Origin of the sequence: Streptomyces nogalater (assembly GCF_039532885.1) — a bacterium.
Classification (GTDB): domain Bacteria; phylum Actinomycetota; class Actinomycetes; order Streptomycetales; family Streptomycetaceae; genus Streptomyces; species Streptomyces nogalater.
In genome coordinates this window covers 1-57,671 of the sequence record NZ_BAAASM010000034.1, presented here as the reverse complement: position 1 = coordinate 57,671, position 57,671 = coordinate 1, and the positions used below count along the sequence as shown (strand labels likewise).

Sequence of the window (57,671 nt, the reverse complement as noted above, 5' to 3'; positions counted from 1 at the left end):
GACGCTGTCGCGCGGCGCCGCCCTGGTGGTCCCGCGGCCCGGCGGCCATCGCGACCCGGTCTACCTGTCCCGGCTGATGCACGACGAGTCCGTGACCGTGCTCCACCTGGGCGCCTCCCGGCTCGCCGCGTTCCTCGCCGAGGCCGAACTGCCCGCCACCGTACGGGCCATCGAGTCCGGGGACGAGATCATGCCGGCCGAGCTGATCCGCCGCTTCCACCGGGAGTCCCGCCACCCCGACCCGGTCCTCACCAACGCCTACGGCCCCACCGAGGCCGCGGTGGACGTCACCCGGTGGGTGACCCCGAAGGACCCCGCGACCGTGCTCATCGGCGGTCCGGTGCTCAACACCCAGGCCTACGTGCTCGACCGCGCCCTGCGCCCCGTGTCCCCGGGCGTGACGGGAGAGCTCTACCTCGGCGGCCTCCAGCTCGCCCGCGGCTACCTCGACCGACCGGCCCTGACCGCCGAACGCTTCGTCGCCAACCCCTACGGCACACCCGGCAGCCGGATCTACCGGACCGGCGACCTGGTGCGCTGGACCCGGAGCGGCGAACTGGAGTACTTCGGCCGCGCCGACGACCAGGTCAAGCTGCGCGGCCAGCGGATCGAACTGGGCGAGATCGAGTCCGCGATGCGGGCGCACCCCGGCGTCGCCCAGGCCGCCGCGGCCGTCCACGACCAGCGGCTGGCCGGCTACCTCATCACCTCCGCGCCCGTCGACCACGAGGAACTGCGGGCCCGGCTCGCGGCCGAGCTGCCCGAGTACATGGTTCCGCCCGTGTTCGTCGAACTCGACCGGTTCCCGCAGCTGACCAGCGGCAAGCTGGACCGGCAGGCACTGCCCGTGCCCGACTTCGCGCCGGTCGCCGGCCGCGCGCCGCGCACCCCGCGCGAGAAGCTCCTGTGCGGGCTGTTCGCCGAGGTGACCGGCGTCCCCGAGGTCTTCCTCGACGACGACTTCTTCGCACTCGGCGGCCACTCGCTGTCCGTGGCCCGGCTGGCCAACCGGATCCGCACCGTGTTCGGCGTCGACATCGAGCTGGTCACCCTGTTCGAGGCGACCACGCCCGCGCGGGTCGCCGCCCGCCTCGACGGCGCCGCCCCGCGCCGGCCCGCCGTCACGGCCCAGCCGCGCGGCGAGCGCCTGCCGCTGTCGTACTCCCAGGAACGCCTGTGGTTCCTGCACCGCTTCGAGGGCCCGTCCGCCACGTACAACCTGCCCATCGCGCTGCGGCTGACCGGTGACCTCGACATCGCCGCCCTCGGTCAGGCCCTCGGCGACGTCGCCGCCCGGCACGAGGCGCTGCGCACCGTCTTCGCCGAGGACGAGCAGGGCCCGCACCAGGTCGTGCGGGACCTCGTCCCGCCGCCGGCCGTCGTCACCACCGACCCGGCCGGCCTCGACGACCTGCTCGCCGCGGCCGTCCGGGTCCCGTTCGACCTGGCCACCGAACCGCCCATGCGCTCCACCCTGTTCGAGCTCGGCTCCGGCGAGCACGTCCTGCTCGTCGTGCTGCACCACATCGCCGGCGACGCCTTCTCGATGCCCCCGCTCGCCGAGGACCTCATCACCGCCTACACCGCGCGGTCCGCGGGCCACGCCCCGCGCTGGACGCCGCTGGAGGTCCAGTACGCCGACTACGCCGTGTGGCAGCGCGCGGTGCTGGGCTCGGCCGACGAACCGGACAGCGAGATCTCCCGCCAGCTCGGCTTCTGGACCGAGGCCCTGGCCGGACTCCCGGAGCAGCTCCGGCTGCCCACCGACCGGCCACGGCCGGCCGTACCGTCCCACCGCGGCGACACCGTCGCGTTCACCGTGCCCGCTGAGGTCCACGCGGCCCTGACGGCGCTCGCCCGCGAGCACCACGTCACACCGTTCATGACGGTCCAGGCCGCTCTGGTCACCCTGCTGCACCGGCTCGGCGCCGGTGACGACATCGTCATCGGCTCGCCGGTCGCCGGCCGCCCGGACGAGGCCCTGGCCCCACTCGTCGGCTTCTTCGTCAACAACCTCGTCCTGCGCACCGACCTGTCCGGCAACCCCGACTTCGCCGAGGTCCTCGCCCGGGTCCGGGCGACCGACCTGGCCGCCTACGCCCACCAGGACGTGCCCTTCGAACGGGTCGTCGAGGCGGTGAACCCGGCCCGTTCCGCGGCCCGGCACCCGCTGTTCCAGACCAACCTGAACTGGGTGGACGCCGAGCTCGAAGAGGTCGAGGACCTCGCCGGACACCTCCCCGGCCTCGACGGGAAGGTGCTCCCGCTCACCTCGCCGACCGCCAAGTTCGACCTGGCGTTCTTCGTCAACGAGCGGCGCGAGGGCGGACTGACGGGCTTCCTGGAGTTCGCCACCGACCTGTTCGACCGGGAGACCGCCCAGCGGATCACCGAACGCTTCGTCGGCCTGCTCACCGCCGTCGTCACCGCGCCCGCGACGCCGATCGGCGACCTCGACATCATCGGCCCGGACGAGCGCCGGCACCTGCTCACGGAGTGGAACGCCACCGACCACCCGCTGCCCGAGACCACCCTCACCGCGCTCGTCGAGGCCCAGGCGGCCCGCACCCCGGACGCCCTCGCGGTCGTCTTCGGCGCCACCGGCCTGACCTACGCCGAACTCGACGCCCGCGCCAACCGGCTGGCCCGCCGGCTCATCGAACTCGGCGCCGGCCCCGAGCGGTTCGTCGGTGTCCTGCTGCCCACCTCCGAGCAACTCCCCGTCACCCTGCTCGCCGTGCTCAAGTCCGGGGCGGCCTACCTGCCGATCGACCCCGGGCTGCCCGCCGAGCGGATCGCGTTCATGCTCGGCGACATCGCCCCCGTCGCCGTGGTCACCACACCCGACCGGGCCGGGCGGCTCGGCCCGGTCCCCGCCGTACTGCCCTACGACCCGGCCGTGACCGCGCAGCCGGCCACCGCCGTCACCGGTGTGCCGGCGCGGCCCGGACACGCCGCGTTCGTCATCTTCACCTCCGGCTCCACCGGCAGGCCGAAGGCCGTCGTCGTCGAACACCGCTCGCTGACCGCGTATCTGGCCTGGGCCACCGACACCTACCGGAGCCTGCGGGGCCGTGCCCTGGTGCACTCGCCGATCGCCTTCGACCTCACCGCCACCGGACTGTGGGGGCCGCTCATCTCGGGCGGCTGCGTCGAACTCGTGCGCTGGACCGCCACGGGGCCCGACAGCGAGTACGGCGTCACCCGCCCCGACTTCGTCAAGGCCACCCCGAGCCACCTCACCCTGCTCGGCGCCGTGGACGACAGCTACTCCCCGAGCGGACAGCTCGTCCTCGGCGGGGAGTCGCTGCTGGGCGACGCCCTGGACACCTGGCGGGCCGGCCACCCCGGGGTGACCGTGCTCAACGAGTACGGACCCACCGAGACCACGGTCGGCTGCACGGTCTTCCGTATCGAACCGGGCGACAGCCTGCCCCCGGGCGTCATCACCATCGGCACGCCGGTGTGGAACACCCGGGTGTACGTGCTCGACAGCCGGCTGCGCCCGGCCCCGGTCGGCACCCCCGGCGAGCTGTACGTCGCCGGTGACCTGGTCACCCGCGGCTACCACAACCGTCCCGGCCTCACCGCGGGCCGCTTCGTGGCGAACCCCTACGGGCCCGCGGGCTCCCGGATGTACCGCACCGGCGACCTCGCCCGCTGGACCAGGGCGGGCCTGCTGGAGTTCGCCGGCCGGGTCGACGACCAGGTGAAGATCCGCGGCTTCCGCGTCGAACTCGGCGAGGTCGAGGCCGCGCTCGCCGCCGCACCCGGTATCGACCGGGCCGCCGTGGTGGTCCGCGAGGACCGGCCCGGTGACAGCAGGCTCGTCGCCTACCTCGTGCCCGAGCCGGGAGCGCGCACCGACACCCGGGCGTTGCGGGCGGGCCTCGCCCGCACCCTGCCCGACCACATGGTTCCCGCCGCCCTCGTCGTCCTCGGCGAACTGCCGCTGACCCGCAACGGGAAGCTGGACCGCAAGGCCCTGCCGGCACCGGAGTGGGGCGAGCCGTCCGCCGGCCCGGCCACGGCCGACCCGGCAGGGGAGGAGACCGCGACGGACCCGGCCGGGCAGCAGACCCCCGCCGACCCGGCCGCCGACCGGATCGCGGAACTCTTCGCCGAAGTACTCGGCCTCCCCGAGGCCGCGGCGCAGGACAACTTCTTCCTGCTCGGCGGTCACTCCCTGCTCGTCGCACGGCTGGTGAACCGGATCCGCGCGGAGTTCGGCGTCGAGCTGTCCATCCGGGACGTGTTCGAGACCCCCACCGTCGCGGGAATCGCCCGGCTGCTCGGCGCCGCCCGGGACGCACGGCCGCCGCTCACCCCCCGGGAACGCCCCGAGCGCGTGCCGCTGTCCACGGCCCAGCAGCGCATGTGGATCCTCGACCGGCTCCAGGGGCCGTCCGGCACGTACACCATCCCCATCGTGCTGCGGCTGGCCGGCGACCTCGACATCGACGCGCTGCGGGCGGCCTTCGCCGACGTGGTGGACCGGCACGAGGCGCTGCGCACCCTGATCGCCGAGGACGCCGAGGGCGCGCACCAGGTCGTCGTCGACGGCCCGGCCCCGTTCACCGTCACCGCCTGCGCGGCCGAACGGCTGGACGAGGAGATCGCCCGCGCCGCCGCGGTCCCCTTCGCCCTGGACCGCGAACTCCCGGTGCGCGCCACTCTGTTCGACACCGGCGACGGCACCTGCGCCCTGCTGGTCGTGCTGCACCACATCGCGGGTGACGGCGGCTCGATGGGCCCGCTGGCGGCCGATCTCGCCACGGCCTACGCCGGGCGGCTGGCCGGCACCGGCTCCGGACTCGCTCCGCTGCCCGTGCAGTACGCGGACTACACCCTGTGGCAGCGCGAACTCCCCGACAACCAGCTTCCGTTCTGGACCACGGCACTCGCCGGCATCCCCGAACAGATCGACCTGCCCACCGACCGGCCACGGCCGGCCGTACCGTCCCACCGCGGCGACACCGTCGCCTTCACCGTGCCCGCCGCCCTGCGCGCCCGGGTGGAGGACCTGGGCCGCGAGCACGACGCGAGCGCCTTCATGGTGCTCCAGGCCGTCCTCGCCGTCCTGCTCAACCGGCTCGGGGCGGGCGACGACATCGTCATCGGCAGCCCCGTGCAGGGGCGGCCCGAGGCCGCGCTGGAAGAACTCGTCGGTCTCTTCGCCAACACCCTGGTACTGCGCACCGACGTCTCCGGCGACCCCACCTTCGCGGAACTCCTCGCCCGGGTACGGCGGTTCGACGTCGACGCCTACGCACACGCCGAGATGCCCTTCGAGCAGCTGGTGGAGGTGCTCAACCCGCAGCGGTCGCGGTCGAGGCACCCGCTGTTCCAGGTGATGCTGACCCTGAACGCCGAGACCGCGCCGCCGGACCTGCCCGGCCTGACCGTACGGCTGGGCGACACCCCGTCCCAAGCGGCCAAGTTCGACCTGTCCCTGACCCTGACGGAGCACGCGGGGGAGTGGGCCGCGTTCCTGGAGTACGCCACCGACCTCTTCGACCATGCCACCGTACGGTCCTTCGCCGACCGCTACCTGCGGCTGCTCGCCGCGGTGACGGACGACCCGGCCCGCCCCGTCCGCGGCCTGCCGCTGCTGACCGACGCCGAGCGGACCGAACTGCTCGTCACCCGCAACGCCACCCCCCGCCGAGGGCCCGGCACCTCACTGTCGGAGAGGTTCGAGGCGCAGGCCGACCGCACCCCGGACGCCGTCGCGGCCGTCTCCCCGTCGACGACGCTCAGCTACGCGGAACTCGACGCGCGGGCCAACCGGCTGGCCCATCACCTCGCCGAGCGGGGCGTCGGCCGCGGATCGGTCGTCGCCGTCGTCCTCCCGCGCACCCCCGACCTGCTCGTGGCCCTGCTGGCCGTCCTCAAGGCCGGAGCCGCCTACCTGCCGATCGACGACACCTACCCCGCCGGCCGCGTCGGCCTCCTGGTGAAGGACGCCGGCGCGAAGGTGACCATCACCCCGGACACCTTCACGGCCGGCCTGGACCGCCACCCGGACACCCGGCCCGGCCTGCGGCCGCACCCGCGGGACGCCGCCTACCTCGTCTACACCTCCGGATCGACCGGGCACCCCAAGGGCGTCGTCGTCGAGCACGCCGCGCTCGCCGCCTACCTGGACGAGGCGACCGCCCTGTACCCGGCCGCCGCCCACGAGGCGCTGACGCACTCCTCCGTCGCCTTCGACATGCCGGTCACCGTGCTGTTCACCCCGCTCGTCACCGGCGGCCGGGTCCGGTTCGCCGAGCTGGACGAGAACACCCCGCGACCCGACCTCCTCAAGATCACCCCGAGCCATCTGCGGCTGCTGGAGACCCTGCCCGATCGGGCCTCCGACGCCACCCACCTCGTCATCGGCGGCGAGGCACTCGACGCCCAGCCGCTCCGCCGCTGGCGCGCCCGCCACCCGGACGCCGTCGTGATCAACGAGTACGGGCCGACCGAGACGACCGTGGGCGTCGTCGTGCACCGCGTCGAACCCGGCGACCGCCTCGCCGACGGACCCGTCCCCATCGGCCGCCCGACCGGCGGCACCCGGGTGTACGTCCTGGATACGTTCCTCCAGACCGTGCCCGACGGCGTCTGGGGAGAGCTCTACCTCGCGGGCGCCCAGGTGGCCCGCGGCTACGCCGGACGCCCCGGCCAGACCGCCGAACGGTTCGTCGCCGACCCCTACGGCCCCGCCGGCAGCAGGATGTACCGGGTCGGCGACCGGGCCCGCTGGAACGGCTCGGGCCTGCTGGAGTACGGCGGCCGGGCCGACGACCAGGTCAAGATCCGCGGCTTCCGCGTCGAACCCGGCGAGGTGGAGGCGGCGCTGGAGGCCCTGGACACCGTCGCCCAGGCGGCGGTCGTGGTCCGCGAGGACCGGCCCGGCGACCCCCGCCTGGTCGCCTACCTGGTCGCCGCCGACGCCCACATGCCGGTCGGCGACCCCCGCCCCGCGCTGGCCGCGACCCTGCCCGCGCACCTGATCCCGTCGGCCTTCGTCGCCTTGGACCACCTCCCGCTCACCGGCAACGGCAAGCTGGACCGGCGGGCCCTGCCCGCCCCCGAGACCACCGGAGCCACGCCCGGCGGCCGCGCCCCGCGCACCCCCGCCGAGGAGATCCTGTGCGCGCTGTTCGCCGAGGTCCTCGGGGTCGCCGAGGTCTCGATCGACGACGACTTCTTCCGGCTCGGCGGCCATTCGCTGCTCGCCACCCAGCTGGTGAACCGCGCGCGCAACGCACTGGGCGCACCGATCCGGCTCGGCGACCTGTTCGAGACACCGACGGTCGCCGCACTCGCCGCCGGGCTCGCCCCGGGCGGCACGGCCGAGCGCTTCACCCCGGCCCCGCGCCCCGACCGGCTCCCCCTCTCCTACGGCCAGGAGCGGCTGTGGTTCCTGCACACCCTCGACGGCCCGTCCGACACCTACAACATCCCCGTCGTACTGCGGCTGTCGGGCGCCCTCGACCCTCAGGCGCTGCGGGCCGCCCTCGGTGACCTCGCCCGACGGCACGAGATCCTGCGCACGGTCTACGCGACCGACGCGCGCGGCAGCCACCAGATCATCCTGCCGCCCGAGCGCGGCCTGCCCGAACTGACCGTCACCGACGTCGACGAACACACCCTGCCGGCGGCCGTGAGCGAGGCGACGGGGTACCGCTTCGACCTCGGCCGGGAGCTTCCGGTCCGCGGCCGGCTGCTGCGCCTCGCCCCCGACGAGGCCGTCTTCGTCCTGGTCGTGCACCACATCGCCGCCGACGCCGTCTCCATGGCGCCCCTCGCCCGCGACCTCGCCACCGCCTACCGGGCCCGGCACGCCGGCCACGCCCCCGGCTGGGAGCCGCTGACCGTCCAGTACGCCGACTTCAGCCTGTGGCAGCGCCGCGTCCTCGGATCCGACCGGGACGCGGACAGCGAGATCTCCCGCCAGCTGCGCCACTGGACCACCACACTCGCCGGCGCTCCGGAACTGATCGCCCTGCCCACCGACCGGCCCAGGCCCGCGGTCGCCTCCCACCGCGGCGGCACCGTACGGTTCGACATCCCCCCGGCACTGCACGAAGCACTCACCGGACTCGCCCGCGACACCGGCACCACCCTGTTCATGGTGCTGCACGCCGCCTTCGCCGCGCTGCTCGCCAAGCACGGCGCCGGTGACGACGTCGTACTGGGCACCCCGGTGGCCGGCCGGACCGACGAGGCCGCCCACGATCTCGTCGGATCCTTCGTCAACACCCTGGTCCTGCGCACCCGCCTGGACGGCGACCCCACCTTCCGCCGGCTGCTCGACCGCGTCCGCGCCGTCGACCTGGACGCCTACGCCCACCAGGACGTGCCGTTCGAACGCCTGGTGGAGGCGCTCAACCCGGTGCGCTCCACCGCCCACCAACCGCTGGTGCAGGCGACGATCATGCTGGACAACACCGCCCGCCCCACCACGCTCGACCTGCCCGGCGTGGACGTGCGCCCGGAGGAACCGGCCGCGCCCGCCGCCAAGTTCGACCTCTCGCTCTCCTTCGCGGAAGCGGCCCACGGCGGCCTGGACGCCGGCCTGGAGTACGCGGCCGACCTGTTCGACGAGGACACCGTCACCGAGCTGACCGCCCGCCTGGTCCGCCTGCTGACCGCCGTCGCCCACGGCGCGGCCGACCACCCGCTCAGCGGCGTCGACGTACTCTCGGACACCGACCGGCGCAACCTGCTCCAGACCTGGAACGGCACCCCCCGCCAGGCCCCGGCCGGCACGATCACCGAGCTCTTCGCCGAACGGGTCCGCCGCGCCCCGCAGGCCGTCGCCGTCGTGGCGGACGGCACCGCGACGACCTACGCCGACCTCGACGCGCGTGCCGAACGGCTGGCCCGCAGGCTGCGCGCGCTCGGGATCGGACCCGAGACGTCCGTCGCCCTGCACCTGGAGCGCTCCCTGTCGCTCGTGGTGGCGACACTGGCCGTACTCAAGGCGGGCGGCGCCTACGTACCGCTCGACACCCGCTACCCCGCCTCCCGGCTGGCGCGGATCCTCACCGCCACCGGCGCCGCCGCCGTGCTGACGCACTCCCGGGCGGCACGGCTCGGCCTCGACCACGGCCTGCCCCTGATCGACGTCGACGATCCGGCAACGGACGAGGCGGAGGGCACCACCACGCCCGCCCACCCCGAGCAGCTCGCGTACGTGATGTACACCTCCGGGTCCACCGGCACCCCCAAGGGCATCGCCGTCACCCACCGCGACGTGGTCTGTCTGGCCCTCGACGCCGGCTGGGAGGGTGACGCGCACCGGCGGGTGCTGATGCGCTCGCCGCACGCCTTCGACGCCTCGACCTACGAGCTGTGGGTACCGCTGCTGAACGGCGGCCGGGTCGTCGTCGCCCCGCCCGGGGACCTCACCCTCGACGGGCTGCGCACCCTCCTGGTGACCGAGGAGGTGACCTCCGTCTTCCTCACCACCGCGCTGTTCAACGTCATCGCCGAGGACGACCCGGAGTGCCTCGCCACCCTGCGCGAGGTGTGGACCGGCGGGGAGCAGGCCTCACCGGCCGCGTTCCGCCGCGCCGTCACCTCCTGCCCGCACACCGCCTTCGTGCACGTGTACGGGCCGACCGAGACCACCACCTTCGCCACCAGCTACCGGGTGCCCCGCCCGTACGCCCTGCCCGGGACCGTCCCCATCGGCCGCGCCATGAGCGGCATGCGCGCCTACGTCCTCGACGCGGCACTCACCCCGGTGCCGCCGGGTGCCCCCGGCGAGCTGTACCTGGCCGGGCTGGGCCTGGCCCGCGGATACGCCGGCGCGCCGGACGCCACCGCCGAGCGGTTCGTCGCCGACCCGTTCGGCGCCCCGGGCGGCCGCATGTACCGTACCGGCGACATCGTCCGGTACACCCGCGGCGGGCAGCTGGAGTTCACCGGCCGGGCCGACGGCCAGGTGAAGATCCGCGGCTTCCGCATCGAGCCGGGCGAGATCGAGGCCGTCCTCACCGGCCACCCCGGTGTCGGCCGCGCCGTGGCCGCCGTCCGCGAGGACGCCCAGGGCGAACGCGCCCTGTACGCCTACGTCGTACCGGCGCCCGGACACCGGCGGCCCGGACGGGAGGAGCTGCGGGCCCTGCTGGAGTCCGCCGTGCCCGGCTACATGGTCCCCGCGGGCATCGTCGTCCTCGACGAGCTGCCGCTGACCCCCAACGGCAAGGTGGACCAGCGCGCGCTGCCCGCCCCCGAACGGGCCGCGCACCCCCGCGGCCGCCGGCCGCGCTCGCCACGGGAGGAGATCCTGTGCCGGCTGTTCGCCGAGATCCTCGGCGTGCCGTCGGTGTCGATCGACGACGACTTCTTCGCACTGGGCGGCCACTCACTGCGCGTGACCCGCCTGGTCAGCCGTGTCCGCTCGGTGCTCGGCGTGCGGCTGCCGGTGCGCGACGTGTTCGAGGCCCCGACACCGGCGGGGCTCGCCGACCGGCTGGGCCGGGCGGCCGACGGCACGCACACCGGTCTGACGGTGCTGCCGCGGCCGGACCGGGTCCCGCTCTCCTACGCGCAGGAGCGGCTGTGGTTCCTGCACCGCTTCGAGGGCCCCTCGGCGACGTACAACATCCCGCTCGCCCTCCGGCTCCGCGGCCCCCTGGACACCGACGCCCTCCGCGCGGCGCTGCGCGACCTGGTCGGCCGCCACGAGTCGCTGCGCACGGTGTTCGCCGAGGACGGCGACGGCTCGTACCAGGTGGTGCTGGACGAGGAGACGGCCGTGCCCGAGCTGACGGTTCAGGACGTGACCGCGGCCGAGGTCCCGGACCGGCTGGCGCGGGCCATCGGGTATGCCTTCGACCTCACCGCCGAGATCCCGCTGCGCGCCCACGTCTTCCGGCAGGGGCCGCGGGAAGCGGTACTGCTGCTGCTCATGCACCACATCGCCGGGGACGCCGAGTCGATGGGCCCGCTCGCGGACGACCTGTCCGCCGCCTACCGGGCCCGGCTCTTCGGCGAGTCGCCGCAGTGGACCCCGCTGACCGTGCAGTACGCGGACTACGCCGTCTGGCAGCGGCACGTCCTCGGCGACCTCGGCGACCCGGCCGGCCCCGGCGGCGCACAGCTCGCCCACTGGCGGACCGTCCTCGCGGGCGTCCCCGAGGAACTGGAACTGCCCGCCGACCGGCCCCGGCCCGCCCGGCCCACCGGCACCGGCGCGGCGGTCCCCCTCGACATTCCCGCCGGCCTCCACCGCCGCCTCGCCGACCTGGGCGAGGCCGAGGGCGCCACCGTCTTCATGGTGCTCCACACGGCCCTCGCCACCCTGCTGACCCGGCTCGGAGCGGGCACCGACCTGCCCATCGGCGCGCCGGTCGCCGGCCGGGACGACGAGGCGCTCGACGGACTGGTCGGGTTCTTCCTCAACACCCTGGTGCTGCGCACCGACACCTCGGGCGACCCCTCCTTCCGCGAACTGCTCGCCCGCGTCCGCCGCACCGACCTCGACGCCTACGAGCACCAGGCGGTGCCGTTCGAACGGCTCGTCGAGGCACTGAACCCGGCCCGGTCGCCCGCCCGGCACCCCCTGTTCCAGGTGATGCTGTCGTTCCGCAACAACGCCCGGGCGGACCTCGCGCTGCCGTCCCTGACCGCCGAACCCGTCCAGGCCCAGCTGCCCGCCGCGAAGTTCGACCTGTCGTTCAGCCTCACCGAGCGGTTCGGGCCGGCCGGCGAACCCGACGGGGTGCGCGGCGAGGTGCAGTACGCCTCCGCGCTCTTCGACGAGGAGACCGCGCACGCCCTCGCCGAGCGGCTCCTGCGCATTCTCGACCAGGCCTGCGGCGACCCCGACCGGCCGCTCAGCGCGCTGGACGTCCTGCTGCCCGGCGAGGAGGAGCGGCTGCTCCGGGAATGGAACGCCACCCGGCGCGAGAACCCGACGGCCACCCTCGCCGACCTGTTCGAGCAGGCCGTGCGGGCCACTCCCGACGCGGTGGCCGTCCGCGCGGACGGCACGCACCTGACCTACCGGGAACTGAACGCCCGGGCCAACCGGCTGGCACACCTGCTCATCGGCGCCGGCATAGGCCCGGAGTCGGTGGTGGCCCTGGCCCTGCCCCGCTCCGTGGACCTCATCGTCGCGGCACACGCCGTCGCCAAGGCCGGCGCCGCCTACACCCCCGTCGACCCCGAGGACCCCGCCGAGCGGATCGCCCGGATCTGCGAGGACGCCGCCGTGGCGCTCGCCGTCAGCACGACGGGGCACCGCGGCCGGCTGCCCGCGGCACTGCCCGCCGTACTCCTCGACGCCCCGGACACCGCGTCCGCGCTCGCCGGCCGGCCGGACACCGATCCGGCCGACCGGGACCGCACCGCCCCGCTCCTGCCGGACCACCCCGCCTACGTCATGTTCACCTCCGGCTCGACCGGCCGCCCCAAGGGGGTGGTCGTCTCCCAGCGTTCCGTCGTCAACCACCTGGGCTGGCTCCAGGACACCTACCGGCTGACCCCGGACGACCGCGTCCTGCAGAAGACACCCATCGGGTTCACCGTGTCGGTGTGGGAGCTGTTCTGGCCCCTGCAGACCGGCGCCTGCACGGTCGTCGCCAAGCCCGACGGGCACCGCGACCCCGGCTACCTCACCGGCATGTTCACCACGCACGGCATCACCACCGTCCACTTCGTGCCCTCCATGCTCGAAGTGCTCCTGGCCGAGGCGGACCGGACCGCGCTCGCCGGGCTGCGCCGGATCTTCGTCGGCGGCGAGGGACTCACCCGCGACCTGTACGAGCGGTTCACCGCCGCGTTCGGGACGCCGCTGCACTACAAGTACGGCTCCACCGAGGTCACCTGCGACGCCACGGTCTGGGACCCGGACACCGACCCGGGCGCCCGGCCCCCCGTGACGATCGGCGTGCCCATCCACAACACCCGTGTCTACGTGCTGGACGCGGCGCTGCGGCCCGTCCCGCCCGGCGTGCCGGGAGAGCTGTACGTCGCCGGCGAGCAGGTCGCGCGCGGGTACGCCGGCCGCCCCGGGCTGACCGCCGAGCGCTTCGTGGCGGACCCGTTCACCCCCGGCGAACGCATGTACCGCACGGGCGACCTGGTGCGCTGGGACAGGGCCGGCCGGCTGGACTTCGTCGGCCGCTCCGACCACCAGCTCAAGGTGCGCGGCGTACGGGTGGAACCCGCCGAGATCGAGGCCGTCCTGACCGAACTGCCCTCGGTCACCCGCGCCGCCGTCGTCCTGCGCGACGAGGCGCTGGTCGCCTACGTCACCGGTGACGCCACCCCCGACGAACTCCACCGCCGGCTGGCGGCCCGCCTCCCCGGGCACCTCGTCCCCCGCTCGGTCATCGTCCTGCCCGAGTTCCCGCTGACCACCAGCGGCAAGCTGGACCGCGCGGCCCTGCCCGCCCCCCGGGACACCGCCCGGCCGGCCCGGCGGGCCCCGCGCACCGACGACGAGCGCGCCGTGTGCGCCCTCTTCGCCGAACTGCTCGGCCTCACCGAGGTGGGCATCGACGACGACTTCTTCGCCCTCGGCGGACACTCCCTGATGGCGGCACGGCTGGCCGGCCGGATCCGCGCCGAACTGGGCCACGAGGTCTCCGTCCGCACCCTCTTCGAGGCGCCGACACCGGCCGCGCTCGCCGAGGCGCTGCACACCGGCGACACCGCCAAAGCCACCGCGGTGCTGCTGCCGCTGCGCACCGGCGGCCCGGGCACCCCGCTGTTCTGCGTCCACCCCCTGGGCGGCCTGAGCTGGGCCTACCGGACGCTGACCCGGCACCTGGCCGGCCGGCACCCGGTGTACGGACTCCAGGCGGCCGGTTTCGACGAGCCCGCGCCCCTGCCGTCCACCATCGCCGAGATGGCCGCCGGCTACCTCACCCGGCTGCGCCAGGCGCAGCCGGCCGGACCCTACCGGCTGCTCGGCTGGTCCTTCGGCGGGCTGGTCGCCCAGGAGATGGCCGTCCAGCTCCAGGACGCGGGCGAAGAGGTCGAACTGCTCATGCTGCTCGACGCCTTCCCCCGGGACCTGAGCGCCGCCCAGCCGACCCCGGAGCAGGTACTCGACGGGGTGCGGGTCCCCGACGAGATGCTCGCCGCCTTCACCGAGGACCAGCTCGTCCACCTCAAGGCCGTGTTCCTCAACAACAGCGGCATCGCCGGCCTGCACACGCCCCGCACCTTCCACGGCGACGTCGTGTTCTGCGCCGCGACCGGGCTGGAGGAGGGCGAGTCCCGCCGCCTGCCCACGCTCTGGACCCCGTACGTGACCGGCCGGATCGAGGTCCACGACATCGAGGCCACGCACAACACCCTGCTCGCCGAGCGACCCGCCGCGGCCGTCGGACACCTGCTCGCCGGCCTGCTCGGCGCCCTCGACACCGCACGAGAGGAGGAGAACGCGTCATGACCCGCCCGACGACCCCGCCCGTGCGCACCGTGCTGCCGCCGTCGGCGCTGCCCGGCCTCGACCTCGCGGACCCCGCGACCCACGCCCGGCACGACCTGTCCGAGATCTGGCGCACGCTGCGCGCCGAGGACCCGGTCCACCGGCACCGGCCGGCCGGGGGAGGCCCCGCCTTCTGGGTGGTGACCCGGTACGCGGACGCCGCCGAGGTCTACCGCGCGCCCGACCGCTTCACCTCCGAGCGCGGCAACGTGCTCGCCTCGCTCCTCCAGGGCGGCGACTCGGCCTCCGGCGTGATGGCCGCCGTCACCGACGGCCCGCGCCACCGCGAACTGCGGCGCGTGCTGCTCAAGGCGTTCTCGCCGCGCGTCCTGGCCGCGGTGGTCGACAAGGTCGAGCGGGCCGCTCACGACCTGGTGGCCGCGGTCGCCGGCCGCCCCGAGTGCGACTTCGCCGAGGACGTCGCCGGGCACCTGCCCCTGAAGGCCATCTGCGACCTGCTGGACGTCCCCGGACAGGACCGCGCCTTCCTGCTCCGGCTCACCGGAACCGCGCTCGGCTCGGACGGGCCCGACCAGTCGCCCTTCGACGTCTGGCAGGCCCGCAACGACATCCTCGCCTACTTCGGCGAGCTGGCGAAGAGCCGCCAGAAGCACCCGGGCACCGACGCCGTCAGCACCCTGGCCACCGCCACGATCGAGGGCCGGCCGCTGACCATGGACGAGATCGTCGCCAACTGCTACAGCCTCATCCTCGGCGGCGACGAGACCAGCCGGCTGTCCATGACCGGCGCGGTACTCGCGTTCACCGAACACCCCGCACAGTGGCAGGCGCTCAAGAACGGCGAGGTGTCCGTCGACACGGCCGTCGACGAGGTGCTGCGCTGGACGACACCGGCCCTCCACTTCGGCCGCACCGCCACCGCCGACACCCGGCTGAACGGCGTCCCCGTCGCCGCCGGCGACATCGTCACGGTGTGGAACGCGTCCGCCAACCGGGACGAGGCGGTCTTCACCGACCCCGACCGCTTCGACCTCGGCCGCACACCCAACAAGCACCTGTCCTTCGGCCACGGACCGCACTACTGCGTCGGCGCCTACCTGGGCCGGGCGGAGATCGCCGGCCTGCTCAAGGCCCTCCGTGAGCGGGTCGACCGGATCGAACTCACCGGAAGACCCCGGCCCGTCTACTCCTCCATGCTCAGCGGCTTCGGCTCGCTGCCCGTACGGCTCGTCGCCTGACCCACGCGACCGCGACCCCGCACAGGCCGTCCGGGACCCGCTCCACCCCCAACCTCACGAGATCGGAGACACCACCATGACCAACCCCTTCGAGGACCCCGACGCCACCTACCTGGTCCTGGTCAACGACGAGGGCCAGCACTCGCTGTGGCCGGAGTTCGTGGCCGTACCCGCCGGCTGGCAGCGGCGGTTCGGCCCCGACGGCCGGACGGAGTGCCTGGCGTACATCGAGCGCGAGTGGACCGACATGCGCCCCAAGAGCCTGATCGAGGCGATGGGCGCATGACAGCGCGTCGACACCGGGCGGGAGGACCGAGGTGACCGCCACCGAACAGCGCGCGGCAGGCCTGTCCGGCCCCGAACTGGCGGACATCGCGCGGATCGCCCAGGGCCTGCTGGAGAGGGCGCCGGACCGGATCGACGACCCCGCCTGGGTCGCCGACGCCCGCAGCGCCTGGGAGGACACCCCCGCCCGGCTGCGCCGGCTGGTCCGGGAGTTCCGCCGGGACTCGGGCGCCGACGGCAGACTGCTGCTCAGCGGACTGCCGCTCCCGCGACAGCTGCCCGACACGCCGATGGTCATGGGATCGGTGCAGCGCGTCCCCGCGCTGCCCGCGGCACTGCTCATGCTGGTCGCCCACGGACTGGGCGACCCCGCCTCGTTCGCGGCGGAGAAGAACGGCGCCCTGGTGCAGGACGTCGTCCCCGTGCCCGGCCAGGAGGAGTTCCAGGGCAACGCGGGCTCGGTGGAGCTGACGTTCCACACCGAGAACGCCTTCCACCCGCACCGGCCCGACTACGTCCTGCTGCTGTGCCTGCGCACCGACCACGAGGGACGGGCCGAGCTGCGCACCTGCTGCTCCCGGCGGGTGCTGCCCCGGCTGACGGACCGCACCCGCGAGGCGCTGGCCCGGCGCGAGTTCGTCACCGAGCCACCGCCCTCCTTCGGCGCGGCCGGCCCGGGCAGCGTGCACGGCGTCCTCACCGGGGACCCGGAGGACCCCGACCTCTGCTACGACGAGGCGGCCACCCGGGCCCTGACCGACTCCGGCCGCGCCGCGCTCCGGGAACTGGGCGCGGTGATCCGCGGCGCTTACGACGGCGTGCGGCTGCGAGCCGGAGACCTGGCCGTCGTCGACAACCGGGTCACCCTGCACGGCCGGTCCTCCTTCGTCCCGCGCTTCGACGGCAAGGACCGCTGGCTCCAGCGGACGTTCGCCTTCACCGATCTGCGCCGGTCCAGGGACCACCGGCCGGCCGACGGAAACGTGCTGGCGAAGTGAGCGAAGAACAGCGAAAGACATGGAGTGCCGAGCATGGCCGACCCTGACCTGACCACCGTGTTCACCCGTCACGAGTCCCGTGTGCGCAGCTACTGCCGCGGCTTCCCGGCCGTGTTCGAGCGCGCCTCCGGGCACCACCTGTGGGACGTCCACGGACGGCGGTACACCGACCTGCTCTGCGGTGCCGGCGCGCTCAACTACGGGCACAACCCGCCGGAGATGGTCGCCCGCGTGGTCGAGTACCTCGGCAGCGGCGGACCCGTCCAGTCCCTGGACCTGCACACCACCGCCAAGGCCGAGTTCCTCACCCGGTTCGCCGAGTCCGTGCTGGCACCGCGCGGCATGGGCGACCACGTCGTGCAGTTCCCCGGCCCGGCGGGCACCCTCGCCGTGGAGGCGGCCCTGAAGCTGGCCCGCAAGGTGACCGGACGCTCCCGGGTCATCGCCTTCCAGGACGGGTTCCACGGTGTCTCCCTGGGCTCCCTCGCCGCCACCTCCTCGCCCCTGCTGCGGTCCGCGGCCGGCACGGCGCTGCGCGACGTGACGATCCTGCCCCGCGACGACGGGCGGGGCGGGCAGCCGTCCCTCGACGCCCTGGAGCGCGCCCTGCGGCCCGCCGACGGCACCGAGGCACCGGCAGCCGTGCTGCTGGAGACCGTGCAGGGCGAAGGCGGCCTGAACGTGGCGAGCCCCGCGTGGCTGGCCCGGGTGCGGGAGCTGGCGGACGACGCCGGCGCGCTCGTCATCGTCGACGACATCCAGGCGGGCTGCGGCCGGACCGGCACCTTCTTCAGCTTCGAGCACGTCCCCGAGCTGCGGCCCGACCTGGTGTGCCTGTCCAAGTCGCTCGGCGGCATGGGCCTGCCCATGGCGGCGCTGCTGATCAGCCCCGACCGGGACGTGTGGGAGCCCGGCGAGCACAACGGCACGTTCCGCGGCCACAACCTCGCCTTCGTGGCGGGGACGGTGGCACTGGAGTACTGGGCCGACCCCCGGTTCACGGACCGGGTGGCCCGGCTCACGGCCGCGATCCGCGCCTCGCTCCTCGACATCGTCGCGCGGCTGCCCGAGGGGGCCGCCCAGGTCGCCGGACGGGGCGCGATGAGCGGACTGCGCTTCACCCGGCCCGAGCCGGTCGAAAGCGTTCGCCGCGAGCTGTTCCAGGCCGGGATCATCGCCGAGAGCGCGGGGGAGGGGCGGGCGCTGAAGTTCCTGCCGCCGCTGACGATGCCCGTCGCCGAATGGGAGACGGTGGCGCACACCATCGGCGAGGTCGTGCTCAAGACCGTCGGCACAGCCGTCCACCGCGCCGCCTGACGGCCCGAACACCCTCAGCACGCCCACGACAAGGACGAGGACCCACTGTGACCATCGACAACGGCCGTACGGCGGAGGAGACGCTCCACGACGTCATCGGCGTCGGCTTCGGCCCGGGCGGCATCGCGCTGGCCGCCGCCCTCCAGGAGGAGGCCCCCGACCTGGACTGCCTCTTCCTCGAAAGCCGCAGCGAGGCGGCCTGGCAGCCCGGGATGCTGCTGCGCGGCTCCGACACCCAGCACCACCCGAGCCGCGACCTCGCCACCCTGCGCAACCCGCGCAGCCGCTACACCTTCCTCAACTACCTGCACGAGACCGGCCGGCTGCTGGCCTTCCTCAACGTCCCGGCACACTTCCCGCTGCGCCGCGACTACGCCCGCTATGTGCGGTGGGTGGCCGCGCAGCTGTCCTCGTCCGTCGTGTACGACCGCAGGGCGACCACCGTCGCCGTCGCGTCCGATCCCGTGCCGCACTACGTCGTACAGACCGCGTGCGGCCGGACGTACCGGGGACGCGCCCTGGTCCTCGGCACCGGCCGGACCCCCTACGTCCCCGCGCGGTTCCGGCCCCACCTCGGCGACCGCGTCTGCCACAGCAGCGAGTACCTGTGGCGGCTGGAGAAGCGGCGGGCGGCAAAGGACGGCCCGCTCGACGTCGCGGTCGTCGGGGCCAGCCAGAGCGCGGCGGAGATCGCACTCGACCTGCACTCCGCCGACTCCGGCGACCGCATCCACGCGATCATGCGCGGCTTCGGGTACCGGCTGAAGGACACCAGCCCGTTCTCGGAGGAGGCCTACCTCCCCGAGTTCACCGACTACTACTTCAACGCCTCGCGGGAGGCCAAGGCCGCCCTGGACGCGCAGCTGCGCCCCAGCAACTACTCCTCCGTCGACCAGGACGTACTGGAGAGCCTCTACGTACGGCGCTACGAGGACGGCGTCGACGGCGAGGAGCGCATCCTGCTCCACCGCAACAGCGAGGTGACCGGCGTCCGCACCGGTGACGGCCCGGTCCGGCTGACCCTGCGGGAGCGCCACACCGGGGAGGCGAAGGAGCTGACGGCCGATCTGGTGGTCCTCGCCACCGGCTACCGCGACCTCGGCCCCGCCGAGCACGACGAGCCGTACCCGCGGATCCTCGGCCCGGTCGCCGACGGGCTGGCCCTGGACGACACCGGTGTGCTCCGCGTGGAGCGGGACTACTTCGTCCCGCCCCGGCCGGAGGCCGGCCGGCGGCCGCCGCTGTTCCTCAACGGCCTGTGCGAGAACACCCACGGGCTCGGCGACGCCGGCTCCTTCAGTCTGCTGTCGCTGCGCGCCCGCACGCTGCTGGAGGGGATACGGCACCGGCTGGGCGCCGGGCCCGCGCCGGCCGGCGGCGCGCGCGACTGACCGGCCGGCCCGTCCCCCGAGGACGGCCGGAACACGAGGACCGGTACCCCGCGGGGCCGGTCCTCGCCCCGCGCCCCGAAGCGACGCGGGCGGACACCGCGCTCGTCATGTCCGGGCCCGCCCCGGGCCCGGCCGTACCGAAAGGCTGCGCAGCCGTGCAGATCAAGGACACCGAGAGCACCGACTGGATCCGCCGCTACCGGCCCTCGCCGGACAGCGACGTCCGGCTCGTGTGTTTCCCCTACGCCGGTGGTTCGGCCACCTTCTTCCACCCCGTCGCGATGTCCCTCGCCCCCGTGGCCGACGTGGTGGCGTTGCAGTACCCGGGCCGGCAGGACAGGTTCCGTGAACCGTGCGTCACGGACCTCGGCGTCCTGGCCGACCGGCTGGCCGAACAGCTCACGGCGCTCAGCGACAAGCCCACCGTCCTGTTCGGCCACAGCATGGGCGCGGCGCTCGCGTTCGAGACCGCCGTACGCCTGGAGGCGGCCGGTACGAACCCGCCCCGCGCCGTCGTCGCCTCGGGCCGCCGCGCACCCTCCGTCCACCACGCCGAACACGTCCACGAACGCGACGACGACGGCATCATCGCGGAGCTGCGGGCCCTGGACGGTACCGACTCCGCCGTCTTCGGCGACGAGGAGCTGCTGCGCCTGGCCCTGCCCGCGATCCGCGGCGACTACACGGCCGTCGAGACCTACACCTGCCCCGCCGGCCGGCGGCTGCGCTGCGGCATCACCGTACTGACCGGCGACAGCGACCCGAGGACGACCCTCAAGGAGGCAGGCGCGTGGCGGAACCACACCCTCGGGCCCTTCCGCATGCGGGTCTTCGGCGGAGGCCACTTCTTCCTCACCGACCACCGTGCCGCCGTCGACGACCTGCTGGCCGGGGAGCTGCAGCTCGCCCGGACCACCGGTGCCACCGTGCCCGGCGGGTGATGTGCGGGGCCGGCGCGACGCCCGTGGCCGGGGTGCGCCCGGCCACGGGCGTCGCGCGTACGGCGGTGGCGGGGCCGGTCAGGAGGCGATGAACTCGGGTCGTACGCGGGGAGGCCACTCGCCGACCGCGAAGACCCCCAAGGCGTAGCCCTTGGAGATGAGGGCGGGCCGGTTGGATACCTTCATCTTCCGCAGGAGAGAAGCGACGTGGTACTCGATTCCGCCGCGGCTGAGGAAGAGCCTCGAAGCCAGCTGGACGGTCGACTCGCCGGCCGCGACGCCTTCGAGGACGCTGGCGTGCACCGGGCTGAACAGCTTGTCCCGTGCCGAGGCGACCTTGGGACTCCCGGCCCCGCTGGGCCGGAGCAGCACCACGATGACCTCCACCCGGGCGCTGGCGCTTCCGCGCACGGCGATGCCGGTCAACTCCCCCTCGAACGGCTCCTCCCGCGCGCCCAGGGCGATCACGTGGTCCGCGAAGCGCGCACTGTGCCCGTCGGCGAGCCGGACGAACTCGCGACGGAACTTCTCCCGCATGCTCGGATGCAGGTAGTCCAGGATGTCCCGGCCGATGACCTCGGCCGGTAAGGAACCGACCTGATCGCAGAACGGGCCGTTCGCCGCCGAGATCCTCAGCTTCGGATCCAGATGGGCCATGATGATGCCGGACTGTACGAAGACGGACCGGCAGATGTCGCTGAAGCGCTGCGTGGTGTGGTGGTCGGCTACCGCCGGGGGTACTTCCTGGGAAGCGGGACCGGGAATTGCCATGATCGGGAATGCCCCTCTCGCCCTCGAACCGGGCGCGATGTGCGATACGGGGAGCTTCGCGTGCCGAGGCCTGACGCCTGCGTGCGGAAGCTTGCCCGCCAAGCTAGTCGGGGCCGGATTCGGGTATTGCTCTTCCCTGCACGGTCACTTACCCCAAAGCGTACGGACGCGCTGCCGGGAAGCGCCGGAACGCATGCGCGTCTGCGTGGCCCACGCGAACGCGGGAACGAGCGCGCCGGCGCGGGGGCGTCCTCCGTACCCGTCGCCCCCGGCCACTCCCCATGCCGCACCGGCAAGGCCATGATGGGAGCGCTCTCACACCCTCACGCGCAGAACTCCCGACACCGGAAGGACCGCTCATGCGCACCGCTCCCCATATCTCCCGGCGGGCCCTGCTGACGGCCGCCGCCGCGAGCGTCACCGCGGGCGTCACCGCCGCGGCGGCCGCACCCTCGCGGGCGTCCGTCGCCCACCGCTCCCTGCCGTCCCCCGCCTTCGCCGGGTTCCGGACGGTGGGCCGGGTCAGGAAGGAAGCCGACGGCTCGGTGCGGTACACCTGGCCCGGCATCGCCTTCGAAGGCCGGTTCCGCGGTACCGGCGTCGGGATCGTGCTCGACGACTCCGCCAACGACTACGACGTCCAGATCGACGCGACGACCGTCAGGACGCTGGTGACCCCCGGGCGCACCACGGCCTGGGTCGAGGGCCTCGCCGACACCGAGCACACCGTGCGCCTCGTCAAGCGGACGGAGAGCACATGGGCCGCCGGCCGCTTCGGCGGATTCGTCGCGGCTGGGGGAGGACGGATCCTCCCCGCCCCCGCGCCGCGGAGCAGGCAGATCGAGTTCATCGGCGACTCCTACACCGCCGGATACGGCAACGTCTCGGGCACGCGCGACTGTTCGGCCAACGGCGGAGTCGACCGGAACAGCAACGCGGACCTCGCCTTCGGCGCCCTCACCGCCCGCAGGCTCGGCGCCGACTACCAGCAGAACGCGTTCTCCGGCCGCGGCATGGTCCGCAACTACAACGGCGGTGACCCCGGCACCGATTACCGCACCTACTACGACCGGGCCCTGCTGAACGTCGTCGGCGACGTCTGGCACAGGCCGCGCGACTGGCGGCCGCAGGTCGTCGTCATCGGCCTCGGCATCAACGACTTCTCCACCCCGCTCCACCCGGGCGAGCCGTGGGCCACCCAGAGCGAGCTGATCGCCGCCTACGCCGGCGCCTACCACGGCTTCCTCGACAAGCTGCGGGCCCGCTACGGAAGCAGGACGTTCCTGGTGGTCAGCGCCACCCAGGTGGCCGGCACCGCCTTCGCCGACACCGCCCGGGGCATCGTCGGGGACCGCAACGCGCGGGGGGACGACCGGGTCGGCTACTGGTACTACGACGACCCCGGCCTGGACCGGCTCGGCTGCGACTGGCACCCCTCGCTGAGCGACCACCGGATCATCTCCGGTCTGCTCGACCGGTACCTTGCCACCGTGCCGCTGGACTGGTGACCGGGTGGACGGTCCGGTCGCGCGGGGACCGGACCGTCCACCGCGGTACGAGCCGACGGGACGACGCCCTGAGGCTTGCCACGCCCGGCGGTCTGCCTCCTCGCCGCACGGCCCCCTCCTCCCGGGCCGGTGACGGGGCCGGCGATCACCGCCGCTGTCCGCCATCCAGGGACTCCTCACCGCGGTCGTGACGGCCGTTCCGCGCGGCCATCCTGCGGAAAACCACAGGGCAGGCCCTACGGAGAACAGCACGCGGTCCGATGGCAACCCTCATGCCGAAGCTGAACGGCGTTTCCTAGGTTGGAAGTCGTCGGGGCGACGCCCGCCCCTCCCGACCCGCCCGTTGCGACCCGCCACCTTGGAGACCCACCATGCCGCACCTGACTCTGGCCTTGTCCCGGGAGCCCGCGGAGGGCATCGCGGGGTGGGCCGCCGGCCTCGTGGACGAGATGGGCGGCCCCGGCGCCGGTCTGGCCATCGCCCTGGAGAACCTCTTCCCCCCGCTGCCGAGCGAGGTGATCCTGCCCCTGACCGGTTTCGCCGCGGGCCAGGGCATGCTCAGTCTCGCGTCGGCACTGTTCTGGACGACCCTCGGTTCGGTGGCCGGCGCGGTCACCCTGTACTGGATCGGCATGCTCTTCGGCCGGGAACGGATGTACGCGCTGTGGGCGAGGCTGCCGTTGGTGAAGACCTCGGACCTGGAGCGCACCGAGGCGTGGTTCGCCAGGCACGGCACCAAGGCGGTCTTCCTCGGCAGAATGGTGCCGATCTTCCGCAGCCTGATCTCGGTGCCCGCCGGACTGGAGCGGATGCGGATGCCCGTCTTCATCATGCTCACCACGCTCGGCAGTCTCATCTGGAACAGCGTCCTGGTCCTGGCGGGTTACTGGCTGGGCGACCAGTGGGGCGTGGTGGAGACCTCCATCGGCATCCTGAGCAAGGCCGTCCTGGCCCTGGTGGCCGCTGCCCTGGTCACGTACCTGGCCGTGCGGCTCAAGGGCCGCCGCAAGGCCCAGCACCGGCGCGTCTGATGCGCCCCGGCCCACCCCACGACAACTCCGCCGTGTTCGTGCCGGCAGACCCGGACGATCTTGTCCCGGGCCGTCCGGCCGCACTAGGCTCGGGGCCCGTGCACGAGGACCTGACAGGCGTGGCGTCCCGCGGCCGCGCGGGAGCCCTCGGGGCCCCGGGCCGCAGGGCCGAGCCGGGTGCCGCCCCGACGCCGTCCCGGTGGCGCCGTGGTACGGGCATCCTGCTCGGTTGCCTGACCGCGCTGCCCGGTTCCCTCTACTTCCTCGTCGCCGGCGCCGCCCTCGGCCCCTTCCTGCTGTGGCCGCGCACCCGGGCGGACGCCTTCGGCCTCCTGATGACCGGTGTGCGCACCCTGACCGCACTCGAACGCGGCCGCCGCTCGCGGTTCTTCGCGGACCGCTTCCCCGAGCACTACACCGCGTCCGACCAGAAGATCCTGCGCTACCTCGCCGTCCGCTGCTACACCGGACTGCTGTGCGCGGTCGTCATCGCGCTGCTCGGCTTCGGCACCGTACTGGCCGCACTGCTCGTCAACGGCGTCACACGAGGCAGCCTCGGCTGGGAGGACCTACTGACGCAGGTGGTGCTGGGCAGCGTCCTGCTCTTCCTCGACATCCAGGGACTGCGCTCGCTGGCCGCCCTGGACGCCCGCTCCGCCGTCGAGTGCTTCGGCCCCTCCGAGCGGGAACTGCTCCAGCAGCGCATCGACGAACTCGCCGCCAGCCGCGCCGCGGTGGTGCGGGCGGTGGACGCCGAGCGACGGCGCATCGAACGAGACCTGCACGACGGAGTCCAGCAGCGCCTGGTCGCGCTCGCCATGCTGCTGGGGCGGGCCCGCCGCAGCCGTGACCCCGAACGCACCGACGCGCTGCTGCTGCAGGCCCACGAGGAGTCGCAGGGCGTTCTCACCGAACTCCGCGAAGTGGCCTGGCGGGCCTACCCCTTGGCGCTGGACAGCCTGGGCCTGCGGGAGGCGCTGGGCGGGGTGGCCGAACGGTGCGGCATCCCGCTGCGCATCCGGTACGACGTCACCACGCCCTTGCCCCGGCCGGTGGAGACGGCCGCCTACTTCGTGGTGTCCGAGGCCGTCACCAATGCCGCCAAGCACTCCTTCGCCACCGCCATCGAGGTGCGGGTCGCGGTCGACGGCGACCGGCTCGTCCTGCGGATCGAGGACGACGGCAAGGGCGGTGCGGACCCCGCCGGCGGCGGGCTGGCCGGATTGCGCGGCCGGGTCGACGCCCTCGACGGTGTCCTGCACGTCGAAAGCCCCCTCGGGGGACCCACCATCGTCACCGCGGAGCTGCCATGCGCCTGATCCTGGCCGAGGACTCGGCCCTGCTCCGGGAGGGGCTGGTACGGCTGCTCGCCGACGAAGGCCACGAGGTCGTGGCGGCACTGGGCGACGCGACGACGCTGCCGGAACAGGTCGACAAGCACCGGCCGGACATCGTCGTCGCCGACATCCGCATGCCCCCCACCCACACGGTCGAGGGACTGCGCGCGGCGCTGGAGATCCGCGAACGCCGGCCGGAGATCGGCGTGCTGGTGCTCTCGCAGCACATCGAACGCACCTACGCCGTCCAGCTGCTGGCGTCCAACGCCGAGCGGGTCGGCTACCTGCTGAAGGACCGAGTGGCCCAAGTGGAGGAATTCCTGGCCGCGTTGGAACGCATCCACTCGGGCGGGGCCGTGATCGACCCGGAGGTCGTACGGCAGTTGCTCATCCGCACCACACACGGCGATCCGCTGGCCCGGCTCACACCGCGCGAGCGCAGCGTGCTGGAGGCCCTGGCCCAGGGGTACACCAACACGGCCATCGCGCAGGAGCTGCACATCTCGGTCAGCGCGGTGGAGAAGAACCTCAACGCGGTCTTCGACAAACTGGACCTGAGCCACGGCAACACCACCGGCTACAACCGGCGCATCCTCGCGGTACTGCGCTATCTCCAGTCCTGAACAGCGACACAGAAACCGGCCACCGCGACCCGTTTCCGTGCACGCCACCACTACCCGCAGTGGTCAGGGTCAGTAACACGACCACTCCCTCTTCGGAATGGGTCCTTCCCAGCTGTCCCCGCTGCCCTCGGCCCACTCGCGTGCGACAAGGACCGGGCGCGTGCGGGCATAGTCGCCGTTGTGCTGGCACCGCATGACCAGGCCCAGCCCAGGAAGACAGGCTTCCCCGTTCAAGCCGACGCGCAGACCTCTCAGACCCGGGGGCATGTCCTCGAGAGACTCCGCCGTCGACTCGATCCACGGGGTGAGCTCGGAAGGCAGCCGTCCCACCAGCCGAGTGCCTCCGTACAGAACCTGGGGTCCGCGGCAGGCGTCGACGGCAACCGCGGCCAGCGTCCGGTCGTCCCGGGAGTAGTAGGTGTCCACCCCCAGGGTGGTGAACTGAACCCACCGGTCCTGCGAGTGGAATGAATGAACGGGCTCGTCCAGGGCTGCGGCCACCTCGTCGACACTCTGCCCGAACCGCAAGGGCCCCACGCCCTCGAACGGAACCCACGTCCACCGCGGACGATCCGCGTCCGAGAGAATCTCCTGCGCCCACCACATAGACAGCTCCTTGCCGACCGAACATCCTTGCGACGGGGAAGTTTGTCACGTCGCAGCCACGCCCTTCCTCCACGGACTGGCCCGGCCCTCCTGACCGCCCGGCCGACAGACGAAGCGGAGGCCGTCTCCTGGGCGCAGGAGGACCTGCATCCCGGTCGTCCCCGACACCATCACGGCGCGGTATTCGGCCAGGTCCGATGGCTTTGTGCCATTCGTCGGCAACCCGCTCCCAGCACCACTGAACCCCGGCTACATAAGAAGGCGATCTGGGGAGCGGGGGAGTGATGGCAGTACGTCGGCGGCGGCAGCGCTTGAAGAAGCGGACGCGCAGGCAGTTGCGGATCTGGGGTGCGGTGGCGGCTGCGGCTGCCGCGGTGTGGTTGGTCGGGCACTGGTCGCAGGTGTGGCCCGCCCTGGTGGCGGTGCTCCTCGCGGCCGTGGTGGGCGGGGCCGGATGGGCGCTGCTGCGGGCGCACCGCCGTGCGGTCGGCCAGGACCGCGTGTGGCGGGCACGGGAGGAGGCCCGGGCGCGGGAGTTGTCGATGGCCGAGGTCGACGCGTTGTCGTGGCAGGAGTTCGAGAGGTACGTCGCCGAGCTGTGCCGGCGGGACGGCTGCACGCAGGTCGTCGTCAGCGGCAGGAGCGGCGATCTGGGCGCGGATGTGGTCGGCTATCTGGCCGACGGCCGCAAGCTGGTGGTCCAGTGCAAGAAGTACGCGCCGCACCGGAGCGTGTCCTCGCAGGACATGCAGAAGTTCGTCGGCACGGCTCGCCTCGAACACGGCGCCGACGTCGCTCTGTTCGTCACCACCTGCCGCTCGTTCACGAAGGCCGCGATGGGCCTGGCGCTGCGCCAGGACATCGTGGCCCTGCACCGCGACCTGCTGGGCTCCTGGGTCGGAGGCGCTCATCTGGAGAGCCTGATCCCGCTGAGCGGAAGCGGTGGCGGCACCAGGCGGCGCCCCTCTGCCTGACCGTGACATCCTCTGACGGCAGCCCGGTGCCGCGGGCGGCTCCAGGCCGGAGACGAGCCGCTGACGTGAGCGGCCGGGCCCCGGTCGGCCCCGCCCGCGCGCACGGTCGGTGCCGGTCCCGGCCCGCCGCCCCATGGACGCCTCGGCAGCCGGCCCGTACCGTCGGCGCATGACTGATTCCCCGCGATCACAGTCGACCGGCCCTTACGATCTGGCCGCCAACGAGAGCCCCTTCGCTCCGCTGCCAGGCGTGCTGGAAGCCGTGCGGGACATGTCACTGGAGCTGAACCGGTACCCCGACCCCGCGTGCACGGAGCTCCGGGCCGTGCTCGGGCGCGAACTTCGGGTACCGGCCGAGCGGGTGGCCGTCGGCGCGGGGTCCGTCGCGCTGATACGGGATCTGCTGGCGGAGTACGCCACGGGGCCGGACGGCGAAGTGGTGTTCGCCTGGCGCTGCTACGAGGGGTACCGCGCCGCGGTGCGGCTCGTGGGCGCCGTACCCGTGCCGGTCCCCCTGCGTGCGGACCGGCACGATCTGGCAGCGATGGCCGGCGCGGTCACCGAACGGACCAGGCTGGTCGTCGTGTGCAACCCCAACAACCCGACGGGTACGGTCGTCGGCCGCACCGAGCTGGCACGGTTCATCGACGGGGTGCCCGAGCACGTGCTGGTCGTGGTGGACGAGGCATACCGGGACTTCGCCGCCGGACCGGACGCCCCCGACGCGGTCGGCACGGAGGGCCACCGGCCCAATGTCGTGGTCGTCCGCACCTTCTCCAAGGCGTACGGGCTGGCCGGGCTGCGCGTCGGCTACGCCGTGGCACACGAGCCGGTGGCCGCCGCGCTGCGCGCACGCGCACTGCCGTACGCGGTGAGCGCCGCGGCCCAACGGGCGGCGATGGTGTCCCTGCGGGAGCGTGAGGCGCTGGACCGGCGGGTGGCGGGGCTCGTCCGGCGCCGCACCCTGCTCGTCGACGGGCTGCGCGCCGCGGGCCTGCGCGTGCTCGACAGCCACACCAACTTCGTGTGGCTCGGTCTCGGCGAGCACACCGGGGCGTTCGCGGACGCGTGCCGGGAGGCGGGGGTACGGGTCAAGGCGTTCCCGGGTGAAGGCGCGCGGATCACGGTGGGTGAACAGGAGGCGGTCGAGCGGGTGATCGCCGTCGCCTCCCGGCTGCCGCACACGAGCGCCCACCGGGCCACCGCGGACGCACACTCGCCGGAGCGATGACTTCTCCCCAGACCGGCCCCGTCCCCTGGCAAGGGCCACGGACCGGAGAGGCCGCAGACCGGATGCCGGGAAGAAGACAGCCGGCCGGTGTTGGTACTCCGCCGGCCGGTGACGAACGACGGGTCAGGAGGCGGCTCGGCCGTCCCGGGGGCCGAACGTGCGCACAGCCTCGGCATCCGTGGTGATCGCCCGGACATAGTGCTCGGCCCAGGCGCGGCAGCCGTGGTAGCCCGATTCCCTGGCCACCCGGTCCACGGCGCCGTCGACATCGAACGGGGTGTGCCGCAGCTGCACCTGCCCGCCGTGCAGCAGCGCCCAGGAGCTGCCGGCCCTGCCGTACGGCATGCCGATGCTGCCGGAGTTGACGACAAGACGCTCGTCGACGAGTCGCATGAACGGCATGTGGGTATGCCCGCACACCATCGTCCGTACGTCGTCCGGAAGTTCGGCGAAGATCTCCGCCCAGCGGTCCAGGCGGGTGTCGACGAGGACGACCTCGTCGTCGTCGCGCGGAGTCCCGTGGCAGAAGACGACCTTGCCGAAGCCGTCGACCTCCAAGGTCACCGGGTGGGGGAGCTCCGCCAGGAACGTCACGTCCTCCTCCCGCAGTTGCCCGGCCGCCCACAGGTCGATCTCCCACGCCTGGTCGGCCGGGAACTCGCCCCGCGCCATCTCGGCGAGCTCCCGGTCGGCGTTGCCGCGGACCAGGACCGCCTTGTCGCCGAGCGCGCGCAACCGGTCCAGTACCTCGACCGGTTGCGGGCCGGCCGCGTGGTCACCGGTCACGACGATCAGGTCGGCCGCCATGACATCCGGCTCGTCCAACACCGCCTCCAAGGCCGGCAGGACCCCATGGATATCGGACAGGACTACGACGCTCGCGACCATCGGGTGACCTCTCGAAGATGTCGGGATGCGGACGGACGCCGACTGTTCGGCCGAGCCGACGACTACACGGATCCTAGGGGTGTGCCTGGGTCACTTCCAGCCGGAAACGGCGCAGCACTTCAGCCATTCGGGCCCGCACGACGCCGGAGTTCTCTCCCTCGATGTGCACATGGCCGCTCGAGGCGTTGGAGGCCCGAGGCGGGTCGATCCGGTCACCCACCGCGGCGGTGAGCGCGCCGGAGATCACCCCGGGTACGGTCATCAGTTCCGCCAGAGACGAGATGTCCGTGACGATGCCGGGGCGGGCCGGCAGCAGCAGTTCGCCGACCGAGCGGTCGCGGGTGTACGTCAGTGCCGGGCGGCGGCCCACATACACGTCCGCCACCGCGGCCAGCATGTCGAATCCCCGGGAGAGTCCATGGCTGGTGGGCAATTCGGCACCGCCCAGGCGCGCCGCTATCTCCCCCATGACGAACGATCCATCGTCCCTGATGAAGAACTCGCCGTGCAGATAACCGGCGCGGAAACCGAGTGCGTCGGCAATGCGCTGTGCCACCGCGCGCCCGTCGACCGGCTCCGGCTCCGACGGAGCCAGGGTGATGTCACCGTTGATCGCCCCGTCCAGAGCGTCCAGCAGGGGAGCGGGATTGACCGCGATGTAGGCGTCCTGCACCTCTCCCTCGTACACCAGCGCGCACAGCTGGTGCTCGGTGCCCCGGATGTATTCCTCGGCGATCCACCGCCGGTCCGGGCGGCTCCTCAGAGCCAGGTCGACCGCGGCCAGCCGGTCGGTGTCCACCTTCCAGGTGTCGACCGCCGACCCCGAGACGGCGGGTTTGACGATGACGGGCCATCCGTACCGGTCGGCGAACTCCTTCACCTCCGTGGCCGAGGTGACCGCGCGGAACCGTGCCGCCGACAGGCCCGCGGCGGCGAACAGTTCTTTCATGGCGAGCTTGTCGGTGACCAGCCGCACCTGCCGGGGGGAGAGGTGCGGAAGCCCGGCGGCGGCCGCGAACCGGTGCGCCGAGGGCTGCGCCGCCTCGTCGGGGTTGCAGAAGAACGCCGGACGGGGCAGGCCCAGGTCGGTGAGCCACCGCCGAAAGCGTGCGGCCTCCTCCTGCGCCAGGACCCCCGCGCGCAGACGGAACGCGGGTCTGCCGTCCGGCACTTCGACCGTGGACGCCTCCGGACGCAGCAGGACCGTGTCGATGTCCGGCCGGTCCAGCACGTGCCGGGTGAACCGCCGTCGGCGGCTGACCACCAGCAGCAGCGCGGGGCGCCGTGCGCGGGGGCCGGGCGCGTTCATGCCGCGCCCCCGCTCACATGGCAGTGCTCCGCCAGCAGCCGCGCCAGCGAGCGCACCACCTCGGGCCGCCCCGAGATGTCGATCCGCGTGCGCCGCGGCGACCGCCTGTGCACCACCGCCCCTCCGCTCGCGTGAACCAGGCCGTGACCCGCGGCCGTGTCCCACCACGGGAGCGCCACGGAGACGTGCGCGTCCAGGGCGCCGGTGGCCACCCGCAGCAGGTCGCACGCCGCCGAGCCGGTGCGCGTCACCTCGTACCGCCGGCCCACGAGAGCGAGGATCGCCCGGGCCTCGACGAGTTCGGCGGCACCGTAGGGCAACGCGACGGCCACCCGCGCGCCCTTGGCCATGGCGGGCGGGTCCTGGGTGAAGTCGCCGTCGGGTGCGCCGTCGCACAGCGCCATCCACTGTCCGTCGGCCGGCCGGACGATCGCCGCCGCCAGGCACTCCGCCCCGGACACCGCGGCGACGCTCACCGCGTAGTGCGGCGAGGCGCGGACGAAGTTCGCCGTCCCGTCGAGCGGATCGACGATCCAGGTCACGCCGGTGCGTCCGGGCCGGTAGCCGGACTCCTCGGTGAGGACGGCGTCGCCGGGCCGCGCCCTGGACAGCAGGTCTGTGATGAGCGAGTCCGCTCTGAGGTCCGCCTCGGTCAGCAGGTCCTCCGGTCCGCTCTTCCGGCTCACTCGGTACTTCCGGCGGGATGTGGCGCGGATCTCGGTCGCCGCGCGCCGCGCCACTGTGAGCGCGAGCTGTTCGATCTTCGTCACGGCCGCCTCACCCCTGTTTCCCGCTGCCGCCGTGCAGCCTGTCCTGGAGGATGCCGATCACCTGGTCGAGACGGGAGGTGACCTCGGCCTCGGACCGCCCTCGCACGGTGACCGTGGCCGCCGCCTGGTTCCAGCCCGTGGGCCGCGGCATGACGTCACCGACCTGGAAACGCAGCTGGGTGTCGATGATCCAGTCGGTTGCCGGTGGCGTCAGGTCGGTCTCCAGGCGGCCGGGCGGCGCGTAGACCAGCGCGTACCCGGTGAGGTGGTCGGCCGGGGGCGCGGGCCGGGGGATCTCCTCGCCCAGGTGCGCCAGGACGGCCATCTCGTCGAGGTTGACACCGGTGCGCGAGTGGAAGCCGGGGATGATGCCGCCGCCGCCCGGCCGGCCACCGATCTCGCAGAAGACCACCTCGTCCTCGGTGAGGAACACCTCGTGGTGGGTGACGCCGCTGAAGTGCGGAAAGCAGGCCAGCACCGCCCGGTTGAAGCGCAGGAGCCGGTCGAGTGTGTCCCCGGGGCCGACGGCGACGTCCCGGAAGGCACCGAGGTGCCGGTAGGACGTGGTCTCCTCGATGCTCCGGCCGGCCGTCGCGGCGAGCGGCACGCCCTCGCTGACCACGCTGTCGATGTGGAAGAGGGTGCCCTCGATGCGCTCCTCCACCTCGTAGGTGTCGGGGGTGACGCCGGAGCGGGCCGCCTCGGCGAGGAGGCGGCGCAGGTCGTCGGGACCGTCCAGGAAGGCGATCCCGGCGGAGCTTTCGCCGCGGCGTGGCTTCGCCACCACCCTGCCGTGCCGGGCGAGGAGGCGCTGTGCGGCGCTCTCGGTGAAGGGCGCGTAGTCGGGGACGCGGATACCGTGGTCCCGCAGCCGGTCCTTCATCGTGACCTTGTCGCGGTAGCCCAGGACCTGCTCTTCCGTGGGCCCCGGCACCCCCAGCTTGTCCCGCAGCCTCGCCGCGGCCAGCAGCAGGCCCTCGCTGATGGCCACCACACGGTCCACGGGGCGCCCGGTGGCGCCCTGGTGGAAGAGGGCCGCGGCCTCCAGCAGTACGTCGTCGCCGCGAGGGATACCGACGACCGAGGCCAGCTCGGCACCGCGCGCCTGGTCCAGTTTGCGGATGTCGGTGACGAGGTGGACGCGGTTGTCGTCCGCCGGCAGGAACTTCCGGCCGTCGGTGTCCTGGTAGTAGTGGTAACCGATGTGGTCGATCACCAGCACGTGCCTCGGTCCGCCGCTCGTCACGGGCAGTACTCCGCGTAGCGCGCGGCCAGCTCGTCGGCCGCTTCCTCCACGTCGGCGAGGGCCATCTGCTTGCAGGTGTAGCCGAGTTCCTCCCGCATGATCTCCACCGACTCGTCGGTGAACTCGACGAGCCCGTCCTCCGCGATCCGGGCGATCCCGTCGTGGCGCTGCCCGTCGCGGTTGATCTCCACGGCGTCCCGCTCGCCGAGCCCTGGCGGCAGGTCGAGCGCGGTTCCCTCCCGGGTGATCCGTACCGGACAGCCGCCGGGCAGGCCGTGCCAGCCGGGTACGTGCACGGTGGCCTCGACACCGGTGGCCAGCGGCTCCAGCACGCCGAGCGCGGAGGCCGCTGTCATCAGCTGCCCCGGCCGGCCCCCGGTCCGGCGGTACTCGGTGCGCATCGAGTCGAACAGGGTGTCCACCGGCAGCCGGTCGGTGACCTCCGTGCCGCCCTGCCAGAAGGTCAGGTCGTAGGCCGCGCCGCCGGCGTCGCCGGTACGGGAGATCCGATGGCTGACGAAGTGGTGCGCCACGAAACGCGGCTGCACGTCGAAGGGCGCGCACCCGAGGTGCCGGGCCGCGATCGTCCGGAGCGCGGGTATGGAGTTCGCCGCGTTGCCGATGCCGAGCGCCGGGCTCAGACCGGCCCCGGCGAGGGCCGGGTGTACCGCGTCCGGATAGGCGGCGTTCACCACGACCGCGCCGGTGCCCGAAGCGCGTACCGCCTTCATGAGCTTGAGGACCGGGTCCAGGTGCATGGGCAGCCAGGGACCGAAGTGGGCCGCGCTCAGCCGTGCGAAGCGGTCGGCGGGAAGCTTGGAGATGACGTACCACGACTGCCGGCTGGCCGCCGAGAAGATGATGTCGGGGCCGAACCCCGCGATGGCCTCCGCGGTGCCCGGGACGTCGGAGAGGTCCCGTACGAGGGGGTCGACCGGGCAGTCCCGGCCCAGCTGCGTCGCGGCGAGCGACACCATGTTCGCGGTGCGGACGACCGCTTCCCCGTCGCGTCCGAGAAGTGCCAGGTGCCGGGGCTGCGAGGTGGCGGTCAGCCCGTGCAGGACACGTACCGACAGGTCGCCGCAGCCCACGACGAGGATGCGGACGGGACGGCCGTCGTCCCGCCGTACCCGGTCGTCGGAGCCCACTGCCAGTGCCGGGCTCACGACGCCGCTCCGGACAGGCCGGGGACGAAACGGGCCGTGTTCGCGGCCAGCTTCTCCGGTGGGCACAGGCCGGAGAACGCCGCCAGCCAGTCGGCGGCCTCCACGGTGTCCCAGTGCGGGTAGTCGGAGCCGAACAGCACGGAGTCGGCGCCGAGTTCCCGCACGGCCCAGGACACGTGTTCCTCGCCGGGGTCGGGCACCACGGCGAAGTGCCGGCTGAAGATCTCGGTCGGGGTGGTCGCGGTCCCGGCAAGCCGTCGGGTGTGACTGGTCAGTCGCCCCAGCACACTGGGGATCCAGGAGATGCCGGACTCCAGCATGACCACGCGCAGGTCGTCGGGGAGCCCGTCGGGCCGGGTGACCAGGTCCGCCAGGGCGATCATGTGCTCGCCCATGTGCCCGAAGGCGTGGGTCATGGCGTAGTCCTCGTAGGCGTCGGCCAGCGGGGACCACTGGAAGCAGCCGGTGCCGCCGTGGACGAACAGCGGCAGCCCCAGCCGCGCCGCCGTGCGCAGCAGAGGCGTCACCGCAGGGGAGTTGAGACGGACCGACGGGGTGCGGCCGGTCGGCCGGACCACCACGGCCACGAGGTTCTCGTCGCGCTCGTCCTCGGCGTACCCGAGCAGGGTCTCCTCGCTCCACCGCGGGTCCTCGACCGAGGCCAGGAAGGCCCACTTCAGCGCGAGCGGGGAGCGGGCGCAGGACAGCGAGGCCAGCCGGTTGTAGCCGTCGAACAGCCGGAGCCTGGTCGTCTCGTCGTCGACGGCCTGCACCGACAGGCCGACGAAGCCGGGCTGGAGGACGGCGGCGGCGATGTTGTACTTGGCCATGAAGATGGCGCGGTCCTCGTCCTCGCCGGGGCCGATGAGGTGGCCGAGGCCCTTGGGGTTGCCGTGTCCTGGGCCGCTCGGCCGGGGAAACAGCCGGTCGCCGAGCCTGAGCCGGGTGGTGCCCGCCTCGGTGACCACCTCGGGGGCCTCCGCGGGGGAGAAGCCGATCTCCGTCCAGAGGTCGGGCAGATGGTCGGTGAAGTGCGTGTCGCAGTCGTAGAGCTGGATGTCCGGCATGGTTGACGCCTTCCTTGTCGTTCTCGCGGTTGCTGATGCGCGCGGGTCCTAGCCCTGGCGGCCGGGGCCCATGTGCTCGCCCCGGGCGAGCCAGCCGAGTCCGCTGTCCACGTCGACTTCCAGGGCGTCCGCGACCTGACGCACCGCGGCCTCGGTCAGCCGGCCGGCGGACAGCCCGGCCATCCGCTCACGTGCCCCGCCGTCGAGGGCGCCGGCCTCGCCGAGCAGGCGTTTGGTGATGGGGTACCAGCGGCCTTGGGAGATCAGCCTGGCGTGCGCGACCGAGGTGGCCGCGGCGAGCACGTGTTCCAGGGCACCCAGCGGTTCACCCGCCGCGACATGGTCGAGCGCCAGCAGCAGGGCGCAGGACGCGCGCCCTCGCCACCACGGCACCGCGGCGGCGACGAGCGCGCCGGGGCAGGCGGGGGCGCCCACGTCACCGTGGACGGGCGCCGAGAGCGCGGCCTCGCTCAGCAGGATGTACGAGGGCACACCGCCCGCGGTCTTCGGATAGGAGTGCACGGTGAACGCCCCCCGGACGGCCCGCTCCTCCTCCTGTCGCAGATGCGCGAGCGGCCGGAGGCAGACGTCGATCCTGGGAGAGACCGGAACCGTGAACTCCGTCTCCTGGAAGGGGTGGCCGGGGTTCGCGGTGTGCGGCTCGAACCGGTCCCCGGATGATCCGGCACCGGGCGGCAGCAGCCGGCGCAGCTCGTCGCGGGCGGGAAGGGTGTCCGTGTAGACGAGGATGTCCCAGTCGCTGTCGGGTCCGGTGGGGTTGCCCCGTGCGCGCGAGCCGGCGACACGCACCGACCGCACCGCGGGAAGGGCGGCCAGACCGTCGACGACATCGCGGACCGCGGGGGGAAGCTGGGGTGCCTTCAGCTCGACCGTGCTCATGTCTGCGCCTCCTGGACGTGACCCTGTTCCGGCTGGACGTGGCGTGGCTGGACCTGCATCCGACGGCGTTCCGCCCCTGTGCACTCCCGCGCTCACGAGGGGCCGTACTCCGCCTCGCCGTAGCCCTGTCCCGCGAGGTAGTCGGCGGCCGTGCCGCCGTGCGGGGCGGCGCGCAGCCCGCGCAGCAGGTCGGCGGAGCACGCGTCGAACCGGGCGAAGAGCGCGGGACCGGGCCGCGTGCCGTGGTCCAGGAGGCTCCCGGCCTCCTCCAGCAGCCGTGACGGCCGCGCCCCGCCCGCGAGGACGGCGCCGATGGTGCGGCCCAGGTTCTTCACCTCGTGCAGAACACGGCCCTCGGCGGCCAGCGCGCTGATGAGGAGGTGCTCGACGGCCAGGCGGAACAGGACCGAGGCGTCGAGCGTCAGCCGGTCGGCGTGGGCCGTCATCGCCTTGCGGCGGAAGTGGTCGGCCGTGAGATAGGTGGTGGCGCAGTGGAAGGCGGGCAGCCACCGCACCCCGGTACGCAGCCGCCAGCGCTCCACCGTCTCCGGTCCGTGCAGCACCCTGCCGCCGCGAAGCCTGGAGAGGAAACGGATCTCCAGCACATCGAGCACGGGCAACTCCAGGTCGGGGGTGCCCGGGTCCTGGATCCGGGCCATGCCGGAGGCGAGTTCGGCCAGGTCGTGCAGGGGGCGTGGCCGCAGGACGTCCATGTTGATCACCGGGTCACCGGAGAACAGGTGGTTGCGGGCCAGGCTCATCGGCCGCAGCACCGACCCGGCGCCCCCGTGGTCCGGTGCCCAGTCGTCCGGCGCGTTCAGCACCAGCACGTTGACGTTGGAGCCGCGCATGGCCACGCCCTCGGCGGTGGACCCGGCCAGCAGGACACCGCACCCCGCCGGCCAGGAGAAGCGCCGCCCGAGCAGCGCGGTGACGTCGTCGACGGCGGCGTCGGCGCCGCGGTCCCGGGCGGCCGTGGTGATGTCGGTGTCGTCGCTCAAGGGTTCCTCATCTCCGGTATGCGCCGTGCCTGCCGGACGACCAGCACGGCCGGGACACAGATCAGCCCACCCACGGCGGCCACCAGCAGCGTGGTGCCGGTGGAGGTCATCCCGGCGAACGCGCCGGTCAGCGAGTAGGAGATCGGCACCAGCACCTGGGACAGCGCCCAGTCGATCCCGAACATGCGCGCCACGTAGGCGCGGGACACGGCGCTCTGGAGGAGCGCTCCCCACAGCACCGCGGAGATCGCGAGCGCCGCGTTGATCACGAAGCTCCCGATCAGCGCGGGCACGAGCGAGGCGTCGAAGGCGAACCCCGCGAGCCCGCCGGCCATGCCGCCCCACGCCAGGTAGAGCCAGAGCAGCGACCGCCGGTCCAGCGACCTCCCGCCGACGACAAGCGCGCCGATGATCTGGCCCACCCCGCCGACGGCCAGTACCAGCCCGTAGGTCTCCGCGCCGTGTGCCACGTCACCGTGAAGGATGAAGGGCACGAGGACGTTCCACGGCCCCATCACACAGATCACGGTCACCGCCCCGGCCGCGAACGCGTAGAGCAGCCACTTGTGCCGCCACACGTACCGGAAGCCGTCGAGGCTCTCCACCAGCAGGCTCCTGGGCTCCCGCTGCACGGGCTCGCGCTCGGCGCGCACCTTGAGCAGGAAGCCGAACGACGCGACGAAGGTCAGCGAGTCCGCCACGAACACCCAGTCGGCGCTGGACCTCGCGACCACCGCGCCGCCGAGGGCCGGCCCGATCAGCCGCCACATCAGGGGGCGGATGACCTGGTCGACGGAGTTGGCGCCGACCAGGTGCTCCGCCGGCACCAGCGACTGCACCATGGTGTTGAAGGCTGGAACGAAGACGGCTTCCGCGGCCGAGAAGACGGCCAGCCCCACGTACAGGTACCAGGTGGTGAGCGAGTCCGTCAGGCCCAGCAGCCCGATCGACGCCAGCACGACCGCGCGCAGCATATCCCCGGCCAGCATCACCCTCCGGGCCCCGTATCTGTTCACCCAGATGCCGGCGAGGAGGGCGGCGGGCAGGGCGCTCACCGCCATCACCACGCCGATCGCGGCCAGCGCCGTGGTGCTGTCGTTCAGGGACAGCACCAGCCAGGGCAGGGCGACGAACATCATGCCGTCGCCGAGGAGCGAGACGGCGAACCCGGACCACAGGTAACGGAAGTTCCTCTCCCCGAACGGCCGCAACTGCGCCGACCGCCTGATCCGCGCGGGCAGCACCGGCCGGCGCTGTCGCGTCACCCGGTCCCCCCTGCCTCCTCGGGCAGCTCGAACAGGCAGTGCCAGTGGAACGATCCGGGAGCCGAGTGCTCCTCGTCGTGTGCCCGGAGCAGCGCCGCCGGCTCGTTGATCGCGATCAGTTCCGCCGCGTCGCAGTAGAAGTGCGGGTGCACCTTGTCGTCGGTCGCCTCCGGCTGCACGAAGGCGCCCGGACCGACCTCGATCCCCTTGCCGTGGTTGTGGTTGCGGCGCGAGAGCATGGTCAGCTGGTACAGCCCCCCGGGCCGCAGCACCCGGTGGATCTCGCGTACGTGGCCCCGCACCGCGTCACGGTCGCCGTGGTAGATCGCGTTGTAGGCCAGCACATAGTCGAAGTGGTCGTCCGGATAGGGCAGATGGCTCATCGGCCCGATCCGGAGGTCGACGTCCACGCCCGCCTCCGCGGCCGCCACGCGACTCTGCTCGATCGCGGTGTCACTGGCGTCGACCGCCCAGCAGGTGAAGCCGGACCGGGCGAAGAAGACGGCGTGCCGCCCGACCCCGCAGGCCAGGTCCAGCACGTCGCGCACCTTCCGGTCCCGCAGCAGGGCGACGGTGTCCGCGACCCACGGGTCGACCGTGGACCAGTCGGCGCGGCCGTCCCCGGTCTTCCACACCTCGTCCCAGTGGCGGTGCGCTGTGGTACTGCCGTCGGTGTTCGGTGTGGTCATGACTGCTCCCCTGAACCGGTCGGTCGGCCGACTTCGGTGACGCTGGCGGCCCCCAGCAGGGCCATGGTGTGGTCCAGCTCGGTCAGCAGGGCGGCGAGCACCTTCGCCGCGCCTTCCCGGCCACCCGACGCCAGGCCCCACAGCACCGGCCTGCCGACGAGGACGGCACTCGCGCCGAGGCTCAGCAAGGACGCGATGTGCGCCCCGCTGCGTACCCCGGAGTCGAACAGGACGGGCACCCGGTCTCCCACCGCCGACACCACGGCCGGCAGCGCGTCCGCCGATGCCACGTGCCGGTCCGACTGCCGGCCGCCGTGCGTGGACACCTGTATGGCGTCGGCGCCCGCGTCCACGGCGCGTACGGCGTCCGCCGGGTGCAGGATCCCCTTGACGACCAGCGGAAGGCGGGTACGCGACCGCAGGCTCGCCAGGTCATCCCAGGACACGGCGGGGTCGGGGAAGAGCTCCGACAGGAGGTCGGACGCGGTCAGCGCCGGTGTCCGCTTCCTGCGGTGCTGGAGCAGGCCGAGGAAGGACGGGTCCCGGACGACGGCGGGCGCTGCCGCGTCGAACCGGCTGAACCCGTTGCGCGCGTCCCGGCTGCGACGGCCCACCACCGGCACGTCCACGGTGCACACCACCGCGCCCGCCCCCGCCTCCTCGGCCCTGCGCAGCATGGACCAGCTGACCTCGCGCTCGCGCAGCAGGTAGATCTGCTGCCACAGGCCGGGCGCCGCCGGTGCGACCTCCTCGACGGGCCGCGAACTGAACATCGACAGGGTGAAGCCGAGCCCGAGCGAGTCGGCGGCCGCGGCGGTGGCCACCTCCGCGTCCGGGTGGCACAGGGCCTGGAGCCCCATCGGGGTCACGAGGACCGGCGCGGCCAGCCGCCGGCCGAACAGCTCGGTGGCGGTGCTCCGCCGCGATACGTCACGCAGCACCCGGGGGGTGAGCGTGATGGCGTCCAGGCGCTCCACGTTGCGCCGCATCCCCGACTCGTCCCCCGCGCCGCCCGCGCAGTAGTCGAAGGCCGCCTCGGCCATCAGCGCCCGGGCTCGCTCACGGTCGGTCGGCCCGTCCACCACCGCCTCGGTAAGGGGCGCGGCCTCCTCCGACGCGGTGGCGGCGCTGCCGCGCGCCTCACCCGCCGCCGGACCGGCGTCGGGCCCCTGCCCGGCCGGTGACGGCCCGTCGGACACCTGCCCGTCCGATGCCCGCGTGCCGCCTCCCGAGCCGTGCCCCGCCACCAGGCTCCGCTCGGTCAGCTCGAACAGCCGCTCCACGCCGGCCAGTTCCGACGAGACCGATGTCAGCCGCCGGGAGCTCATCACCTCCCGCAGCACCCGGGAGGTCCCCGCCACGAGGCTCCGCATGATCACATTGGCGAAGAGGACCGTCACCGGGCCGTACGCCGCGAACGCCTCGGCGTCGGTGTCGGGCAGGACCGTCGGCGCCAGCACCATGGGACGCAGCGGCGCGATCTTCTCCACCACCGGGAGCAGCTGGCCGGCGCTGGCCCGGTTGGCCTGTGCGAACAGGGCGTCCGCACCGGCGTCCGCGTACCGGTGCAGCCGCTCGACGGCCGCGTCCGCACCGTGGCCGGCCACCAGTGCCTCGGTCCTGGCGACGACCTTCAGGGAGCTGCGGGCGGCCACCATGGCGGAGATCCGGCCGGCGAAGGCTTCCGGGTCCAGCAGCTTGCGGCCGCCGAAGCGGTCGTCGAGCGAGTTCCGCTTGGGGAAGAGGTTGTCCTCCACGCAGATCGCGTCGGCCCCCGCCTCCTCGTACAGCTTGGTCGCCAGGACGGCCAGATCGTCGCTCCCGCGGCCGGTGTCCGCGTCGACGTAGATGGGCAGTGAGGTCACGGCCCGCACCGAGCGGATGATCCCGGCGATCTCCTGCGGCTCCAGGACCTCCTGGTCCGGTACCCCGCGGCTGGTGGACATCTCCAGACTGCCGAGCCAGAGGACATCGGCGCCGGCTTCCTCCGCCAGCAGCGCCGTGATGGGACTGTGCACACCTATGCCCATACGCAGGTCGTTCACAAGGTCACCTCGTTTCGTCAGGTGTCGCGCGTGCGGTAGCGGGCGGTGAACCGGGCGGTGATGTCCGCCGGGTGGTACGGGACCCGGGGCGGCGGCGGCCCGGAGCCGGCCGCCGTGTGTACGTGGACGAACCCGGGTCGCTTCGCGCCGACCGCCTGCGCCAGTGCGTCGGAGAACGCCTCGGCATCGGTCACCGACACCGCCGTCGCGTACCCGGCGGCCCGGGCGAGGCCGACGAAGGAGAAGCCGGGCGCGGGCGAGCGCTGACCACCGGTGCTCTCGTAGACCTGGTTGTCGAGGACGATGTGCACGAGCGTCCCGCGCGCGGCCGGGGCCAGCGCCATGGCGGACATGCCCATGAGGGTGTTGCCGTCGCCCTCGACCGCGAGCGCGGTCCTGCCCGATTGCCGGGAGAACCCGATGGCCAGGGGCAGCGCGAGACCCATGCTGCCCATCATGTAGAAGTTCTCGTCACGGTCGGCGATCGCGTGCAGCGCCCGCGGGTTGAGCCCGTTGCCGATGAACACCGCCGCCTTCTCGGCGCCGGCCGTGCGGGCGATCCGGGCGAGAGCGTCGTCTCTGGTCAGCATCCGTTCTCACCCTCCTCCGGGCGCGCACAGCACCGCGACGGGGCCGCCGGCGAAGACCGCTTCCTTCAGAGCCGCGCGCAGTTGTTCCGCGATCTCCGCGGTGTCGCCGAACCGGCAGCGCAGGACCGGGATGCCGAGGGCTTGGAGCATGGCGGGCGCCGGCCGGCCGATCACGTTGTGGTGCGGCACGTCGCGGCCGTCGTGTCCGGCCCACGAGACCAGCAGCACGACCGGGATCCGGTAGACCAGCGCCAGGCTGGTCAGGGCGTCGACGCAGGTCCCGAGCCCCGCACTCTTCATGAACACCAGCGGTGTCGCACCGGCGAGGTAGGCCCCCACCGCGAGTCCGACACAGTTGTCCTCGCGTGTCCCGGGCTGGAAGCACTCGTCCGCTCGCTCGTGCGCGGCCAGGGCACTCAGGAAACCGGCCAGATAGGAGTCCGGCACGCCCGTGATGAAGTCGTATCCCGCGGAGAAGACCTCGTCGATCAGCGCGGAGTTCTCAACTGCCTGCAGTGTGGCACTCACGTCCAAGACCGCGTCTCCAGTCGGCCGGCGATGGATTCGGTCACCCGGCGGCGGTGTCGGCGCCGGATGTCGGTGTTCCTTCGGGTGCTCCGTCCCGGGCGGCGGTCCGCAACCAGGGGGTGAGGTCCCCGCCGAGGTCGGCGACCCAGATGTCGCGAGGTGCGCCGTGGCACCCTCGCCATTTCTTGCTCTTCTCGTAACCGAGGCCGTAGTCGATCACCCGGACCCCCTCGGTCTGCGCGACACGGACGGGGGAGTAGAACATCGCGTCGAAGTACGTCCTGCGCGACGCCGGGTTGTCGTAGTCGAACCCGCACCAGAACACGTGCCACTGGTCGCCGTGCGCGATGAAGAGGCTGAAGGCCACCACCTCCCCGTCGGCCGTCGCGCAGTGGAACAGCCGCAGGCGGTCCGCGGGAAAGAACGCGACCAGCCGCTCCAGCCGGGACCGCTCCACGTCCCGGGTGCTGTAAGCCCCGTACTTCGCGACGAGGTTCATCCGCAGCCCCACCTCCCCGGCCCCGAGTCCGGCCGGGTCGGCGCGTACGGTGCGGACCCCGGCCGATGCCAGGTCACGCAGGTCCCAGCGGACCTTCTGGCGGCTCGTTTTCCGTAGCCCGGCGACGTAGTCGTCGAAGCCTCCCGCCGGTACGTCGAGGACGGACCGCACGGTGCCACGCCACCGGCTCCAGGCGGTGTCGGCCTCCAGGACCGCGGGCAACGCGGACCCGGACGCGTAGAGCACGGCCGCGCAGACCGCGCCTGCCCGGCGCGCCCACCGGGTGACCTCGGTGAGGAGACCACGGACCGCTTCCTCGGCGAACGGCCCCGGGACGGCCACCGCGCAGTCGTAGCCGGGCTGCACGAGCGCGAGGAAGGGGAAGAGGGCGGCCCGCTCCGGTCCCCGTGCGGACGGCCTGTCCTGATCGGGGAAGACGGGGGGATCCCGCCACAGGAGATCGTGGATGTTGAACGACTCGTAGCAGTCGGGGTCCTCGATGAGGTACCCGGTGGTCGCGGCGACGGTGACGCCGTCCTGTACGAGCCGGAAGAAGTAGCCGCGACCGGGCGGCCTGTCACCCATCATCTTCAGCCACGCCGGCGAGGTGAGGAAGGTGCAGTCGGGCCACTGCTCCGGAAGTTCCTCATCGACCACGAGAACCGGGGTGTGGGTGCGGTCGGCCGCCATCTCCTGCTGCTTCACCGTTTCTCCCACCGGACAGGGCACTTTCCACTCAGTGGTTGGCCGTCGACCTCGGGGAAATACTGCTTCCATTTCGCTGTCGTGGAGCCCTGGCCGTCCCCGGCGTCCGCGAGCAGGGGCACGTCCTCGTACTCGGCGAGGCTCCGGCGGATACGTTTCTTCGCCGCACGTCCGGCCGCCGTGGAGCCGCTGATGGACTGGAAGACGCTTCTGCACTGCACGCCGATCACGAGACATTCACCGAGCGTGCGGCTGCGACGCGGGCCATAGGCCGGACAGGTGCCGAAGGTGAAAAGCGGTTCCCCCGCGAAGGAGAATTCCCACTTCGGGTCCTGCGGGTCGTCTGGTACACCGGCGGGCCACGGATCCAGGTCGTGTTCGTGCAGGGCGGCGAGTATGCGCCAGAACCGGTCCCGGTACCAGGCGAAATCCCCGTCCTTCCGGGACGGTCCCACCATGAGGAGCAGGGAAAGCCGCTCGTCGGGCAGAGCGCGCTGCATCCCTACGAACGCCCCGAGAGCACGCGCCACGGCCTCCGCCTCGCTCGTGGAATCCTGACGTAGATCCCAGTAGGTGTAGTGGTTGGTGCCCTTGTTCTCACCGATGGACCCGAAGTGGCAGGGGTACGGGGCGGGGTGGGAGCCGAGGAGGGTCGCACGTACCCGTCGCCGTTCTTCCACGGCCCAACGGGGGGCGTCTCGCGGGGCCGCCTCCTCCCCGCCGGCCCAGAGCCGTACCCCCGCCTCAGCCATGAGCGGCGGACTCCGCGCCGGAACGGGCGAGTCGCGGGGCGTCCGCGGGGGATGCGGACTCGCGCGGGTTCCCGTCGTGGGCGAGGGGCGGGAAGTACTGGCAGGTCGTGAGTACGGCGCGGGCCCACGGATCGACCGTGATGCCGTGCCCCTCCAGCGTCCGCCACAGCCTGCGCGTGTCGAGCGGCGGTTCGTCGGGGGTGAAGGACGCGGTGAGTGCTCGCCGGAGCAGGAGATCGGCGGCTCCGTCCAGGTTCTTCGCCATCCGGGCGACGAATTCGCCGCTCAGCGGGGCTCTGTCGAGCGCGGCCAGATGCCGGGCCAGGGAAGCGGTTTCCTCTTGCGGCAGGAGTTCCCACAGGTACGCCACCAGGGAGCGCCTGAGCTGGTCGCGCACCTGGAGGAAGCCTCGGCTCTCCCCCGAGCCGGGTGGGCTGTCGAGGAGGCCGGCGAGCACGCGCGCTCCAGGGGTGCCCAGGCGGACGGGGGAGTCGGGCACCTCGCTGGGGCCCGGGTTGTTCCAGTCCCTGGCGAAGAAGGTCTTCCAGTCGAGTTCGGCCTCTTCGGGGCTGTCCGAGACGTGCAGGAGCCCCAGGATCGTGTTGACGGCGCCGAACCGGAGCCGGAGGGAGGTAGGGGAGGCTTTCTCAAGCGGACCGGAGCCTTTGAGCTCGGTGAAGTGCCGGTGGATACCGGGCGAGCCCCGCAGAAGAATCGCCAGCGAGGGGCCGAGACCATAGAGCGCGTCGATAGCACGGTACCGGTACGTACCGAAATATATTCGCTTCCGGGAGAGATCGTCGTATATGGCGTCCAGCAGTAGACTGCCCGGTTGCACGACCCGGGCCGCGACTTCTTCGCAACCGGAGGCCAGCACTTCGTCCACAATGCGGCGACCCACACCGCGAATGAAGGAGTCCGGACTTACAACCACCACTACACTGCGGGACCAGTCCACGGTCTTTCACATCCCTTCACACTCGCGTACATGAATTGCGCTGGCGTGTGTCTTGCTGACAGGTGTGATCGACAAATGCAGGAAAAGGACGTAAACGCGGTCCGTTATCGAATGCGTGTCGTCGCTTTGGCTAAAGGTTTCCGAGACCGGCTCGTGCGATAGCCGCCGAGTACCGCCGGAAACATGTGGCGCTCGTCCTCTGGCGGTGCCGGATTATCGCCTTACCGGCATCCGCTGCGTGATGTATGCGGCGTGCACCGAAGCAAAGCTAGATAGCCGAATCTGCTTGGTCAACGGGGCTGGTGAGCGAGGGATGGAAGTCAGGCCATCGTGTCTCGGCGACATCCGCTGTCGCGTTTGCCCGACATTATCCTGACGTCAACGGCGAATTCAGCAGCCCGTAAGCCGCGGTATGGCGTGAGTTTAACCATGTAATCACCGTGTCTGAGGGGGTTTGGGCGGGCGGGCAGTTGACGGCCGAATATGTGCCGCCGAGACCTTGTGTTCGGTTCCTCATGAGTCGTGTGCGTACTTGAGGGAGTTTTATCCCTTTCGCTCCATGGCGTTAATGGCGCCGTGCCCGGAGGCCGGCACCTCTCCGCGTGGGAGAGCGACAACCGAGGTGGCGACGGTCCGGGCGCCGTCGGGAGGTGTCGGGAGGTGTCGCCGGGACGGGGAGAGGGAATACGGATCCGGACACCACGCAGGGCTGACCGAATCAGTGGGCTGCCGGGGGCGGCGGGAGCACGGAGGGCGACCTTTGCGCGGGGCAGCTCGAGCGTGGGTGTCGGCTGCTGCGTGGGTTGGCGCGGTCCGGGGTGCCGGCCTCTGCGTGGGCCGGTCTCTGGGTGAGCGGCCTGATTCCGGGTGTCGGCCTCTGCCCGGAGTCGGCGTCTGTCGGTGTCTGGCGAGGGGCCGGGACCCGGCGGCGTGCCGAACGGTGCGGTGGTGGGCGGGGCGGGCAGGGGGAGTGGCAGGGGGCTGCGCGCCTCTGACCGCCGAGATCGCATATGCGCCGACGCGTACTCGACCGGGACACGGACAGCCAGCTCAAGAACACGGCCCACGGCTTCCGCGTTGCCCGAGCTGACGGACGGGGGCCGAGCCGGTTCCGTCCCGGCCTGCGGGACGGAAGGGGAGTGCGGCATCATCGTCGCCTCACGGCACCGCCGACCTCCCGGCCTGCCCGGGCTGTGGAACAAGCTCTCCCGGGTCGAGACCGCCAGCCCTTGACGGCCGTTCGCACCGTGCGCGAACGGTCTCCGCACAACCGACAGCGTGCGTTGAGTTGAATGGGGCGCAGCGCCGGACCGTGACCTCACAGTTGGAAGCGGGCGGCGTCTCACCCTCGGCTGCGATGCCTGCGGTCACCGTGGCGAGCGAGTCGAGCCCGCCTTACAGTTCGGCCGCCCAGGTGTGGCGGCCTCCCGTAGTCGACGGCGCAAGTAGGGCGGGCGATCGTCTCCTCTCGGTGGACTACTCCGGGCACAGGCGGCACCGGGCGCGTCCCGAGGGCATGTGCAATCCCCGCCTCGTCCCCTCACAACCGGTGCTGTCTCCCCGATGGACATTCCCGCACACGAAGGCAGTGTGTGCCGGAGGCATCACCAAATGAGGACGCCGCCTCCCATGGCACTCGCGCGCGTGGCGGCACCTTCGATGATCGTCAACCGCTCCGAGATCGCGCTCCTGGCTTCTTGGTTCGACATCACGGGCCCCGTGCTTGCAACGATCCTCTCCAGTTGTCGCGAAGCAGAAGGCACTCACGCAGGAACGCGGGAACCTGTCCGGGTTCAACCCACAGGTCTCCTTCGGCCAGCACCGGAAAGAAGCCGGCCCCCAGCGAGCGGACGGCATTCGCGCCCCAGACGCGAGTGCGCCAGCTCTCGGGGCCCGCAGCGTCGGAGCATCCGTCCGGAACGTCCTGCACCTGCCTCTCGCCATCCGCGTCAACAAGGAAGACCTCCACCGATAAGCTCATGCGCGCAGTGGATCACAGGCTCGGCGTGCGATCCAGGCAGTTCGGCACCCCCGGCCATAGCCGACGGAGCGTCGGCTGACATCGACCAGCTTCAGTAACACATCACGACGCTGGAGCAGAACCTCGCGACCAGGGTGATCGACTGGCTCCGGAGGCGACCGTTTCAGGAAAGAGACCGGCTGTTCGCAGGGAAGAACCCCGCGGTCGCGTCAGCCGTCCGACGGCTCTCCGACGCTCCAAGCGATCACCGCCGTGGTGCCGCACGTGCCGACGCCCCGCACGATGCCCCGCGGCCGTCGGTGCCGAGGGCGTCGAGTACGTAGGCCCTTCCAGGTGCCGGACGGCGACGTGCCGGGGATGGTGATCACCTTTGGGACAGGGAGGCTCACCACCGGGGTCACCTCCGGCTCTCCGGGCAACCTGACCGTCGTGTGCCGTGCGGGCGGGCGTGCCGTGGGTACTGGTGAGCTCGTCCCATGGACCGAGTCGGGCGGCGATGAGGTGATAGGCGCTGGACCGTCAGTGCTCACTGTTAGCCTCGGCGGTCTGCTGATGGCCGGTCGCCGGGAGGGGAGCCTTGGTGGATGGGCTGGGCAAGCCGTTCCTGATCCATATTGAGGATGTCTTCTGCCGGAACCAGGGCCGGTTGGTCATGCTGGCCGGCCGGATCGAGCGTGGGCGGATTCGCAAGGGCGACGAGGTGGAGATCGTCGGCTTCGGCGGCGGCGCGATCGGCACAGTCGGAGGCATCGAAGCCTGCCGTCGGTATGTCGATGAGGCGAGCACAGGCATGAATGTGGGCCTGTTGCTGCGCGGGGTGGCAGCTGGCGCGGTTGAGCGGGGACAGGTGCTCGCGGCACCTGGCTCAATCAGTGAATACACCAGTTTCGCAGCGGACATCGCACTGCTCTCGGAGGAGCATGGCGCTGCTGAAATACGGACGGGCGAGCGGCTTCAGTTTTACATCCGCACTGCTGTAGTGGCGGGTTACGTGACGCTCAGCCAGGAAACGGACGTCTTGTATCCGCTTCACCGGGGTGACGTGACGATCACACTGCAACGGCCCGTTGCTCTGGAGGACGGTCAGCCCTTTGCCTTCCGGCACCACGGACGGGCCGCCGGCTCGGGAATCGTGACGCTCGTTCTCGCCTGAGTCCGGTCAGCGCAGCCGCAGCCGGAGCGTTGCGACGGTGCCCGTGCCGTAGAAAGGGATCATCTGCGGCCCGTCGCGCGCCTGCCCTGGCGTAATCAGCGTGGCCAACGACCGCCGACCGTTCTCGCCCGCCAAACGGATCTTCACCATGTGTGTCAGACCGTCGCCAGTTCGTCGGCCAGGCTTCGGGGCTGTACCCGGGGGGTGATCGTCCGGCCGCCGGCCGGTGACCGAGAGCGTAGCCCAGGACTCGTCGGGGGCGTTGACCCAGGCGCTGAAGCCGTCAGCGTCGTAGGCGAGTATGACCCTCAGACAAGGCAGGGCGACGCGCGGCGCGAACCGCAGGTGTACGTCGTCCTGGAGCGGAGTGAGGTCACGGAGGAAGGACCGCTCCTCCCGGTTCGAGACTTCGACGTGCGCGGTGAGTCCGGCTTCGGCCGGTGCCCGGCGTGTGCGACGGAGAACAGGGCTGGCGATAGCTGGGGCTGCTGTCCTGGCCTGGGGCGAGTGGTTGAACTGGCGCTGGTCCCGAGCCCTCGTGGACAGCGGTGGGGGCGTAACAGAAGCCGTGGTCGTGTTGGGCTACCGCAACCCGCAATCGACGGCGAACTTCATCAACCGCTGGCGCGTTCGTGCCGGAATTCGCTCCGTTGCCGCTGACGGTGTGCGAGGCACTCGCGTGATCTTCAGCGGTGGTGCGACCGGCCGCCGCGCTGTGTAAGCCCATCTGATGGCCGACTACGCGAAGTCGGTGCTCGGGTTCGACGGCACGGTGCTGCTCGAAGATCAGAGCGCGACGACATGGCAGAACATCACGAACGTGATCCCGTTGCTTGAGGGTGCCGACCGCATCAAGATCGCCTCCCAACCAGCTCACGCGCTCAAAGCCCGTGCCTACTTGCGGCGGCAGCGCCCTGACCTTGCTGAAAGGCTCGTGCGAGCGGATGACTACCGTCCTGGCGAGTGGATAATCGGTAGGCCGCTGTTGGCTCTGTACGGGCTTTGGACACTCCGTGGACTCAAGGCCGAAGAGCGGAAGGTCTCGTTGAGACAGCCGGTGTCGCGTCGGCGTCACTTACGGTGATTCCTGAGCGTCGCCAGGAGATTCCGGTGTGCAGAACGAATAGGAGGCCCTGGAACACCAGCCGGTCCGGATGCGTTTGCGACCGCGATGCTTGGTCCGGCGGTCAACCCCTCGCCCCGCGGATCATCGGCCCGGGGCGATCCAAGCTACGCGCGCTCTCCCTCACGATCGTCCCGCGAAGCTCTCGGCTTATGGCTCGGGGTGAGCCGGTTGACACGGTGTATGTCCGGGACGCAGAGGTTGAGAACGGTCGCGACCGTGATCATTGCGGCGCAGCCCAGCAGGACTGCCTGGATGCTCCACGAGTGGGCTGCGAGGGCGGTGATGAGGTAGCCCAGGGGGATGACGAGGCGTTCCCCGACGCCGTTGAACGCACTCATGCGGCCCTGTTCGACCTGGGGTACATGCTGTTGGAACGCGGTGCTCCAGGCGACGATCGAGACGTCGAGTCCGATACCTGCCAGCGAGGCGGCCACCAGGATGAGGGGGAGAGACACGCTGCACGCCATGGCCGCCAGCGGGAGGGCGAGGGCGCCGGCCGTGATCACCGCCACGGTGAGGAGCCGGTACGGCTTCCAGCGAAGGCATATGAGGGTTCCCGCCAGCAGGCCGGAGGCGAAGGCGGCCTGGATCAGACCCCAGTCACGTGCTCCGGCGTACTGCCGTGCGGCGACAAGGGGGCCAAGAAGCTGGAAGCCCGCCAGCCAGGCGGCGACGAGTACTGTGCCGGCGGCGGTATAGGTCCACAGCCAGGTGCGGGACCAAAAGCTCGTCCAGCCTGCCCGCAGATCGGCCAGGACGCCGGCGGGTGTAGCGGGCGGGGCTTCCAGACGCAGACCAAGAAGGAGGACAGCCGCGACGGCGAACGTGAATGCGTCCCAGGCCAGTGCCCATGCCGCGCCACTCGCGGCGACGACGACTCCTCCGGCGACAGGTCCCAGCACCCTCACCGCGTTACTCGGGAGCCTGAGCAGCGCATTGGCCTGCTGGAGGTGCTCTTCGGGAACGATTTGCGCGACGGCGCCTTGCGTGGACGGAACGATGAACGACACCGCGGTTCCCGAAACGAAGCCGCACGCCGCAATCGAGGCAGTCGTCGCATGTCCCGTGGCGACGCTGACGGCCATGGCACCCTGGGCACCTGCGGCCAGCAAGTTCCCGGCGAAGAGGAGTCGGCTCCGGGACAAGCGGTCGGCGAAGAGGCCACCCATGAGCAGGAACACGATCGTGGGGACAGTGTTCGTAGCGAGGACCAGGCCGAGAGACCCGGCTCCTCCACCCTGCTGTATGACGGAGTAGGCCAGCGCGAGAGGAGCCATCGCAGAGCCGGCCGCCGAGAGGAGACTGGCCGACGCGAACCGGCGGAAGGCCCTGATCCTCAACGGAGTGCTGATGATCTCCGGTGACGCGGCGGCGGTCTCCATGGTCTCCCTTGGGCTTGGGCGCAGCGAGCAGCACCCTAGTGCAGCAGCGCGCCATGGGAGACGTCAGCGCCGGAGATACCAACCCTAGCCACGAATACCGCAGCTATCCGATACTGCCTCTTCACCAACAGACGTGCGAGACGGGGGAGGCGGTCGTCGGTGCGGTCACCGGCCCCTGACTGCTCTCCGGACGCTGTTGCTGGGCCAGTACAACGACGAGGCACGAGACGGACCTTCAGGGTGCCGGCCGCAGCACCACTCTCCACAGACGGCCCGGACCGCGTTAGTTGACATGCTTCGCCGGGGCCGACGCGGGCCTCCGCGGACGACGGACTGGTCGTTCTCCACCGGCTAGGGCACCAGGGAGCGACGGGTCGTCACGTTGGTGGATCCCTAGGTTCCGTCTCTCCGATCATGATCGGAGCCAGATGCTGCGGCGTAACGGTGCCGAGGCGGACGTGTCAGCCCTTGTCGTGGTGCGTTGCGACGGCTCCCTGGATCAGGGACCGGGGTCGAAACCGGCCTTGCCCTCAACCGCACTTGAGGTCCTAGCTTAGTGATCATGACGAACGTGAGCACCTCGCAGAACGGCACCACAAACAGCCCGCAGAAAGGCACCACCGCACCCGACCAACGGCCCATCGCCCTCGTCGCCTGGCAGGTCACCGAGGCGATCCTGCGGCACTCGCAGGCCGCCCTGGCGCGCATCGACCTGACCCAGCCCCAATGGTGGGCGCTCAACAACATCGTCCGGGCCGAGCACGGCCTGACCAGGGAAGAAATTCGTGCCCTGGACGTGCCGTACGGACTGGGCACCGAGGTGATGGCCCACGCCGCCGATGCGCTCGTGCACCGGGGCTGGCTCATCGGTGGCGCGGACGGCCGACTGACCCTCACGGACCAGGGCCGCGCGGCCCTCGCGACGGCGAAGGAGCACATGGCCCGGGTACGCGCGGAACTCGTCGGTGACATCACGGAGGAGGAGTATGCGGCGGCGGTATCCGTGCTCCAGCGCGTCACCGACAACCTCTCCTGAGCCGTTTCTCTCCGATCATGTGATGAGTTGTTGGGGCCATGTTGAGCAGGGGGGATCTGACGGATGACGAGTGGGCGGTGCTGGAGCTGCTGTTGCCGCTGAGCAACAACCGGTGCGGCCGGTGGCGAAACCACCGGCAGGTGATCAACGGGATCATTCACCGGCTCGGTACCAGCTGCCCATGGGCGTGAGCTGCCCGAAGGTTTCGGTCCGTGGCAGACCGTGCACAAGCGGCACCTGCTGTGGTCGGCCGACGGCACCTGGGAGCGTCTGCTCCAGCACGTCCAGGCCACCGCGGACTCGGCAGGTGGTATCGACTGGGACATCAACGTCGACTCCACCTCCGTCAGAGCCCACCAGCACGCCGCGGGAGCCCGCAACGAGCCGGTGCTGCTACACGCGGGGTTCGGACTACAACGACGGCAAGCACCACACCAACGTCTGGTACCGAGGAGTGGTCATCGACGACTCGACCAACCGCACCTTCTACGACGTCTACTCGTGGGGCGGCAACGTGAACACCCCGCACGACCCGCCGGCCGGTCTCGGCCGCTGCTGAGCCGCCGTCCTGCACGGCGCCGAGCCCGGTGCCTTCCTGTGATGAGACGGAGCGCCGTCAAGGCGTTCCAACGGCATCACAGGCTCGCGGTGGACGGCATCGTCGGTCCGAGGACATGGGCGGCGCTGCGCAATGGATGAGAGGGGACCAGCATGATGAAGGCCGTTGCGCTGCTGGGTGCTTTGGTGATCGGCACCCTCGCGACGACCGGTGCTCCGGCATCCGCCCTCACCACAGCGGCCGGCACCCCGAGCGCCACCAGTTGCGCCACGGCCCGTCCCTTCCTGTCCGCGGGGGACCGGGGGACCTGCGTGGCCTTCCTCCAGCGGAGACTGAACGCGAAGGGTGCCAAAGATCTTACGGTGGACGGGGTGTTCGGTCCCGCGACCACCCGCGCGGTGAAGACCTTCCAGAAGGCGTGTGGATTCCGTAGCCACGAGGTCGATGGTCTCGTGGGACCCAAGACCTGGAACGGGCTGATCGAAGGCTCCTGCGTGTGAGCCCCACGCCGACGACCACCGGCTTCCGCGCGGTCGATCGGCAGGCATAGCGCGAAGTCGCGGGAGCCGTCATGGCGGAAGCGGCACCTGCGGGCCGGTGAGAGATCTGGCAAATGGTGATGTCACTCCGTGTGGCCTGGACGGAGGCACGGCCGACGGAGACGACACCGACTGGCGGCAAGCTCCGACCGGAGAGCTCTCCGGGAGCCTGGTCGGAGCTTGCCCGGCCCACCCGCCAGGCGCACCGGCCCCGGACGACCGGCGGCCTCCGCGATGCCGGTCGGCTGCCGCTCGCCCACAGCCACCTTACGGCCCGCGCGCGGTACGGCCGCGCCTGCGGAGTCGGCAGTGTGCGCGGGCCGGCGGCAAGCCGCGCCCGCAGGGGCCGGGGACGCGGCCGGTCGGCCGGACCTGGCTTTTCCGGAATGAGGCCCGCCGTGGTGAGCTGCCGGTCGGCGAGGTAGGTGGCGAAGGTCCGCAAGGCGGGCCGGTCCAGCCCGTCCGTTCAGCAGGTGATGGAGCCCCTGCGCAGAGCGTGTCCGCCGTCGTTGGAGTCGTCCGCCCAGTAGACAGGCTTGGCTCCCGCCACGCATTCGTCCGCGCCGGCCAGGGTGAAGCCCTCGTTGTTGTAGTCGGGCATACCCGACGGGCGATTGAAGACGCCGGCGGCGGTGAAGACGCCGGTCGTGTCGATCTTCAGGGTGCGGTGCCGGCCGTCGCAGGTGTCGTCGCAGACCGCCCACAGGCGCGACGCTTGCGGTTCCCACTGCAGTTCCATCACCCCGGACATGCCGCTGCTGAAGGAAGCGATACGCGTGTAGGAACCGGAGTCGGTCAGCACGTAGCCGTAGATCATGCCCGTGCCCTCGACGCCCACGAAGAACACCCCGCCGCTGTGACTGCCGTAGCGGGCCGGGTCGTACGCCGTGCCGGTCGATGCATCCTTGAACCCGGCGCCGGTCAGCGCGGTGTCCGGGATCCAGGTGATCCCCTCGAAACCGAGATTGGAGCCGGTCGAGGGCAGGTCGGAAGTGAGGTTCCACTCCCTGACCGCGGTCAACGACGAGCCTGATCCGCTGACGTCGTACTTCAGTACCGACAGACGGCTGCTGCCCGACGCGTCCCCGTTGCGCTCGCTGGCCACGAATACGCCTCCGGCCGAACCGGCACCGGTCAGGGTGACGCCCTCACCGTCGGGCGTGCCGGAACCGCCGGGAAAGCGCAGGGTCTTGCCGGCGGGCCAGCCGCCGGCGGTGTCCGGCTTCCAGCCGCCCGAGCCGTCCCGCACCAGACGCCACAGCCTGCCGCTGTTCTGCGCCCCCCACAGCACACTGCCCCCCTGGTAGAGGCCGCTGAGGTCCTGGCCGAACACGTTGGAGCCGTCCGCGGTGGCCACGCTGCCGCTTCCCGGCCACACGGCCGGCGTCGTGGAGCCGCCGTCCGCGCCGCCGGTGCCGCAGTTGTCCGGGCCGCCGAGGGTCACCGTGGCCGCCTGCCTGAACGCGCCGGTGCCGTCAGGGCAGCGTGACCAGGACGGGTCGGAGTGCTTGCTCCAGGAGAAGCTGTCCACCTGGGTCTTGCCGTCCGCGAGGTAGAGGTGAGTCTCGTCGTCCGAGCCCAGGCCGAACGCGCCGCTCACGTCGAACGCCCTGTACGCGCCCGGCGCGAGGGTGGTCCCGGAAGCAATCTTGTAGGTGTGGCCCTCGTCGTTGTCCTTGAGGATCCAACCCGATACGTCGACCGTGGCGGTGCCCTTGTTGTACAGCTCGATCGAGTCGTTGACGTCGCCGGTGGTCACCACCTCGTTGATACGGACGTCGTCCGCGGCGGCCGCGTGCGCCGCCGGTACGCCGGACAGGGCGCCTGCGGCCAAGAGGGGTGCGGCGACGAGGAATCGAGTAAGAACACGAGGGCGCCGGAAAGCGGCCGATGCAGTCACGGAAGGGGTCCTGACGTTGTCACGGGCAAGACGGCCCGACAGTCGCGGGCCAGTTCGAACAAGCCGCTCCCTCCGAGAAGGCCGGCACATGAACGGCTGGCGAACTGCCCTCGTCCCGCTCGTCCTCGCGCACGGAGACGAGGACCACTGCCAGGACTTCGTTCGACACCTCGGGAATCACGAAGTCGCCCGGGGGGCGGCCAGGCCCCCACGTGCACGCAGCGCCGCCACCCGAACCTCTTGGTTGCAGCGCCCACTTCGCACTCGCGGGTTCGCCAGGGTCCGCCCGGTCGATCAGGCCGGGCGGCCCGCCGGCGCTGAATCGCTGTAGCGGCCTGGAGGACAAGGAGTTGGGTTCAGCTGGTCGGGTCCGTCGACAAATGGCTCGACATCGGGTGCGGTGATCGGGGACGCTTCGCGCGATGACCAGAATTGATGACACGCCTTCCGCGTGGGACGAGCGCACCCAGCTCACCACGTTCCTCGACTACGCACGCGACACCGCCCGCGCCAAGTGCGCCGGCGTCTCCGCGGACAACGCACGCAAGGCGCTCCTGCCGGGCTCACCGCTGATGACCATGAGCGGAGTGATCAACCACCTCCGCTGGGTCGAGTACTACTGGTTCCAAGTGGTCTTCCTCGGCGAGGAAGACCGGGGCCCGTGGACCGAGGAGGACCCCGACCGCGAGATGCGCATCGCCGTCGACTTCCCGCTCACGCAGTTGCTCGACGAATACGCCGAACAGAGCGCCCGCTACCGCGAACTGGTCACCGGCAACGCCCTGGACAAGCAGGCCCAGCGCTCCATCCGCGACGGCCTGCACGTCGACCTGCGCTGGATCCTCCTCCACCTCATCGAGGAGACGGCCCGCCACAACGGCCACCTGGACATCCTGCGCGAGATGCTCGACGGCACGACCGGCAACTAGGCCGTTTCCTTCGGATCATCTGGCAGACCAGATGAAGATGGCGGCGAGGTGGAGTCCGGCGAGGTAGATGGTGGCGGTCTTGTCGTAGCGGGTGGCCGGGCCGCGCCATTGCCTGAGTTTGTTGATGCACCGCTCGACGGTGTTGCGCTGCTTGTATGCCTCTTGTATGCCTCGCGGTCGAAGGCCGGTGGGCGGCCACCGGACCGGCCTCGCTTCATGCGCTTGGCGGCCTGGTCGGCGGGCTGCGGGATCACCGCCCGGTTCCCGCGCCGGCGCAGATGGGTCCGGATCGCGCGGGAGGAGTAGGCCTTGTCGGCCAGGACCGCCTCCGGTGTGGTCCTGGGGCGGCCGATCCGCCGCGGCACCCGTAACTGGACCACGACCTGAGCGAACGCGGGTGCGTCGCCGGCCTGGCCGTGTGTGAGCACGAAGACGAGCGGCCGGCAGCGGCTGTCCGCGGCGAGGTGGACCTTGGTGGTCAGCCCGCCGCGGGAGCGCCCCAGGGCATGGTCGTCCGGCTCGCCGGCCGGGGCCCCTTTTGACGGCCCCCGGCGGCGTGCTGGTGAGCGCGGACGATGGTGGAGCCGACCGCGACGACCCGGTCGAGGTCGCCTTCGGCGTCGGCCTGGGCGAGCAGGGCGGTGAAGACCTTCTCCCACGTGCCGTCGGCGGCCCACTTCCGCAGCCGGTTGTGGCGCCCTTCCATGAGCCGAAGTGTTCGGGCAGGTCCATCCACGGCGTGCCGGTGCGGTACTTGAACGCGATCGCGTCGATCACCTGCCGGTGATCACGCCACCGTCCACCCGCTTCGGCGTCGGGTCCGGCAGCAAAGGCCCGATCCTCGCCCACTGGGCATCAGCCAACGACACACCAGACCAACGATCCGATGATCTGAAGGAAACGGCCTAGCGCTGGCGCAACGTCAACGCCCGTCACCCCAACGTACTCGCCGCCCAGTGCAAGGAACGTGCCCGCATCCGTGGTCAGAAGGGCGTCCGATGGGGCGGACGCCCCCTTGCCACCGCGGCCCGAACTGGAGTGGGCGCTCGCGTTACCTTCGCCAGAAGAGGTGGTGCGTCACGCCGCTCGGGCTGGGCACGACCTCCAGGTGGAACCGGTCGCGCAGCTCGTCGGGGGATTCCCAGAGTCGTAGTCCGGACCCGAGCTTTACCGGTGAGACCGCCACATGCATGGTGTCGACGAGGTCGGCGGCAAGGAACTGCCGGATAGTGGTGACCCCGCCGCCGAGTCGTACGTCCTTGCCCTGTGCCGCTTCCCGCGCCCGTTCGAGGACTGTTGCCGGGTCGCCGTCGACGAAGTGGAACGTGGTGTCGGAGAGCGTGAGCGACGGACGCTTGTGGTGGGTCATGACGAACACCGGCGTGTGGAACGGGGGCTCCTCTCCCCACCAGCCGCGCCACTCGTGGTCGTGCCAGGCGCCGCGCTGGGGCCCGAACTTGTTGCGGCCCATGATCTCTGCGCCGATGTTGCGTGCGAAGTCTCGCGTGAAGTAGTCGTCGAGGCCACGGCTCCCGCCGGGATCCGTGCGCATGGGCCAGCTCGCCGTTGCTCCGGCCCAGGCGAACAGCCTCTCGGGGTGGTCGTGGCCGAACGGCCGCTCAAGACTCTGGTGCTCACCGGCACCGATTCCGTCGCTTGAGACGTTGAAGTTCATGACTCTCAGCAGTTGATCCACGTGTTTCCTCGTCAGGTCGTGTCGCGTCATCGTGTGGCGAGGTGCCGCACATCATGACGTCGAACGGGACGTGGCCGGATCGACAGCGGTCCGGAACTCTTTTCAAAGGCGTGCCCAGAAAGCAGCCCCGGTGGCGGTGTGGCCGTGGCGGAAGCCGACGGCATCGAGGTGGCCGGGGCCGCCGCGCGGCCATTCACATGCGTCGCAACGGACATCACCGCCCATCCAACCGCCACGACCGTCAGCCCGGCGAACCTTGCCAGTCACAGCACTAGGCCGTTTCTTTCAGATCATCGGATCGTTGGTCTGGGTGTGTCGTTGACTGACGCCCAGT

Annotated in this window: 41 protein-coding genes and 4 pseudogenes (1 of these 45 running past the window's edge); 22 read left to right on the top strand and 23 right to left on the bottom strand. The window is 71.9% G+C overall.

The features are described 5' to 3' along the window. The 7 genes from ABD350_RS23015 to ABD350_RS22985 all read left to right on the top strand — a co-directional run. Positions 1-14,407: the 3' portion of a non-ribosomal peptide synthase/polyketide synthase gene (locus ABD350_RS23015; RefSeq protein WP_425584197.1), read on the top strand. It extends 6,659 nt beyond the left edge of the window; 14,407 of the gene's 21,066 nt are visible here — the last part of the coding sequence; its start codon lies beyond the left edge, outside the window; it ends in the stop codon at positions 14,405-14,407. Beyond that, the gene (locus ABD350_RS23010; protein WP_344350158.1) at positions 14,404-15,645 is read left to right on the top strand and encodes a cytochrome P450; all 1,242 of its coding nucleotides are present in this window, start codon (positions 14,404-14,406) and stop codon (positions 15,643-15,645) included. Before ABD350_RS23015 ends, ABD350_RS23010 begins: the two co-directional genes overlap by 4 nt. A 76-nt stretch (positions 15,646-15,721) precedes the next feature. Beyond that, positions 15,722-15,931, top strand: a complete 210-nt coding sequence (locus ABD350_RS23005) for an MbtH family protein (protein WP_344350157.1) — start codon at positions 15,722-15,724, stop codon at positions 15,929-15,931. A gap of 31 nt (positions 15,932-15,962) precedes the next feature. Beyond that, positions 15,963-16,928, top strand: a complete 966-nt coding sequence (locus ABD350_RS23000; RefSeq protein WP_344350155.1) for a TauD/TfdA family dioxygenase — start codon at positions 15,963-15,965, stop codon at positions 16,926-16,928. A gap of 33 nt (positions 16,929-16,961) precedes the next feature. Further along, positions 16,962-18,245, top strand: coding sequence for a diaminobutyrate--2-oxoglutarate transaminase (locus ABD350_RS22995; protein ID WP_344350154.1), 1,284 nt, complete (start codon positions 16,962-16,964; stop codon positions 18,243-18,245). A 47-nt stretch (positions 18,246-18,292) separates the two neighbouring features. Next, positions 18,293-19,636, top strand: a complete 1,344-nt coding sequence (locus ABD350_RS22990) for a SidA/IucD/PvdA family monooxygenase (RefSeq protein WP_344350153.1) — start codon at positions 18,293-18,295, stop codon at positions 19,634-19,636. 155 nt (positions 19,637-19,791) lie between these two features. Next, positions 19,792-20,577, top strand: coding sequence for a thioesterase II family protein (locus tag ABD350_RS22985; protein ID WP_344350152.1), 786 nt, complete (start codon positions 19,792-19,794; stop codon positions 20,575-20,577). A gap of 78 nt (positions 20,578-20,655) precedes the next feature. Here the strand turns inward: ABD350_RS22985 and ABD350_RS22980 are convergent, their stop codons facing one another. Beyond that, on the bottom strand, positions 20,656-21,348 hold the full coding sequence (locus tag ABD350_RS22980) for a LuxR C-terminal-related transcriptional regulator (RefSeq protein WP_344350151.1): 693 nt from the start codon (positions 21,346-21,348) through the stop codon (positions 20,656-20,658). Positions 21,349-21,707: 359 nt separating this feature from the next. Here ABD350_RS22980 and ABD350_RS22975 point away from each other — a divergent pair, with 359 nt between their 5' ends. The 4 genes from ABD350_RS22975 to ABD350_RS22960 all read left to right on the top strand — a co-directional run bounded on the left by ABD350_RS22975 (position 21,708) and on the right by ABD350_RS22960 (position 25,847). Next, complete coding sequence (locus ABD350_RS22975) at positions 21,708-22,856, top strand: SGNH/GDSL hydrolase family protein (RefSeq protein ID WP_344350150.1); 1,149 nt, start codon at positions 21,708-21,710, stop codon at positions 22,854-22,856. Positions 22,857-23,227: 371 nt separating this feature from the next. Beyond that, positions 23,228-23,887, top strand: a complete 660-nt coding sequence (locus ABD350_RS22970) for a DedA family protein (protein WP_344350148.1) — start codon at positions 23,228-23,230, stop codon at positions 23,885-23,887. Positions 23,888-23,985: 98 nt separating this feature from the next. Further along, positions 23,986-25,206: a sensor histidine kinase gene (locus tag ABD350_RS22965; RefSeq protein WP_382466854.1), complete on the top strand. Its 1,221-nt coding sequence runs from the start codon at positions 23,986-23,988 to the stop codon at positions 25,204-25,206. Beyond that, positions 25,197-25,847 carry a response regulator gene (locus ABD350_RS22960; protein ID WP_344350147.1) on the top strand — a complete coding sequence of 217 codons (651 nt, stop codon included), beginning with the start codon at positions 25,197-25,199 and terminating at the stop codon, positions 25,845-25,847. The genes ABD350_RS22965 and ABD350_RS22960 overlap by 10 nt, the downstream gene beginning before the upstream one ends. A gap of 69 nt (positions 25,848-25,916) precedes the next feature. On the opposite strand, the gene ABD350_RS22955 is transcribed toward ABD350_RS22960, so the two are convergent. After that, positions 25,917-26,453, bottom strand: a complete 537-nt coding sequence (locus tag ABD350_RS22955; RefSeq protein WP_344350145.1) for a hypothetical protein — start codon at positions 26,451-26,453, stop codon at positions 25,917-25,919. Positions 26,454-26,737: 284 nt separating this feature from the next. On the opposite strand from ABD350_RS22955, the gene ABD350_RS22950 reads away from it, so the two are divergent. Both ABD350_RS22950 and ABD350_RS22945 read left to right on the top strand, forming a co-directional pair. Further along, on the top strand, positions 26,738-27,427 hold the full coding sequence (locus tag ABD350_RS22950) for a restriction endonuclease (protein ID WP_344350144.1): 690 nt from the start codon (positions 26,738-26,740) through the stop codon (positions 27,425-27,427). A 169-nt stretch (positions 27,428-27,596) separates the two neighbouring features. After that, entirely contained in the window at positions 27,597-28,658 is a 1,062-nt protein-coding gene (locus ABD350_RS22945) for a histidinol-phosphate transaminase (RefSeq protein ID WP_344350143.1), read from the top strand. Between the two features lie 123 nt (positions 28,659-28,781). Here the strand turns inward: ABD350_RS22945 and ABD350_RS22940 are convergent, their stop codons facing one another. The 16 genes from ABD350_RS22940 to ABD350_RS22865 form a co-directional block, all read right to left on the bottom strand. After that, on the bottom strand, positions 28,782-29,546 hold the full coding sequence (locus ABD350_RS22940) for a metallophosphoesterase family protein (RefSeq protein ID WP_344350142.1): 765 nt from the start codon (positions 29,544-29,546) through the stop codon (positions 28,782-28,784). 73 nt (positions 29,547-29,619) lie between these two features. Beyond that, complete coding sequence (locus ABD350_RS22935; protein ID WP_344350141.1) at positions 29,620-30,855, bottom strand: ATP-grasp domain-containing protein; 1,236 nt, start codon at positions 30,853-30,855, stop codon at positions 29,620-29,622. Beyond that, complete coding sequence (locus ABD350_RS22930) at positions 30,852-31,625, bottom strand: inositol monophosphatase family protein (RefSeq protein ID WP_344350140.1); 774 nt, start codon at positions 31,623-31,625, stop codon at positions 30,852-30,854. The genes ABD350_RS22935 and ABD350_RS22930 overlap by 4 nt, the downstream gene beginning before the upstream one ends. Positions 31,626-31,632: 7 nt before the next feature. Then, entirely contained in the window at positions 31,633-32,871 is a 1,239-nt protein-coding gene (locus ABD350_RS22925; protein WP_344350138.1) for an ATP-grasp domain-containing protein, read from the bottom strand. Then, positions 32,868-34,037, bottom strand: coding sequence for a hypothetical protein (locus ABD350_RS22920; RefSeq protein WP_344350137.1), 1,170 nt, complete (start codon positions 34,035-34,037; stop codon positions 32,868-32,870). The genes ABD350_RS22925 and ABD350_RS22920 overlap by 4 nt, the downstream gene beginning before the upstream one ends. Then, positions 34,034-35,104 carry an amidohydrolase family protein gene (locus tag ABD350_RS22915; RefSeq protein WP_344350136.1) on the bottom strand — a complete coding sequence of 357 codons (1,071 nt, stop codon included), beginning with the start codon at positions 35,102-35,104 and terminating at the stop codon, positions 34,034-34,036. The genes ABD350_RS22920 and ABD350_RS22915 overlap by 4 nt, the downstream gene beginning before the upstream one ends. 48 nt (positions 35,105-35,152) lie before the next feature. Beyond that, complete coding sequence (locus ABD350_RS22910) at positions 35,153-36,004, bottom strand: nucleotidyltransferase domain-containing protein (RefSeq protein ID WP_344350135.1); 852 nt, start codon at positions 36,002-36,004, stop codon at positions 35,153-35,155. A gap of 92 nt (positions 36,005-36,096) precedes the next feature. Beyond that, complete coding sequence (locus tag ABD350_RS22905) at positions 36,097-37,005, bottom strand: hypothetical protein (protein ID WP_344350133.1); 909 nt, start codon at positions 37,003-37,005, stop codon at positions 36,097-36,099. After that, positions 37,002-38,270: an MFS transporter gene (locus tag ABD350_RS22900; protein WP_344350132.1), complete on the bottom strand. Its 1,269-nt coding sequence runs from the start codon at positions 38,268-38,270 to the stop codon at positions 37,002-37,004. The genes ABD350_RS22905 and ABD350_RS22900 overlap by 4 nt, the downstream gene beginning before the upstream one ends. After that, complete coding sequence (locus ABD350_RS22895; protein ID WP_344350130.1) at positions 38,267-38,959, bottom strand: class I SAM-dependent methyltransferase; 693 nt, start codon at positions 38,957-38,959, stop codon at positions 38,267-38,269. The genes ABD350_RS22900 and ABD350_RS22895 overlap by 4 nt, the downstream gene beginning before the upstream one ends. Further along, positions 38,956-41,004, bottom strand: coding sequence for an alpha-hydroxy-acid oxidizing protein (locus ABD350_RS22890; protein ID WP_344350129.1), 2,049 nt, complete (start codon positions 41,002-41,004; stop codon positions 38,956-38,958). The genes ABD350_RS22895 and ABD350_RS22890 overlap by 4 nt, the downstream gene beginning before the upstream one ends. A gap of 17 nt (positions 41,005-41,021) precedes the next feature. Continuing rightward, positions 41,022-41,594: a thiamine pyrophosphate-dependent enzyme gene (locus tag ABD350_RS22885; protein ID WP_344350128.1), complete on the bottom strand. Its 573-nt coding sequence runs from the start codon at positions 41,592-41,594 to the stop codon at positions 41,022-41,024. Between the two features lie 6 nt (positions 41,595-41,600). Beyond that, positions 41,601-42,122 (bottom strand): thiamine pyrophosphate-binding protein, encoded by a 522-nt coding sequence (locus ABD350_RS22880; protein WP_344350127.1) that lies wholly within the window; start codon positions 42,120-42,122, stop codon positions 41,601-41,603. A 40-nt stretch (positions 42,123-42,162) separates the two neighbouring features. Then, the gene (locus tag ABD350_RS22875; protein WP_344350126.1) at positions 42,163-43,326 is read right to left on the bottom strand and encodes a GNAT family N-acetyltransferase; all 1,164 of its coding nucleotides are present in this window, start codon (positions 43,324-43,326) and stop codon (positions 42,163-42,165) included. Beyond that, entirely contained in the window at positions 43,323-44,078 is a 756-nt protein-coding gene (locus tag ABD350_RS22870) for a YqcI/YcgG family protein (RefSeq protein WP_344350124.1), read from the bottom strand. The genes ABD350_RS22875 and ABD350_RS22870 overlap by 4 nt, the downstream gene beginning before the upstream one ends. Next, positions 44,071-45,012 carry a nucleoside-diphosphate kinase gene (locus tag ABD350_RS22865; RefSeq protein WP_344350123.1) on the bottom strand — a complete coding sequence of 314 codons (942 nt, stop codon included), beginning with the start codon at positions 45,010-45,012 and terminating at the stop codon, positions 44,071-44,073. Before ABD350_RS22865 ends, ABD350_RS22870 begins: the two co-directional genes overlap by 8 nt. Before the next feature lie 2,585 nt (positions 45,013-47,597). Between ABD350_RS22865 and ABD350_RS22860 the strand changes: the two genes are divergently transcribed. Continuing rightward, positions 47,598-48,170 carry an EF-Tu C-terminal domain-related protein gene (locus ABD350_RS22860; protein WP_344350169.1) on the top strand — a complete coding sequence of 191 codons (573 nt, stop codon included), beginning with the start codon at positions 47,598-47,600 and terminating at the stop codon, positions 48,168-48,170. A gap of 6 nt (positions 48,171-48,176) precedes the next feature. On the opposite strand, the gene ABD350_RS22855 is transcribed toward ABD350_RS22860, so the two are convergent. Then, positions 48,177-48,320, bottom strand: a complete 144-nt coding sequence (locus tag ABD350_RS22855) for a hypothetical protein (protein WP_382466853.1) — start codon at positions 48,318-48,320, stop codon at positions 48,177-48,179. 301 nt (positions 48,321-48,621) lie between these two features. Between ABD350_RS22855 and ABD350_RS22850 the strand changes: the two are divergent. Next, a pseudogene (locus ABD350_RS22850) lies at positions 48,622-49,254 on the top strand (YdcF family protein). A 146-nt stretch (positions 49,255-49,400) separates the two neighbouring features. On the opposite strand, the gene ABD350_RS22845 reads toward ABD350_RS22850, so the two are convergent. Then, positions 49,401-50,678: an MFS transporter gene (locus tag ABD350_RS22845; protein ID WP_344350122.1), complete on the bottom strand. Its 1,278-nt coding sequence runs from the start codon at positions 50,676-50,678 to the stop codon at positions 49,401-49,403. A 562-nt stretch (positions 50,679-51,240) separates the two neighbouring features. Between ABD350_RS22845 and ABD350_RS22840 the strand changes: the two genes are divergently transcribed. The 4 genes and pseudogenes from ABD350_RS22840 (at position 51,241) to ABD350_RS22830 (ending at position 52,773) form a co-directional block, all read left to right on the top strand. Beyond that, positions 51,241-51,714, top strand: a complete 474-nt coding sequence (locus ABD350_RS22840) for a MarR family winged helix-turn-helix transcriptional regulator (RefSeq protein ID WP_344350120.1) — start codon at positions 51,241-51,243, stop codon at positions 51,712-51,714. Positions 51,715-51,755: 41 nt separating this feature from the next. Continuing rightward, positions 51,756-52,089: pseudogene (locus tag ABD350_RS22835) on the top strand (IS5 family transposase); the annotation flags it as partial. A 225-nt stretch (positions 52,090-52,314) separates the two neighbouring features. Next, positions 52,315-52,413: a peptidoglycan-binding domain-containing protein gene (locus ABD350_RS38005; protein WP_382466855.1), complete on the top strand. Its 99-nt coding sequence runs from the start codon at positions 52,315-52,317 to the stop codon at positions 52,411-52,413. 12 nt (positions 52,414-52,425) lie between these two features. Then, entirely contained in the window at positions 52,426-52,773 is a 348-nt protein-coding gene (locus tag ABD350_RS22830) for a peptidoglycan-binding domain-containing protein (protein ID WP_344350119.1), read from the top strand. Between the two features lie 505 nt (positions 52,774-53,278). Here the strand turns inward: ABD350_RS22830 and ABD350_RS22825 are convergent. Beyond that, complete coding sequence (locus ABD350_RS22825; protein WP_344350117.1) at positions 53,279-54,712, bottom strand: lamin tail domain-containing protein; 1,434 nt, start codon at positions 54,710-54,712, stop codon at positions 53,279-53,281. 422 nt (positions 54,713-55,134) lie between these two features. Between ABD350_RS22825 and ABD350_RS22820 the strand changes: the two genes are divergently transcribed. Continuing rightward, the gene (locus ABD350_RS22820; protein WP_344350116.1) at positions 55,135-55,641 is read left to right on the top strand and encodes a DinB family protein; all 507 of its coding nucleotides are present in this window, start codon (positions 55,135-55,137) and stop codon (positions 55,639-55,641) included. Between the two features lie 15 nt (positions 55,642-55,656). Here the strand turns inward: ABD350_RS22820 and ABD350_RS22815 are convergent. Further along, positions 55,657-56,510: pseudogene (locus tag ABD350_RS22815) on the bottom strand (IS5 family transposase). Positions 56,511-56,550: 40 nt separating this feature from the next. On the opposite strand from ABD350_RS22815, the pseudogene ABD350_RS22810 reads away from it, so the two are divergent. After that, positions 56,551-56,670 (top strand): annotated as a pseudogene (locus ABD350_RS22810) (IS630 family transposase); the annotation flags it as partial. A 22-nt stretch (positions 56,671-56,692) separates the two neighbouring features. Here ABD350_RS22810 and ABD350_RS22805 read toward each other — a convergent pair. Next, positions 56,693-57,337 carry a dihydrofolate reductase family protein gene (locus ABD350_RS22805; RefSeq protein WP_344350115.1) on the bottom strand — a complete coding sequence of 215 codons (645 nt, stop codon included), beginning with the start codon at positions 57,335-57,337 and terminating at the stop codon, positions 56,693-56,695. Positions 57,338-57,481: 144 nt separating this feature from the next. Between ABD350_RS22805 and ABD350_RS22800 the strand changes: the two genes are divergently transcribed. Further along, on the top strand, positions 57,482-57,671 hold a 190-nt coding region (locus ABD350_RS22800), incomplete at its 3' end, for a hypothetical protein (RefSeq protein WP_344350113.1).

What these genes read in the sequence shown, in the direction of transcription:
- ABD350_RS22995 (WP_344350154.1), top strand. Translation starts at nt 16,962, where the DNA reads ATGGCCGACCCTGACCTGACCACCGTGTTCACCCGTCACGAGTCCCGT.
- ABD350_RS38005 (WP_382466855.1), top strand. Translation starts at nt 52,315, where the DNA reads ATGAGACGGAGCGCCGTCAAGGCGTTCCAACGGCATCACAGGCTCGCG.
- ABD350_RS22840 (WP_344350120.1), top strand. Translation starts at nt 51,241, where the DNA reads ATGACGAACGTGAGCACCTCGCAGAACGGCACCACAAACAGCCCGCAG.
- ABD350_RS22845 (WP_344350122.1), bottom strand. Translation starts at nt 50,678, where the DNA reads ATGGAGACCGCCGCCGCGTCACCGGAGATCATCAGCACTCCGTTGAGG.
- ABD350_RS22980 (WP_344350151.1), bottom strand. Translation starts at nt 21,348, where the DNA reads ATGGCAATTCCCGGTCCCGCTTCCCAGGAAGTACCCCCGGCGGTAGCC.
- ABD350_RS22950 (WP_344350144.1), top strand. Translation starts at nt 26,738, where the DNA reads ATGGCAGTACGTCGGCGGCGGCAGCGCTTGAAGAAGCGGACGCGCAGG.
- ABD350_RS22955 (WP_344350145.1), bottom strand. Translation starts at nt 26,453, where the DNA reads ATGTGGTGGGCGCAGGAGATTCTCTCGGACGCGGATCGTCCGCGGTGG.
- ABD350_RS23010 (WP_344350158.1), top strand. Translation starts at nt 14,404, where the DNA reads ATGACCCGCCCGACGACCCCGCCCGTGCGCACCGTGCTGCCGCCGTCG.
- ABD350_RS22910 (WP_344350135.1), bottom strand. Translation starts at nt 36,004, where the DNA reads ATGAGCACGGTCGAGCTGAAGGCACCCCAGCTTCCCCCCGCGGTCCGC.
- ABD350_RS22855 (WP_382466853.1), bottom strand. Translation starts at nt 48,320, where the DNA reads ATGGTGAAGATCCGTTTGGCGGGCGAGAACGGTCGGCGGTCGTTGGCC.
- ABD350_RS23005 (WP_344350157.1), top strand. Translation starts at nt 15,722, where the DNA reads ATGACCAACCCCTTCGAGGACCCCGACGCCACCTACCTGGTCCTGGTC.
- ABD350_RS22895 (WP_344350130.1), bottom strand. Translation starts at nt 38,959, where the DNA reads ATGACCACACCGAACACCGACGGCAGTACCACAGCGCACCGCCACTGG.
- ABD350_RS22960 (WP_344350147.1), top strand. Translation starts at nt 25,197, where the DNA reads ATGCGCCTGATCCTGGCCGAGGACTCGGCCCTGCTCCGGGAGGGGCTG.
- ABD350_RS22885 (WP_344350128.1), bottom strand. Translation starts at nt 41,594, where the DNA reads ATGCTGACCAGAGACGACGCTCTCGCCCGGATCGCCCGCACGGCCGGC.
- ABD350_RS22820 (WP_344350116.1), top strand. Translation starts at nt 55,135, where the DNA reads ATGACCAGAATTGATGACACGCCTTCCGCGTGGGACGAGCGCACCCAG.
- ABD350_RS22970 (WP_344350148.1), top strand. Translation starts at nt 23,228, where the DNA reads ATGCCGCACCTGACTCTGGCCTTGTCCCGGGAGCCCGCGGAGGGCATC.
- ABD350_RS22830 (WP_344350119.1), top strand. Translation starts at nt 52,426, where the DNA reads ATGATGAAGGCCGTTGCGCTGCTGGGTGCTTTGGTGATCGGCACCCTC.
- ABD350_RS22945 (WP_344350143.1), top strand. Translation starts at nt 27,597, where the DNA reads ATGACTGATTCCCCGCGATCACAGTCGACCGGCCCTTACGATCTGGCC.
- ABD350_RS22915 (WP_344350136.1), bottom strand. Translation starts at nt 35,104, where the DNA reads ATGCCGGACATCCAGCTCTACGACTGCGACACGCACTTCACCGACCAT.
- ABD350_RS22870 (WP_344350124.1), bottom strand. Translation starts at nt 44,078, where the DNA reads ATGGCTGAGGCGGGGGTACGGCTCTGGGCCGGCGGGGAGGAGGCGGCC.
- ABD350_RS22935 (WP_344350141.1), bottom strand. Translation starts at nt 30,855, where the DNA reads ATGAACGCGCCCGGCCCCCGCGCACGGCGCCCCGCGCTGCTGCTGGTG.
- ABD350_RS22940 (WP_344350142.1), bottom strand. Translation starts at nt 29,546, where the DNA reads ATGGTCGCGAGCGTCGTAGTCCTGTCCGATATCCATGGGGTCCTGCCG.
- ABD350_RS22975 (WP_344350150.1), top strand. Translation starts at nt 21,708, where the DNA reads ATGCGCACCGCTCCCCATATCTCCCGGCGGGCCCTGCTGACGGCCGCC.